Source organism: Laspinema olomoucense D3b, assembly GCF_025370785.1.
In the GTDB taxonomy this organism is placed as follows: Bacteria; Cyanobacteriota; Cyanobacteriia; order Cyanobacteriales; family Laspinemataceae; genus Laspinema; species Laspinema olomoucense.
Genome location: NZ_JAMXFA010000033.1, coordinates 1 through 51,642 on the forward strand (window position 1 = coordinate 1; position 51,642 = coordinate 51,642).

Consider the following 51,642-nt stretch of genomic DNA (forward strand, 5'->3'; position numbering starts at 1 on the left):
ACAATTATGAGTTGGCTCTGGGGTCTAAAATTCAAAATTTTTCATTATAACATAGATTTTTTTTGCAAGAGGTCTAATCTGAGGCAATGGTCGAGCATTACGAACAAGATACAGAATGGCGAAAATTTCAAGGTGGTGGCATCATTGATTACTAATTTTACCGTTAGTAAATCCGGATGAGTTATAATCAAAATTAACCCCCAGTTATAAAAAAATAGTATGACCGAGACAGTAACCAAAACCGATTTACCACCGTTTTTCCCAGACCACACGCAATTACCTGAATCTGATGGTACGTTTGTGAAGAATTTTCAAGAACATCCCCAAAGTCTGCTACTCACAGACTCCCTAACTTCCACCCTCCAACGCCTGCATCCCGATGGATATTATTGCATCGGTCAAGATTGCGGGATTTATTGGCGTGAAACCGAACCCCCAGAAAAGGGTGCAGAGGCTCCCGATTGGTTTTATGTGGGCAATGTTCCCCCAAAATTACAAGGACAGTATCGGCGTTCTTATGTGATTTGGCGAGAACATATTGCGCCGAGAATCGTGTTAGAATTTGCTTCCGGAGATGGCAGTGAGGAACGCGACAGAACTCCCTTATATCGGAGTGACGAGGGAGAGGTGACAAAACCCGGTAAGTTTTGGGTGTACGAGCAGATTATTCGGGCACCTTATTATGGGATTTTTTCGATCCGAGATAGCAGTTTGGAGGTATATCACCACGTGGATGGATTCTATCAGCAGATGACCCCCAATGAGCGCGGCCATTATCCGATTCCACCCATGCAAGTGGAGTTAGGAGTTTGGGAAGGAAGCTATCAAAATCAAACGCAAGAATGGTTGCGCTGGTGGGATTTGGAGGGGAATTTATTGCTGATCGGTCAAGAAGAAGCGCAGAAAGAACGACAAGAAAAGGAATTGGAACGGCAAAAGCGGCAAGAGTTGCAGGAGAAACTGCGATCGCTCTCTCCGGAACAATTGGCGGCGTTGGGGATTGATTTGGATGCGATCGGTTAAATCGCCCTCTATTACTTCATGGTGCGTAATGGCAGTTGCTAAATTTTTCTCTAGTTTAGCAGTCTTGACGCGCTAAAATCTCCATAACTCGGGCGATCGCCTCCTCGGGACTCTGTACAATTATCACTTTTTCGGGCGATAAACTGTTAAAAAACTGATAACTCTCAGGGCTATCATTTAATAAGATAACTGGTTTACCCGCCTTCAATGCCAGGGCAATTTCTGAAGCAGTACCCGTTCCCATTCCGCAAGCAATAACCACATCGCTCGTTAGGACGTTAATATTATTTCGGGCGCTACCAATGCCGGTAAGGATGGCAATATCAATAGCATCAGATATGCCAGTTTTATCTTCCCCCGGGAGGATGCCAAGGGTTAATCCATTAGCGGATTTTGCCCCTTGACTGGCGGCATCCATGACTCCGGCTTTTCTGCCTCCCGTTAATAAAATCCAGCCCTGTTCAGCGATGAGTTTTCCGAGTTGATAGGCATTGTTTAGATCGGGTTCTTTAGCATTAGAACCGGGACCCATGACGCCGATGATGGTTTTTTTCATGGCTACTGAACCCTTAATATTAATTAGTGCTATGAATTAAATCATCTTTGGGACTAACTAATTTTAGCAGTTTTTGTTTGATTTGGAGGTCAAAGACTTCCCATTTCATGCGGGCAAAATCTTTGCTGTCGTTGCTGCCGGAGAGAAATCCCATCGGAATTTCAAATCCGCCCGCTTGCGATCGCCCTCCGCCAAAGAAGCGCCCTTGAGCATCTTTCCCAAAGGCTTCCTTGATAAATTCATCCGGGTCTAAGGTCAATTTATTAGTTCTTAAAGAACCTGTGACTAATTCGATATCATCGTCTTCATCGTGAACGATGCCATAGACAACGGCGGTATGAACGTTTTCTTCGGTGACGAGAAAATCTGCCGCTTGAGGGATGGCATCGCGGTCATCGTAACGCAGGTATCCGACTCCGGCAATGCAGAAATTATTCTGAACGATTCTATTTTTAAGCGATCGCTCGATGACATCCATCACCCGTTTAGACCGAGAGGCTTGCAAGACTGAACTAATCAACTGACTATCATAAAATCGGCTTAAATAAGCCGCTGCCATAAAATCATCTTCCCGGGCTTGGCGCAGTTGATTGGTGTCCGATCGCAACCCATGCATTAACGCCGTGGCACATTTCACATGATCGCTGACGTTCATATCCAGGCGGAGCAATTCTGCCATCAAATATTGAGTAAAAATGGTGGCAGTGGCTCGAATATGAGGGCGAATATCCAGAAATTCCGCGCTTAATTCATCCTGAATCGTATGGTGGTCAATCGCCACAATCAGAGGAATCTGGGCAGTTTTTAAAATTGAAAATAGCTGAGAAGTTGTTCCCTGATTGTCAATCAACACGCAGCCGTTGTAAATAGACCAATCCTTAGATTTGGCAATTTCTAGGGGTAAGCGCTGCACGGGCAATCCGGTGAGTTTCACCAGGGCAATATTTTCCTGGTGACTGAGTGCTCCAGCATAGACAATATCTGAGTCAATATCATACTGGGCCGCAATTAATTTGTAAGCCCAAGCACAAGACATGGCATCGGGGTCCGGGAAGTCTTGGAGAACCACCAAGTGCCGATCGCCGCTATGGTGCTGCAAAACCTGCCGCAGTGCGTCGGCTTTCGTTGCACTTAGAGGATCTAGCCATTGCTTATCGCAAGAAACAAGCGGTAATGCTCCATCCCGAACGCCTATTTGAGCGAGTTCGGTGTTCAATTCCTCCACTAATTTTTCCCTCAATTCGGTGCATTCACTTCACAGCCAATCGCAGACCGCTAACCGTTTTGAGGTTATTGCCTGCGTTTAGAGAATAACTCTACGATAGCGCTTCCAGTGCCGGAGGTGATGGCCGAAGTCATGAACTCTTGGCAAAAACCCCTCGTAGTTGAACCAACTACAAGGGGTTTTAAGCACCTATTACATATTTTTGCCACTCTTGATGTAGCCCGCTTTTGAGATGTTTACTCACCTCAAAATAAAGGCTGCTGTAGGGTCGGCGGGGTATTCTGGCTAAAGGCATTTTACTTTCCTCCGGGGTACGGTTTCCTTTTTTAACATTGCAGCCGACGCAGGCGGATACGAGGTTTTCCCAACTGTCGGGACCCCCCCGCGATCGCGGAATGACATGATCTAAGGTCAATTCATCCCCGGAATAACCACAGTATTGACAAGTATGGCCATCGCGGTGTAGGATGTTTCTCCGGGTCAAAGGAATTTCATGATACGGAATGCGGACGTAATGCCGAAGCCGAATCACCGTAGGCAGGGGAACATCAGAATAGATAAATTTCCCGTTATGTTCGACCTGCTCGGCTTTCCCCTTCAGCAATAGCACGATGGCCCTCCTCCAGCTCGTAATGTTGAGCGGTTCGTAGGAGGCGTTAAGGACTAGAACCTTGCCCATTGCGTCTCTATTAAAAAGAAGATTTTTACAGATGTTAGCACAGCTTGCCCAGACTGTGTAAAATTCCGAGATGTTTTTTTGAAACATTAAGGGCCATGAATACCGGAGGCGGCGTCTACGGATCCGATGGAAGAGGAGGTGGTCAGCTTGAGTTCCGCCGTGGGTTCATCCTTCCACCCTAGGAGGAGATAGGTTTTCATCATTCCCTTCCCTTTGACGTTGATTGTGCCGCGAGACTCAAATTGGAAGCGATCGCGCAGGAGGAAATAGGTTACCTCGGAGACTTGAATTTGTCCCGGAATGCCGTGAGATTCCATTCTGGAAGCCGTATTGACCGTATCCCCCCACAAATCGTAGATAAATTTTTTGATGCCAATCACCCCAGCGACGACGGGACCATTGTTGATGCCGATCCGGATAGTGAGGGGAATTCCTGTTTCTGCCGCGAGTTGGCGGACCTCTCGCTGCATATCCAGGGCCATTTGGGCGATCGCCTGGGTACAATCGGGATGAGGTTGGGGAACTCCTCCCACCACCATATAAGCATCGCCAATGGTTTTAATTTTTTCCACTGCATACTGTTGCGCAAGTTGGTCAAAAATGGAAAATATTTTATTGAGTAACTCCACCACTTCTACCGCCGGTACTTCCGTCGAAAGCTGAGTAAACCCCACCAGGTCGGCAAACAAAACAGTCGCATTAGGAAAGCTTTCAGCAATGGGATAAACCCCCTGTTTGAGTTGTTGTGCGATGGTATAGGGTAAAATATTCAAAAGGAGTTTTTCCGATTGGTCTCGGGCACTTTCTACCTCGGCTACTAAATTTTCCAGTTCTTTTTTACTTTCTTGAATTTCTTTGAAATATCGATTTATTTGGTGATTCATGCGGTTAAAATCTATCAGCACCTCGCCTAATTCATCTCGACGATTCTTGGCGAGGGCAAGACAGTCCAAATCTCCCGTGAATGCTCCGGGTGATTCTCCTACAGCAATTAAGGCTTTTCGGAGTTTCAAAATAGGAGCAATTACCGCTGGTGCGAGGGCAGCTAAAGTGGCCAGGGTAACAAAAATACAAATCAGAATGACTAAGCCAAAAATTCTGATAATAAAGGCTTTTATTTCCTGGGATATTTGAGAAGAATCAAGGCGAACGATGACCAGATAGGGTTTCCCCTGGGCTTCCGTCCACATGGACATCTCATAGCGGTTACCATCGCGACTCCGGAAGCGCACAGAAGGAGAATTTTTGACATGATTAAAGTTCAACTCCGGAACTTCACCAAAGTAGGCGATCGCCTCTCCCTCCTCGGTATAAACATGACCGCCCTCTACCCGAGATTCTAACATTAACTGTTGGGCAACTTGGTGGATTTTGGGAGCAGTAATTTGGGAGCCACATAACCGCAATAGAGGAGAAATACTGGCGACTCCAACATCTTCTAAATGCTGAATGAGTTCGCGTTCCCGGCGATAGGCGGAGGGGAGTAAAATCAGGGCTTCCACTACAACAATGCTAATAAATACCCATAAAGCAATGCGACGCGATAAACGAGCGTTGAGCAGATTGAAAATAGAGGTGAATCCATTTAGCATCGATTTATCCGTTGTGTTCAGAACAATTTAGGAGGATCTAGATAGCACCCGATATAACAGCAGACAACACGCGATCGCACCCTTTCCCAAAGGATGGTGTAGGGCACTTTTGAGGATGGCAACCCCTGTATTGTTCCCATTTTCCTCCACAAGTTAACCCGATCCTGGTCCCCATCCCAGATATTCACCCGACTTGGAAGGTTTCCCTACAAACTTAGGGTAACAAAACCTGGCGATCGATGCTAGACTTTATTTGGCGCTATATATCCACCCCGGTTCGATAGCATAACTTAAATGGTTACCCCGCCGGTGCAGACTGATGATTCCCTCCGATGATTTTTAGATAAAAAAGTTATTGAAGCCAATCCCCTAGAGCATCCAGGCATGAAACCTAAAATAGCGCTTTAAAGTTATTATAATTTAGCGGTTACCCGTCTTTTTTTAGAGCATTAGGATTGAGGGGGAAAGAGAGAGGGGTAAGCCCTTCCTAGGGTAGGTGGTTGTGGCAATCTATTACCCTTCCCTTAAACGGGGATACTCGAAATAGATTCGGGCACTAAATCAGAATTAGAGATGCTGACTTTGAGGGGAAGGTGGATAGTAAAAGTTGAACCCTTGCCGAGTTCACTATCAACCGTAATATCACCCCCCATCATTTGTGAGAATTGTTTGGCGATCGTCAATCCCAATCCAGTCCCCCCATATTTGCGCGTGGTGGAAGTATCCGCTTGGGTGAAGGGTTGAAAGAGCTTATCCAGTTGTTCCCGAGTCATCCCAATCCCGGTATCTCTCACTTCAAAGACAATCATTTCCCCTTCTTTCTGAAAAACTCGAAGAAAAATCGTACCCTGATGGGTAAACTTACAGGCATTCCCTAACAGATTGAATAAAATTTGACGCACTTTGGTCACATCGGCATACATTGACCCAATCTCCGGTTGACAATCCACTTGTAACTGATTCCCATTTTTCTGCACCAAGGGTTGCACGGTGAAGACAATCTCCTGAAGGGTAACGGGGACTTGAAAGGATTCTAAATATAACTCCATTTTTCCCGCCTCAATTTTAGACAGGTCCAGAATATCGTTAATCAGTCCTAACAAGTGTCTGCCAGCAGATTCAATCTTGGCTAAGTCAGCATTGATCTCATCGGATTCTAGATCTTCTCCTTCTTCCTGCAAAATCTCACTGTAACCAATAATTGCATTTAGAGGCGTCCGCAATTCATGACTCATATTAGCTAGAAACTGGCTTTTAGACTGGTTGGCCAATTCTGCCGCAACTTTAGCTTGGTAGAGTTCTCGTTCCACTTGTTTGCGTGCCGTAATATCTCGAACTACGGCAGAAATTGCAGTTCGCTTCGCATAATAAATCTTATTAGCGCTGACTTCTACATCGACGATTGAGCCATCTTTACGGCGATAACGTCGTTCTCCTAAATGATAGGATTGTAAGGAGAGAGTGCGCTCAATGTTATACGCAATACTTTCAGATTCATGATCAATAAAATCTCCCAAAGTCAGGGAGAGAATTTCCTCACTATCATAACCCAGAAGTTTTTGAAAGGCTGTATTAGACTCGATAATCCGTTGGGTAGTGGGTTCAATCAGAAAGATACTTTCTGAGGTTTGCTCGATGACGGCACGATATCGCTGTTCGCTTTCCCGGTGCACTTGCTGAGAATAGTCTAAAGCATCTAACATTTCATTAATGCGGGTGGCCAGTTGGGAGAGTTCATCCACCCCTTGCACCGGGAGACGAACTGCCAAATCGCGATCGCTGCCAATGTGATTGACATTCTGACTCAACTGGGAAAGTCGCGACAGCACTACTTTTTCCAGAAGTAACAAAGTTAGCACCAAAAACGCCACCCCGACCACCAGGACCACCCAGAGGATAAAGTTAGCCGTTCGTTGACCTTGTTGGTAAATCTCACGTGGGAGTTCCACCCGCAACAACAAGGCGGGCTTGTTGTAAATATCTTTGAGTAAAGTATAACCGGCGATGGTTTGGGCATCCCACGCTTTGACAGAAATCGGAGTTTGGTCCGGCAGGACTACTGCTGGTTCTTGATCCATGTCTTTGGTGATAGTCTGCCGAATGGCTTGAAAATCCGGGGGAAGTTCGGGGGACTCCCATTCCTCTACGGTGATGGATAACTGGGTGAGTTCCCCAAGACGTTTAATTTCCTCCACACTGAGGTAGCGTCCCATAATTAGGGTCCCGCGAATGGGGCCTTCCGCTTCTCCGGTGAGAATAGGACGGGACACAACCACCATAGGGCCTTCAGGAAGCTCAAGGATGCCCTCAACCAGACTGGTGGTTTGGGGATGCTTGACGAGGAGACTGTTAGGGGTCAGGTATTGGCTTAAGGAGGCGATCGCCTCGGTATTTTCCTCCACCGATGCTCGTTTTCCCGTTTCCGGGTCGAATTTTTGCCCAAAGACGATCCGCCCACTGCGATGAATGTACAGCATCATATCCAACCGCAAACGGGCGATCGTGGCATCGTTGAGGTTAGTTTGGATATAGTCCGCGTTCTCATCTTCAATGAAGGCGTAGGTGTCATCCCAGGCAGCCCAATCGTTCGCGGTAAAGCTCAATTTGTCGATTTCATCGGATAAGACATCCACCGCCCGTTTGACATTGCGGACGGTATCCTGCTGCTCAAATTTGGCAAATCCAGCCAGCAACAGGGTAGAGGAAGAGAGATAGATGACTCCCAATAAACCGATCAGGGTTGCCCCCACGATGGGCAGGATTTGCCCCCGCAGTCCGAAGGATGCAAAAGGGAGTTTCAGGGATTTAGGCGGTTGAGGCATGGGTTTGGACACCTTCTCTTCTGGAATTGGGGGTTAAGACTGGGAAGTGGTCAGTTGAACGCTGGGAAAAATTGAGCAAGCAGAACGGAGTTCTCCAAGTCTTAATTTTTCATTCGGCGGATTTTGCCAAAAATCACCCGATGTCAGATTGCCCGATCGCGATTTAGCCCTATTTTTATTCTAAATACTCGATCGCAAATCTAAATTCGGTTGAACTTTGGGGAAATCTCCGGAGTCAGGGTTCGATTTATAGTTCAATTGTGGTGTGAGTGACTTGAGGAGTGCGTAGAAATGCTGAGTTGGGAGGAAAGTCAGAGTATTTCATCAATGCGATGCGATCGCGCCTGGGTGGAGGTGGATGTGGGGGCGATCGCCCAGAATGTCCGCGAAATCCAGCATCTGTTATCCCCAAAAACTGACTTAATGGCAGTCATTAAAGCCGATGCTTATGGACATGGGGCCGTCACCGTCGCCCAAACGGTATTACAGGCAGGGGCGAAATGGTTGGGAGTCGCCACCATTCCCGAAGGCATCGAACTCCGGGAAGCGGGAATTACCGCCCCAGTGCAAGTTTTAGGGGCAACCTACACCCCGGACCAATTGCGGGCAATGGTGCGTTGGCGCTTGGAACCGACCCTTTGCACGCCGAAACAAGCTTTCGTGTTTTCTGAAACCCTGAGTGACCATGCGTATTCCGTGCCGGTTCATGTGAAAATTGATACCGGGATGTCAAGGTTGGGCGCACCGTGGCAAGAGGCGGCAGAGTTTGTGCAATTAGTCGATCGCCTGCCTCATTTGGAATTGTCTAGCATTTATTCCCATTTAGCTACAGCGGATAGTGAAGACCCCACGGTGATGCAACTGCAACATCAGCGGTTCCAGACGGCAATTCAGCAAGTTCAGGAAACGGGAATTGCTTTACCGCGCCTACATTTTGCCAATTCGGCGGCCACCTTAAGCGATCGCCAGTTACATTACGATATGGTGCGAGTGGGATTAGGGATATACGGATTATATCCTGCTCCCCATCTGCGATCGCGCCTGAAATTACAACCGGCACTCCAAGTCAAAGCCCGAGTCACTCACATTAAGGCGATTTCTGCTGGAACCGGCGTCAGTTACGGCCATCGCTATATCGCCGATCGGGACATGAGAATCGCCGTAGTCGGCATTGGCTATGCCGATGGCGTACCCCGCAACCTCTCCAATCAAATGCAAGTCCTCATCCGGGGCCAGCAAGTGAGACAAATTGGGTCGATTACAATGGATCAGACGATGTTAGATGTGAGCAACATCCCCGACTTGGAACTCGGAGAAGTCGTAACTTTGCTCGGACAAGATGGCAACAACTCAATCACCGCTGACGATTGGGCCGATAAATTAGGAACCATTTCCTGGGAAATCCTGTGCGGCTTTAAACATCGCCTACCCCGCATCGCCGTCGGTCAAACCTTAGAATGTTGGGAACAAGCCGCCACATAGGAGCAATTCGCGAATTACCAACGGGAGAGGCGATTTATGAATTGCCTCTCCCGTTGATTATTTTTTGAGTATAATTAGGACAGCGATCGCTTTTTTTGGTGTTTCGATAACCTAATGTAAAATTATAGCATAATTCAGGAGGCAAATCGATGAGATTTATTAATCCCAAAACCGACATCGCCTTTAAAAAAATCTTTGGTTCCGAACAAAGCAAGGATATCCTAATCAGTTTTTTAAATTCTATGCTTTATGACGGCCAGCCCATCATAGAAGATTTAGAAATCCTCAACCCCTATTTGGCTCCCCGGATCCGAGGGGTCAAAGAAACTTACTTAGATATCAAAGCAAAAATCACCGGCAACAAAACAGCGATCGTTGAAATGCAAGTATTGAATGTAGAGGGATTTGAAAAGCGCATCCTCTATAATGCCGCTAAATCCTATTCCATTCAACTACAGGCCGGAGAAGATTACAAATTATTAAATCCCGTGATTGCTTTGACCATCGTAGATTTTAAAATGTTTGCAGACTTTGACAAGGTAATTTCTCACTTTGTTTTGAAAGAAAAAGATTATCTGGTAGATTATTTGAGTTATGATTTAGAATTAGTCTTTGTGGAGTTACCCAAATTCACCAAAGAACTGGAACAGTTAGAAACGCTTACGGATAAGTGGCTTTATTTTATGAAAAGTGGCCGGAATTTACAAACCGTGCCAGAAACCATGAGCGCCGTCCCCGAAATTGAACAAGCCTTTGCGATCGCCAGTCAAGCGAACCTAAGCCGGGAAGAATTAGAGGAGTTAGAACAGCGAGAAATGTTTATACACGACCAGCGAAACGCGATTTTAAAAGCCGTCTCAACAGCAGTGAATGACAATAAACGAGAAATTGCCAAACAGTTGCTGAACTTATTAGATGAAGAGGCGATCGCGAAAACTACTGGCTTGAGCCTTGAGGAAGTCCAAAAATTAAAGCAGCAGTAGAAGTAAAAGAATTATAAGAGCGATCGCCTCTTATACAGTCTGAATAGGGAGGACATCTACAGGAATGGTAGTTTTGAATTTATGCCCAAAAAGATAAGAGAACTCAAACGTTTATTACGAAAAGCGGGGTTTAGTTCTATCTCAGGAAAGGGGAGTCATACAAAATGGTATCATCCCCGACTCCCTCTCCCCATTATTTTATCGGGAAATGATGGAGATGATGCTAAACCTTACCAGGAAAGAGACGTTAATGATGGACTCAAAATAATTGAGGAGGAAATAGAATGAAATCTCATTATACCCTAATCATTCAGTGGTCGGACGAAGATGAATGTTTTGTCGTCAGTTTGCCGGAGTGGGGCGAGTTGTGCCACACGCATGGGTCTAGCTATGAAGAGGCGTTAAACAATGCGGAAGAAGTGTTGGAACTGTTGATAGAATCTGCGATCGCCAACGGAGAAACTTTACCGGAACCGAAACTGTTTAGGCGATGGCTTCCCATCCCGTTGAGTCCATAACAGGCGATCGCCTCTGGGAATGAGGGGAGGCGATCGCTTGGTTTGAAATGACAGAGGGCGATCGGTCTTTCCTCCAATCGCCCCTTTCTCCTCTAAATTAGCACCGCCACATCCTCACCTCTGCATCAAGGGTTTTGACTCCGAACCAGCTTGAGTTTTTCAACGAAGTCGGGAAACTCCCTTTTGACCCATTCTGGAACTCGGTACGCATCAATTGGATCCTCTATTAATTGACGTTCTAAACACTCAATTATTTCATCTTCTATTTCGTTTACCAAATCAAAAGTTAAGACATTGAAACGTAGAACTCCGTTTGTATTAAAATCAATATCTAAAAATTTCTCTATATCTATTTCTTGCCCCAATCCTAAAACGATAAATTTCACTTGTTTATGAGACTCAATCTTTTCACCGGCTTGCTGAATACACTCCATGAAGCCTCCCTCATCATCAAACAGGCCATCGGTGTAGATGATGAAAAACGCTCCCCGACCCGCAGGCTTACCCTTTTGAACCCAAGTGTCAATACACTTCTCAAGGGTGGGTGCAATAAAAGTTTTCATTTTTGGGGGATTTTCCAAAAATAAGCTTTTCACGCGATCAACAGTTCTAACTGAATATGGCCCCACTATATTTCTTTTACTGCTAAAAAAGTAGACTGTTACCTCATCGCAAATTTTTTGAGTTCTGTTCTCTTCTTTGTTTTGCTCTGACAGGATTGCACCTACATGACTCATGATCACTTCTTCTAAATACTCGTAACGAGTTTGGTCCCCCGTATCCGCATCTCTGAGCATCATGGAGGCACTTTGGTCGATTAAAATGAACACATCGCGATCGTAGATGGTCGAAAATGGCTCGGGCATATTATCCTCCAGTAAAGTTTCTGTTTTGGTAATCCAATTGCGATCAAAGACTTGGGTGTAAATTTGGTTGGCAACTTGTAATCGATCTTCTTCTTTTGCCACGAGACCTGAAATTAACAAATCCCAGTGCCTTGGGTCATTCTGCCGAAAGTCGATAGGGCTTTGGGCGAGAATTTCCCGGTAAAGTCCGAGGGTCTTTAACTTTTCGGGTTTGCGGATGTTCTCCACTTTAGTGAACCAGTTTTCAACCTCCTGTAAATGTGATTGTCTATCCTGTCGCCTCCAGTCAGTGATAATTTTCTCAGTTACTACACGGTCAACCCGCGCCTCAATCTGATCGCTATCTTCGATTCTGTTATCTGTAGCCACCAAATGGCAAACAACTTGAGTCAAGAAAGGTTGACCTCCCGTCCAGTAGAGGATCCGTTCCAGGGTGGCGGCTGGATCGGGAGTGACTTTTTTCAGACCGGGAAGCAGGGGTTTACATTGCTCTGGGGTGAGTCTCCCCAGTTCGATGCGATCGCCCAAGTTGAGAGTATAACTGGTGCTGGTCATCAAATCAGACGGTTTGGCGACTCCCAGCAACACAAACGCTAATTTTTTAAGTTCTGGTTTGTCCGTCTGGTCTGACAGGTTTCGGATTACGCCAAAAAATACATTTTGGAGCTTTAAATCTACTAAATCCTGGATCTCATCGATAAAAATTACTAACTTTTCTGCTGTGATTTTGCTGAGAATTTCCTCAAGCAAAAAGTTTTTGAATTGCAACCCCGGCGCTAGATCTGGGTGTCGATTCCACTCATTTTTGAGGCGATCGGGTAAATTGAGTTCCGGTAGGGGAACTTGTTTGCAAATTTCATCCAGAAGGCTAAACCACAACACCCGCTCAGACTCAACGCCTGCGAACTCATGGATATTGATCCGCACGCAGATTAAATTTTCTTCTGTCAGGCGTTTAGCGGTCCTCACCATCAAGCTAGACTTGCCAGTTTGACGAGGAGCCAGCACAAAACAAACCCGGCTATTTCCCTGAGTCGAACGGCCAAACGGATAGAGTTGCTCGTCTGCTTCTCGCTCCACATAAGTGAGTGCGTCCAGGGGCAAGGTGCCGCCCTCGGTTTGATAGAAACTCTTAGAGTTAACAATAGACATAGCCTCCTCTTTAGGAATTCTCCTAAGATTACAAAGTATTCGTAAAAGATTTTTGATATAACTTAAATCGAACTTGAACTCCGGCATTGTCAATTTTAATTAATCCTGCCTTTTCAAGCTGAAATTTAGAGATTTCATCAGTACAGGTTCCTCCTCGCAAAAGTTGGTCAAAGCAGTGCTTCAAATCTGTATTTTTGTAATTTTCGTAAATGATCGAGAATTTTTTCAGGAGGTGGTCTCCAAATGGTCCAGTTGGTAAAGTTGCTTGAGACTCCAGTTCCGACCAACTCATCTGTTCTTGACTGATTTTGTACAGCGCCTGATTGACTAAGGTGGGATGACCACCAATCAGTTCCTTCAGCGGCTGCACTTCCTCCTCGCTCCACTCCAAGCGGTATTTCTTCGCTAGTTTGAGGATTTCCTCTGTATTAAATTCGGGTAACTCCACCTCCAATCCCACATTTTGCAGGATCGAGCCTTTGATATCCAATTCGGGATAGGGTTCAGTAGAGTAGGCGATCGCAATACTCGGCCAGACAATCGGCGACTGACTCACCACTTTCATCCGTTTTTCATTCCACGATCGCAGCAGCTTTAAAAATGGATTCTGCGGTTTATCTGGCCCTAAAATTTCATCAATCCCATCAATCAGCAGGGTTTTTGGCTGCTGGATGGGAGTAAAAATAAAATCTTCGAGATAATTGGTGCAGTTCAATCCACTTGATCGCTCCTTCTGCCAATTCTTTTCTAAAGGCGGTGGGTTCAGTTTGTCTACTGACTCGCTAAAGGTATCAGCGATCGCCTGAGTAAACCGCTTGAGCAGCAGGTTAAGATCCTCAAAGATTTCTGGATCCAGTGCTAAATCCGCTAGATCCACAAAACCCACCACCTGATTTTCCTCTCGCTCCAAAAAATCGCGCAGTCTCACCAGCAAGGAAGATTTGCCCATGCCACTGGATCCCTTAATCCGAATAAAGGGCAGAGAACCGCGATCGCTGCGATCTGCCGTCAGAACTTCACGACATATCTCATCCGCATCCCTGGGTAGGTACAGTGGCGAATCTAACGGCACAATTCCGCTCAGGGGTTGGATTTTCACTGAATCGGGGGTGTTCTTCTCCACCCATTCCGGCTTGTACTTCTTAAATAAGTCGAGGAGATCGCGGCGTTTACGGAAGCGATCTCTAATATGGTCATTCTCACGGGTTAGACCGAACTCCTCATACAGTGTGGAGATTTGCTTCCGCACGGTTCCAGGATGGGTTCGCATCTCCTCAGCAATCTCCTCAGCCGTCAGTCCGCGCAGCAACCTCCGCAGCACCGCTTCGCGCTTCGGTGCCCGTTTCAACTTTTCAAGGGTCTGGAGGAACTGCTGGTAATTCATACCTTCTAGGATATCGCAAAACTTACCGTGCGTACTATAAATGATTTTTGCGTATTTAAAAAAGTTTTTATTACCCGTTGTCTTGCGGCATAACCACCCATACCTACCCATTGCTATGCGTTATTTAGGTACTTTATCCTGGAGACATATCTGGATCAAACCTACTACGTTTCATAAAAAAAGAACGTAGACGCTACGTCTCCTAGCTATGAAAAAAGGGCAAGTCGCGGTGCAACGCGGCTCACCCTAAAACTAAAACGTGAATCAACGGCTGGGACTTCTACCTATTTCCTGGGTCGCCGGGGGCTGCGGGTCATCCGATTGAATCCCGGAGTTGGATCTGGCGGCATCAGAGATAGGGTCGCGAAGATAAGGATAGTAGCCTCGTCTGCAATGACATCAGGCCCCTCAGACACAACGCGGTAGCAAGTCAAAATAATAGCCAGAAACCGACACAGTTTCGCCATGATTTTTATCTCCTTAAAGGAAAGAGGATATGCTCATGGCTGGGGAGTTATTGGCAACTCGGTCTGAGCAGAACAGAACACCTGGGACAAACCCCCAGGTGTTCTCATTCTAATTTGATTATCAGGTGGACGTCAAGATACCTAATCCAAGGCAAAAACCAGAAAGTAGAGTTTAAGCCGCAAAATTAATGGAACTAACAACCCTAGAAGTTTCCGCCCAAGTCTTGACCCCTAGGGAAATTATCGACAGTCCAAAAACAGAATTTGATAAAATTAATGCAACAAATGCGACTATCTGCTGGTACTCTCCAACAGACGGTTCTGAGCAATTTGTAAAGTTTGCCGACTTACCCGAGGACCAGCAGCAGTCGATCCGCAGGGGTCTTGAAGCCTTTGAGCAGGGACACTTCATTAGCCTCGATGATTACGAACAACAAATCCAGCGCTAGTCTGAGTAAACAATTGCAGTGAACAGACAGCCTAATTCCTCCGAGTAGCGCCCGGTTTAAACCGGGCGGATGAAGGTCACATCTTCAACTCTGGCATGGTTTCTTTGAACGGTAACCCCTCATTAATCGCATCGATTTGTTGGGCTTCCATCAGATTCACTTCCTTCAAATAAGGGCGAAGAATTTGACCCAAGCGCTGATTGTAAAAGCGATGTAAACTGTGATTGGGAGTTGCTGGAAAGCCTCGGCGTTTTTTGTGTTGTCCTCCGGCACCGGGGTCGAAGGATTGGATGCCATGTTCGATTCCCCATTCGATGGGTTTGTAGTAGCAAGCCTCGAAATGGAGGGAGTCGATGTCGTAATTGCAACCCCAATATCGTCCATAGAGTTGTTCGCCTTTGGTGAGGCAAAAGGACATGGCGATGGGATGGCGTATATCATTGCCTTCAGGATAGGCGGCAATCAATAAGACTCGATCGCGAAAATTATGGTATAATTCCTCAAAAAAATGTTTGGTTAAATATTTACTCCCCCACCAGCCAAAGCGATCGCAATGGTCGCTATAAAATTGATACATCCGCAGTAACAAAGTATGGGGGATATCATCTCCATGTAATGCCTTGACCTCAATCCCTGCTGTAGCCACCGCTTTGCGTTCCCGTTTGATGTTGCGGCGCTGATTGGCATTGAAGACGTTTAGGTAATCGTCAAAGGTGTTGAATCCTGTATTCTGCCAAATATAACTGTGATGTAGCCAGGGTGTATAACCGAAGCGTTCCATCCGCGATCGCCAGTCTGGATCGACATACAGGAAATTACAGCAGGAAATATTGTGGCGATCGCAAAATTCATCGATCGCATGAACCATAATCCCCGTAATTTCTTCCTCATCTTCTCCTGGTGCAATCAAAAACCGATATCCCGTTACCGGCGTGACTGGACTCATCCCCAACAGTTTGGGATAATATTCCACACCCAGGCGATAGGCTAAATCCGCCCATTGGTGATCGAAGACAAATTCCCCCCGAGAATGTCCTTTTAAATACATCGGCGCGGCAGCAATCAGTTCTCCCTGTCGCCACACCGTTAAATGATTCGGCAACCATCCCGTTTTTGCCGTTGCACTGCCAGAGGCTTCCATATTGTGCAACCAGTTCCATTCAAAAAAAGGGGTTTGCAGGGGAATGGCGAGAGCATCCCACGCCGTCTGAGGGACTTCGGCGATGTTGTCGATCCAGGCAACAGAGACTTGAGGCTTAAGCTGTTCCAGCATTACCAACCGTTGAGGGTAGAGCGTTCACTTTCCTAGGGTAATCGATTCTTGGGATGCTGTGGGAGGGACTTTGGATCGGTGGGAGGGAATTGGGGGGGAAACGCCTTCAGGCATTACTAAGAACTGGGGGAGGTGGAATCTTGCTGTCTGCGGAGGCGGTAGTGTAAGAATACCTCGGCGTCAATGGTTTTGACCTCTAAGAGTTCTAGGCGGGGTCCGGTTTGAGTGGAAAATCCGTTCCCATCTACCGGGGTGGGGGCGTTGGTGCCACCGATGAGCAGGGGGCAAATCGTGAGCCAGAGTTCATCAATGAGGTCCTCGGTGAGTAAGGAGGCGACTAGGTTTCCTCCTCCGAGGATGGCTAATTTTTTAATACCTAGGTTGGCGATTTGTTGGAAGGCATCGTGCCAGTCTACGCCACCGGAGGGGGTTTCGCTGACGAGAATTTTATCAAAACCGGAATGGTTGCGCCAGGGTTCGGCACCGGCGGGGGTGGTGACTAACCACCGGGGAACAGGTTGTTGGAACAGGGGGAGCTCGCGCGGCAGGTTGCCGCTGGCAGAGGCGACGATTTGCACGGGTTGGGGAGGTTTTCCGGCTTCTTCCCGCTGGTTAATTCGGTCCGGATTAATCACTCTCATGGCTTTGTCTTTGACGCGGAAGGTTCCGGCACCCGTGATTACGGCATCGGCAGCGGCGACTTGTTGTTCTAAATGGTTTTTATCGGCGGGGGAACCGAAGAGGAGGGGCGATCGCAGGGAGTCGGAAATTTTGCCATCGGCACTCATGGCAAGAACTACGGTAGTTACAGGGCGATCGCTCATGTTTGTCGGGGTCAATCACTAAGAGGTTCAATCTAGTTTAACTGACCCGGACTCCTGAGATCACCTCAATAATCCCTCTGCCATAAACTTTAAAAAGATTTGTTGATGAGGCTCTCCCAGAGGGCGGACTTCACCTGCTTTTTCCGAATAGCGACTACCGCGACGAATATCTTCCGGGGTCCAAAATCCCATATCCCATCCTTCATGCAGAACTAACTCCTGAATATCCACAGTCAGCGGAACATTAAACACATGACGCACGACTTCTGGAGTTTCAAAACAACCGAACTCGGACACCTGTTTAGCTTCATAAGTAATTTCTTCTTGTAATTCTCTGTGCAAGGTTTCTATAGGGAGTTCGCCCGGTTCGAGATGTCCCCCAAATAAACCCCAATATCCCGGATAAACGATACCGGGTATATTATCTCGCAGTTGCAAAAGAAACTGACCCTCTCGATGAAGGATTGCGAGGGCCACCTGAACAGGTTGATCACTCATGAGCTCTTTCTCCGGGTAAATTTTAAGGGTTTATTCTTCCCTAATATAAAAAAGGGATGATTCTATTTTGTCCTTTTCTGGAAGAATTATCGGTATTTTACACCGGACTGTTGTAGTATTTTAAATTTTTTAAGCCTCCCAGGCCGGAGACGATCGCCCGCAACCGGATTGAGTATCATTAAACACCCTGGTGATCCGGGATTTCAACAGCGATCGGCCTACTTTTAAAGCATCTATTTTCTAATCCTGATCAGGGTTTTCAACAATTGTACAGTCCTAAACTATTCTGTTTTAACGGTATTTAATGGATCCAATTATCCCAAGTTGCTCTGTAGTTGCACTTAAAAATTTTGGATAAATTTTCAATTACCCGTGTTTTCCCCTAAAAATTTGGGCTAATAATTGGAACCATTATTCGGGTTTTTAGACTTATTTATTAACCCTCATACCAGCAAAATAGAAAGCTTGTACAGAGAACTTGTTTTTAACTATTGTAACAATATGACTGATTTATTCTCCCCAAAACCAATTTCCCTAGCTAAAACAGCCTAAAAATGAATTCCCTCATTTCTAATGCCTCAGTCTAGGAAAAACGAGGGATATTAACTGCATCCTATACCAACTGCCTACCGGGTTAAAGATTCAACAAGTTACAAAATTTATTCTTTCCCGGGAGGCGACTGGGGGCATCAGAAACCTGCGTACAGTCGTTTGTTAGAGATTACTAAGGTGACCCAACGATTAGATTTGATTCCGAGTCCAAACCGTTCGAGCAAAACCGGAAAATTGCGGTTTATGCTATTGGTTTTAGCGATCGCCGCCTCCATTTTCGCCGCCTCTCCTGCCGTTGCTGCAAGATTAGACTCCTGGCGGTTTGAGCGCGATCGCAACCAACTCAACTTTAGAACCACCGGAAACGTGCAACCCAAAGCACAACTCCTCTCTAATCCCACCAGGCTAATTATCGACCTACCGGGAACCACATTAGGTCAGACTACCGTGCGACAACAGGTCGGGGGAACCATTCGAGAAATTCGAGTCGGCCAGTTTGAGCGGCAAACCAGCCGAATAGTCGTAGAACTCGCCGAAGGCTATACCCTCGACCCGGATCAAGTCCAATTTCGAGGCAGTTCCCCCAGTCAATGGAGCGTCCAACTCCCCACTCCACAAAGGGAAGTCGCCACTTCACCCACTCAAACCCCCGTCCCCCCGCCTCCAGAGGTTACCGTCAACAGCACTCTACTTCAAGGAATTGACGTCCTGGATGAAGGGTTTATTCTGCGAACTTCCGGACCTACCCCTGAAATCGACCTGAGATGGAGTACCGATCGCACCTGGGTAACCCTGGACCTTTCCGGCGTGAAACTCTCCCCAGAAATCACCGAACGGGTGATGAAAGTCGATCGCCTCGGCGTCAACCGCTTAGAAGCGATTCAAGTCTCCGATTCCCCCCTCTTGTCCCGAGTCTTGTTGAATTTAAACGACACCCGTCGCAACTGGCAAGCGCAAGTCACCGACCTCGGTGAAGTCGTAATTTGGCCCCAAGGCGAAACCCCTCCCAGTGCTTCCAGTCTCCCCTCTGTAGCTACCATTGAGTCCGTGGAACTGGCGAATGATGGGACCTCCGTGGTCGTCAATAGCGATCGCCCCGTGGGGTACAAAACCGAATGGGATATCGAGACCCTCGCCTATAAAATCACCCTATTTTCATCCCAACTGGCCCAACCCCCCCAGGAGTTAAGAACTCCCTCCCAATCCTCCCTCTTATGGGTGCGGACCGTTGAGGAGGACCCAGAAACCGTCGTAGTCCTTGTGCAACCTGCCGCCGGGATTCGGGTGGGGGAAATTAGTCAACCCGCTGGGAAGCAACTCATGGTGCAGTTGCAACCGGAGAGCATTCCCCAGGTTCCAGTCCAGACCCCCCCAACAGTTGCCGCCGGGGAAAGGAGTGTACCGATCGCCGTTCCACCGCCCACCACTCAAACTCCCGCGCCGCGCACCCAGACTCCGGCCCCTTCGACTCCCCGAGTGCCAACTAGCCGCCGGGTAGTGGTCATTGATGCTGGACATGGAGGCTCAGACCCCGGCGCAATCGGCATTGGCGGGTTGCGAGAGAAAGAAGTTGTCTTAGATATTTCCCAACAAGTCGCGCAAATTTTAGAGCAAAATGGGGTAACAGTTGTGATGACACGCCAAGACGATCGCACCATTGATTTAGCCCCCCGAACCCAATTGGCGAATCGAGTCAATGCTAATTTATTTGTCAGCATTCATGCGAATGCAATTAGTATGTCCCGGCCCGATGTGAATGGGTTAGAGACTTATTATTTCAATAGCGGGCAGCGGTTAGCTCAGACCATTCACCGCAGTATGTTGCGTTCTTTTGGTAATATGCGCGATCGCGGCGTCCGACGAGCTAGATTTTACGTGTTGCGCCATACCAATATGCCCGCAGTTTTAGTAGAAACTGGCTTTGTCACAGGGCGCGATGATGCCCGAATGCTGGCTAATCCAACGGAGCGAACACGCATGGCCGAGGCGATCGCCCAAGGAATCTTACAGTATATTCGAGAGGCTCGGTAAACCGCAAAAGGGGTAAATCCAGGGGCTGAAAAAATAAATCAGCGCTTTCATGTTTTGTAACAGCCTATGCTATACTTCGGACATTCTTAACTTTTGTTAAGATAGCGACAAATGTCATGACAATTAAAGTCGGCTCCCCGCAGTAAACCTGCTCAAGAAACATTTATGGGTGCAATGCTTTCAAGGACAGCGAGGGAGCCTCAAATCAGGCGTAGAGTTGGCAAGCAGAGTATGAAAGTGACCCAATCCATCGATTTCCCCTATCGTCAAATCAGCCCATTGAGAAAAGCTAAACTTCACAACTGGATACTCCCGAGTCTGCTCAGTGGGTTTCTATTAGCGGCTCCCCCTGTGGAAGCGGCTCAACTAGAAACCTGGCAGTTTGAGTCCGATCGCAACCAACTCTCGTTTACAACCAGGGGCGGGGGGCAACCCACCGCTCAACTGTTGTCAAATCCCACGCGATTGGTGATAGACCTGCCCGGTACGACCCTAGGGCCTCAGAGTGTGACTCAGCCGGTAGGGGGAACGATTCGCGAAATTCGCGTGGGAGAATTCAACAATCAAACTAGCCAAATTGTGGTGGAATTGGCCGCTGGTTATACCCTCGACCCCCAACAAGTCGAAATCAAGGGCAGTTCCCCCAACCAATGGACCATCCAATTACCGGACCCCCACATCGCCGGATCCTCAGTCGCCCAGGGTTCATCCGCTCCTAGAGAAGAAGCTCCTCCCCAAATCACCGCTCAAGCTACATCAGGGTTAGCCACCATTCACGGCATCGAACTGGTTGATAATCAAGTGGTCATTAAGGCCGATCGCACCCTGAATTACAACACCGAATGGGACCAAAAAACCCTCGCCTATCGGTTGACTTTGTACTCCTCCCACCTGGGAAATGATGTCAACCGATTACAACCGGAACAAGGTTCCTCGGTGTTATGGGTTCGTCCCAGTCAAGAAGACCCCGAAACCGTCGTCGTCCTGGTTCAACCCGCTGCCGGAGTGCGAGTCTCTGGGGTTGAGCAACAATCCGGCGATCGCCTCGCCATCCAATTAGAATCCACCGAGATTGTCACCTCGGATCCCAACGCTCAGTTGACTCCCATCAGCAATCCTGACCCCACCCCATCCGTATCACCGGAAAATCAGCTACAGTCAGAAATTCCCCCCATCCCTGCCGGACGAATTGCCGTAGTTATCGATGCCGGACATGGGGGTAGCGATCCCGGTGCCGTCGGCATTGGGGGAATCCAAGAAAAAGAGATAGTTCTGGAGATCTCCGATCAAGTTTCCGAAATTCTGGAACGAGAGGGGATTACCGCAATTATGACGCGCCAAGACGATCGCACCATTGACCTAGCACCTCGGGTCCAGTTAGCTAATCGGGTCAATGCCAATTTATTTGTCAGCATTCATGCGAATGCAATTAGTATGTCCCGTCCAGAAGTCAATGGATTAGAGACTTATTATTATGCCAGTGGCCGGAATTTAGCCCAGGCTATTCAAAATAGTATGATCCAGGATTTCCCCTCCATGCCCAATCGGGGAGTCAAACAGGCGCGGTTCTACGTGTTGCGCCATACCAGTATGCCTGCGGTTTTGGTGGAAGTTGGGTTTGTTACAGGTGCAGACGATGCCCGGATTTTGTCCGATGCGGCACAACGGACTCGCATGGCCGAGGCGATCGCCCGGGGCATCTTAAATTATGTTCGCACGAATCGTTAAATTTTAACCTGCACCCTAAAGGGTGGGGCGTTTGCGGACGAAACTTCCCCCGCCCCGCACCCTAAAGGGTGGGGCTATATGAACAAAGCCCGCCTGCGCGGGCTACTCCACGAGTTTGTTGCTATTTGTCAGAGATTTAGGGCAGAAACCCGGTTTTTCGTCTTGGGATGGGGGTTAGAAACCGGGTTTCTTGCAATATGTTGTTATCGAGTAGCCTGCGTAGGCAGGCTTTGTTCGTATGCCTCCGGGCTTTCCTTACGGAACGCTACGCGAACAGCCTGGGGGTTTTTGCTACGGGTTGTTACCGAGGAGAACCGGATTTAGCATGATTCCACCCTCGGAATGTTTAAGTTTCATGAAAATTCTGATAAAAGTTTACAATAGTTACAGACATAGCAGGGAGAAACCGTAATGGCTGCCAATCAGGGAGATATTGATATTGCTCCGCTTATCGATCATTCCCTACTCAATCCCACCGCTACCCCAAAACAGGTAGAACAGTGGTGTGAAGAAGCAGACCGATTCAAATTTGCCTCGGTTTGCGTCTATCCCGCCTACGTTCGTCAAGCGACTAACTACCTTCACGGCAAGAGTCCCAAAGTTTGCACTGTGATAGGCTTTCCCACGGGAGGCAGCACCTCAGCAACCAAGCTGTATGAAGCCCAAGAAGCCGTAGACAATGGAGCCACGGAACTGGATGTAGTGATCAATATTGGCTGGCTCAAAGCGGGTAAAAATAACGAGGTCCACGATGAGATTGCGGCGATTTGTGACAAGACAGATCGACCCGTGAAAGCGATTCTGGAAACGAACCTGCTGAGTGATGAAGAGAAGCGAGTGGCGGCAGAGATTTGCATGGATGCCGGGGTTGCCTATTTAAAAACCTGTACGGGATTTGCGGGTGGCGCTACCGTTGCTGACGTGGAACTGCTGAAGAAAATCGGTCGGGGACAGGTGGGAGTTAAGGCATCCGGAGGAATCCGTACCGTAGACCAAGCTATTGATTTAATTATTGCCGGTGCGACTCGCTTAGGGACTTCTTGGGGTCCTCATTTTTTGGGTTTATCCTCCCCCGGGGATGCAGAGTCAAACCAGGACCGATGACCGATCGCCACTACCGCTGTGAGGTCCCTCTAACGAGAAGCAAACATCATGAGTCGAACGTACAAAGCCACAGGCATCAATCTCAAAAGCATCCCCCTGGGTGAATCCGACCGGATTTTAACGATTTTGACCCGGGAATGGGGTTTGATTCGGGCAGTGGCACCGGGAGTTCGCCAACCCAAGTCTAAGTTAGGGGGACGGGCGGGGTTATTTGTGGTGAACGAGTTGGTGCTCACTCAGGGGCGATCGCTCGATCGCATCACTCAAGCTGAAACCTTGGAATCCTATCCCGGATTGAGCAAAGATTTAGGCAAACTGACGGCAGGACAATATTTGGCGGAATTAGCACTCTGCCAAGCCCTCAGCGACCAACCCCAAGAAGAACTCTTTAGTTTACTCAGTGAACATTTAACTAGAATTGAGGGGTTGCTCATTACCGGCGATCGGCCCAGTACCACTCAAGTTCTGCCCTTACTCACCCAGGGGATTTATCACTTACTGGCTTTAGGGGGAATTGCTCCCCAAGTTCATGCCTGTTGTCTGACTCAACGCCCTCTGAATCCAGATTTTCAGTCTTTAAACTGGCGAGTTGGGTTTAGTATCAGTGCCGGGGGAACGGTGAGTTTGTCCCCGGAAAATAGTTTCTCAAATTCTGGTAATACTGGCCTTAAACCTGAGTTGAATCATCGCTCATCTGCCTCGGTTCAGGCTCCGACTCTCCCGCGAAAAATCGATCGCCAATTAAATGCTGTCGAGTTAGCAATTCTCCAACAACTGACGGCTGCCGAACTCCCTCAAGAAACCCACCTAAATTTACAGATCCAAGGCATGATGGGTGAGCGGCCATCGGTTGATCAAGTGTGGGTCTCGATTGAACATCTGTTACGGCATTATGCCCAGTATCATTACGGTCAATCGATCCGCTCTGCTACCTTAATGGATACCTATATCCATTCATCAAGGGCGAGTTTTTAACTCTCCCCTTAATCCCTGAAATCCTAAACATTCGTCCCTGAGATTAATTCAAAATAGCCGATTTTACCCTTACCCATAATGCCATTATCTGATTCTAATTTAGAAACACAGGTTCCCCACTGGAATCCCTCAAATTCTGCTCAAAAAAATAACAGCCAACGGGGAGGAAGTCATCATCAAACCCACTATCGCCGTCCGGTTCAGGCGGAAAAACTAGAAGAAATTGACCGCAACAGCCGCTCACCGGGTCATAGCAATGGGCGATCGCCAACCTCCCCAGGCAAACCCCATCCCCCTGTGACATCGCAACAGCCAGAACTTGAACCTAATCTGTCTACAAATGGTTCGGGCCCAATGGAACAAAATGTTCAACCCCCCTCACCGCCCGAACCAGAACGTGGGTTTATGCCGGTCTTAAAAAACCGCAACTTTTTAGTCCTGTGGAGTGGTCAGGTCTTCTCTCAGTTAGCAGATAAAATCTACTTAGTCCTGATGATTGGCCTAGTTGCCAGTCGCTTTCAAGCCGAGGGCCAAAGCATTAGCGGTTGGGTCTCAGCGATTATGGTTGCCTTTACCATTCCAGCGGTTCTCTTAGGCTCTCTCGCCGGTGCCTTGACCGATCGCTGGTCCAAAAAAGGAATATTGGTATCCACAAATTTAGTGCGGGGCCTGTTCGTTTTATCCCTGCCGTTGCTGTTGTTTTTATCGAAAGGATTCCATCTGGGAACGTTACCCTTGGGATTCGCCTTAATGCTAATGGTGACCTTTGTTGTCTCCACCCTCACCCAATTTTTCGCCCCCGCAGAACAAGCGGTTCTGCCCCTGATTTTAGAACGACGGTTGTTGCTCCCGGCAAATTCCCTCTACACCACTACCATGATGGCCTCGGTAATCGTGGGATTTGCGGTGGGAGAGCCACTGTTAGCGATCGCCGATCGCACCTTTGGTCATATCGGGGATGGGGTCGGCTTCGGCAAAGAACTGGTCGTAGGCAGCAGTTACTGCATCGCCGGGTTGCTGTTATTAATGATGAAAACCGGAGAAAAACCCAATCCGCCGGATACCGAATATCCCCATGTTTTTGAAGATATCCGCGATGGATGGCGCTATCTGAGCAATCATCAGCGCATCAAGAGTGCCCTACTCCAGCTTGTTATCCTATTTTCCATCTTTGCGGCCCTAGCTGTCTTAGCGGTGCGTCTAGCAGAGGTGATTCCCACCCTTCGCACGGACCAGTTCGGGTTCTTACTCGCCGCAGCAGGCGCAGGAATGGGGGCCGGTGCCGCCCTCCTGGGCCATTTTGGACAGCATATTTCCCATCGGCGGCTGAGTTTGTTTGGTTCAATTGGGATGGCCCTGTCTTTGGGTAGTCTTTCTCTCTTCGGAACCCAACTTTGGGCGGCATTAGGGTTGATTACCGTATTGGGGGTATTTGCCTCCTTTGTGGGAGTGCCCATGCAAACCACCATTCAGGCAGAAACCCCAGAAGAAATGCGGGGTAAGGTGTTTGGCTTGCAGAATAATGCGATTAATATTGCTTTAACCCTCCCCCTGGCCCTGGCGGGAGTCGCGGAAGCTATGTTTGGGTTAAAAGTGGTGCTATTAACTTTGGGGGCGATCGCCATAGCCGGAGGCGTCTATAGCTGGTATATTTCGGAAACAGAACCCCATCCCTCCACCTAACACCCAGAGTAAAGCGGTTAGCGACGGGCGATCGGCTAGGGAGAGTATAGGGTTCATTCTCAAAGGGCGATCGGCTTTCTCACCATTAGCTGCTAACTTTAACACTAATCGTTAATCCCCCAGACCCAAATGCATATCGCTTGGCTTGGAAAAAAAACCCCTTTCTGTGGCAATGTTACTTACTCTCGTGAAGTCACCAATGCTCTTTTAGATCGAGGACATCAGGTCAGTTTTTTCCATTTCGCTCAACAAGAAGCGGTAGAAGAAGCGGAAAACCTACATCAAGTGGAGTCGGATCTGGCCCTTAAAGCCGGGAAGGGCTGGCCGGTTGCCGCCTGTGAAGTCTCGTTACCTTGTCTTTATAAGTCCACGATCTATACCATTCCGACTCCAAAGTCGCGGAAGGTGTTGACTCAGGCATTACGGGACCTCAGACCGGATTTGGTTCATGCCTCCCTTACCCTGTCCCCTCTGGATTTTGTCCTGCCGGAGATTTGTGAAGAGTTAAATTTGCCCTTGGTGGCGACGTTTCACCCGCCTTTTGCTCACCACCGCTCTCGGCGATCGGGACGGCAACATTTGCAACATCTGACCTATCAACTGTACGCGCCGTTTCTGCCGAACTACGATAAAACTATCGTTTTTTCTCAGCTTCAGCGGGAGTTACTGGGCAAACTCGGAGTCCCCAGTCGGCAAGTGGCGGTGATTCCGAATGGGGTGGATGTCCAGAAATATTCCCCAGGATATTCTCAGATTAAGTCGGAACTGAACGCCGATCGCCTGTTTGTCTACCAGGGTCGGATCGCGATGGAAAAAAATGTGGAAGCGCTTCTCAAGGCGTGGAAGCAAGCGGACCTCGGTCCGAGTTGCAAGCTGGCGATCGTTGGGGATGGTCCCTTGGCTCCCTCGTTGCAAGCCTATGCAGGTGCAGAACACAATGTGATCTGGTTGGGATATGTGGCGGATGAACAGCGCCGCATTGAGATTTTACAAGGGGCAGATGTGTTTATTTTGCCCTCTTTAGTGGAAGGACTTTCCCTGTCGTTGTTAGAGGCAATGGCCTGTGGTTTGGCTTGTATTGCCACAGATGTCGGTGCAGATGGAGAAGTGCTCGCCGAGGGTGCTGGAGTGGTATTGTCCGCCCAAGGGGTGACCACTCAGCTCAAAACGCTCCTTCCCCTGTTTAAGGATCAGCCGGAGTTCATCACCCAACTGGGCCGAAAAGCCCGTCAGCGCGTCCTCGATCGCTATACCCTCAGTCGGAATATTTCCCAGTTAGAACTGATGTATGAGGAGATTTTACAGGAGCGCCCAATGCCGGTGACGCAGTGGGCGTAAGATAACCTCCCTGTTCTGGTGTGGCACGACCCCAACCCTCGCCCGCCCTTGCGGGCTATTTTTATGGCAGTACAATTAAGAAAAAGTATGGAGTAACCCGCAGATATACATGAATCCTGCCACGTTAAGTTCATCCCGTTTAAACCCTAACCTTCCCAAATGGCAACCGGCCACTTGGGAGGACTATTTAGCTTATTGTGACGCTGAAAATTTCGAGCTTTGTGGAGCTTTTTATCATCAAGGATATCTGTTGATTGATACGGGGAATGAAGGCATTGATCATGCCCGAGTTAATAACCTGTTTACCATGCTATTTTTTCTGTGGTTTTCTCAGCGCGGGCAAATTTGGGATGATTTAGGCGGCTGTGTGTTGGAAAAGCCACAACAGCAAGGGGCCGCACCCGATCGCCTGGTTTATATTGGGGCCGGGTCTCCCCAATGGCAAGCGGGAGAACGACGTCGGATTAATTTGGATATCTGGCGGGTTCCCGATTTAGTCGGTGAAGTTTCCGATACCACGTTGGCAACAGATCTGGATGAAAAAAAACAGCTTTATGCGGCTTTAAAAATTCCCGAATATTGGGCGATCGATATTCAAGGTAAGCGGGTGATTGCCTTTTGCTTACAGGAGAATGGCAAGTATGAACAAGTGAACTTTTCTTTAGCCCTTGAGGGATTACCCATCGCCTTATTATCCCAAACCCTAGAACGCTTAACTCACGAAACCAATGGCACAGCGGCTCAATGGTTCGCTCAACAGATTGCTAATATTTAGTAAATACCGACGTTTTAAACAGGGATAAATTGCATTAAGTTAACGAAAAAACTCGGTTTCTTGTCCCTCGGTGAAGGTTAGAAACCGGGTTTTTTCCAAGTTTCTGCTAAGTTGCATTATAGCAATTTTCACATTTATGAGATACCGCTATTCGATCCCCCCTAGCCCCCCTTAAGAAGGGGGGGACATGGAAAGTCCCCCTTTTTTAGATGGAAAGTCCCCCTTTTTAAGGGGGATTTAGGGGGATCGTGAATGTACTTCACCACCAAGAGAAAGGCTATCAGTTAATGCAAAAACCCGGTTTCTTGTCTCTAGTCCGAAGTAGAGGTTTTTTCCGTTACTCGTTGTGCGGTTCGCAGGATTTGTCCGGCTAAAATTGCTGCACCATAGCCATTATCAATATTGACGACGCCGACACCAGCAGCACAAGAATTGAGCATGGTTAACAAGGGCGCTAACCCATTGAAACTGGCTCCATAGCCGATACTGGTGGGAACGGCAATGGTGGGTGCATTGGCTAAACCGGCGACGACGCTGGGTAATGCGCCTTCCATCCCGGCGACGACGATTAAGACATCTGCCTCGGCGATCGCCCGCCAACTGGCAAGTAAGCGATGAATTCCGGCAACGCCGACATCCCAATACCGTTTGACTTCAAACCCCGAGAGTTCGGCAACGATCGCCGCTTCTTCTGCTACCGGGAGGTCCGCTGTACCGGCGCAAAGGATGCCGATTTTGCCCGGATATTTCGCCGTGGCGGAGGCGATCGCTGTGGAACAGATGCGAGCGGTGGGATAATAATACAACCCATGTACCCGCTCCTCAATCTCTGCAAACACCTCGGGCGTAATCCGGGTTGCCATTACTACCGGATGATGCTCTCGCATGGAAAGTATAATATCAGCGATTTGTTCCGGCGTTTTTCCCGGACCCCAGATGGTTTCAGGAAAGCCGGTTCGCAACGCCCGATGGCGATCGATTCGGGCAAAATCCCCCACTGGCTCAAATCCGAGATATTTTAACTCTTCTACAGCAGTTGATGGACTCATTTTACCGGCTGCAACGGCTTCTAATAGGGATTGGAGCGTTTCGGGATTCATGGGTGGGTGTTAATCGTGCGATGCCATTAAGTTGAGGGTTTTTGCCCTAGAAATTGCCATTTTACCAGACCTCTATTCCTCCAGTCGCAATTCATAAATATTCCAAAATGCTCCCCCTATACTAGAATACTGCACCCCTTTCACCCGATTCCGAACTGCTGTCATTGATAGTTGATTGACTAACTGAATCACGGGTAAATATTCTTGGGTAATCCGCTGGGTTTCGACATAGATTTCTTTGCGTTTGGCTTCATCAATTTCCTGGGAACCTTGAATATAAAGATCGCCCAGGCGTTGTTCCCACTCCGCAATTTCTCGTCCGACTAACGGGGTTTGCCCAGTTTGTGGCGGTTGGTTGAACATATGCAGTCTTCCTTCGGGAGACCATAAATTAGAGGACCAATGGGGTTCGGTTCCGCCTCCAAATCCAATGATTAGGGCTTCCCAATCTAGGGAATCGGATAATTTGGTAATCACCGCGTTCCAAGCGAGGGGTTGGAAATCCACTTGGATTCCAATTTGACTCAGGTTTTGCTTGATTTGAGCACCCATTGCTTCGCGAATTTTATTCCCGGCATTGGTAATTAAGGTAAAGCGCACCCGGTTCCCTTCGGAATCTAAGAGTTGACCTTGGTTGTTATAAGTAAATCCCTCTTCTTCTAAAAGTTGGCGGGCTTTTTCTACGTTGTAGTCGTAAACTTTTAAGCCTTCTTCTGGGGAAAGATAGTAAGGACTTTGGACGGAGATATGAGAGTTTATGGGGCGGCCCAGACCTTGGAAGGTATTCTCAATCATGGTTTCACGGTCTGTTGCATAGGCGATCGCCTGCCGGAATTTCACCGAATTAAACCAGCGGGACTTAATTGGGTCCACTACGGGACGATTGCTATCCTCAAACCGACCTTTATTTAAATTAAAGGTCATAAAGGTGATTCCCGGGGCCGGTTCCAATTCATATAAAATCTTAAAGTTATTTCGTTCCTCTTGCTTTTTCAGTAAAGAAAAATCTTCCGGTCTGACGGAAATACTATCCAAAATTCCCGATAAAAATTGGACGACTCCGGTATCCTGAGATTCAACCACTTCCCAAGAAATTCGCTCAATATAGGGCTGAGGATTGCGCCAGTAATAGGGGTTTTTTTCAAAGAAAACTCGTTCACTGGGGCGGTAAGTAGCGAGTTTGTAAGGACCATTGACAATAATTTCTTCTGGGGGAGTATTAATGCCCCAGGTGGAGAGGAAGACGGGATTTCCTTCCCGATCTAAGGTTTCCACAGATTCGCGCAGGGCATGGGCGGGTAAAATGGCTAATCCGGCGGCTCTCAGGAAGGGGGCAAAGGGTTCGACTACGGTAAATTCTACCCGGCGATCGTCGAGTTTTCGGACGGTGGGAAAGGCGCGACTTTCGCCAATCCGCAGCACATCAGCGGTACTGCTGGGAATTTTGCTATTAAAGTAAATGTCGTTATAGGTAAAAACCACATCATCAACGGTCAAAGGTTGACCATCAGACCATCGCAAATTTTCTCTTAAGGTAAAGATAATTTGTAATCCATTTTTGGAGATTTCCCAGGATTCGGCGAGGATGGGTTCGACTTCTCCGGTGAGCGGATTTTCGGTGACTAATCCTTCATAAGTATATCCAAAAATATTGGGCGATTCTTCACTGAGGGCGTAGTTAAAGGTTTTGGGGTCGCTGAGAATACTTAATACTAAGGGGGTTTGGGCAGCGGAGGTTTTAAATTGAGCGGGATTGCATGAGGATAAAGAAATTGCGACTAAAAGGGTGAGGGCGATCGCCACTCCCTGTTGCCAATATTTTTTAATCATAATTGAGAGGCTCTCCTCCGAGGTATTTTAAGAATTTAGGGTGATGTTTTATTGTAGCGATGGCTTTAGGATTGAGACACTAATAAGGTGACGGCATAGGCGGCAATTCCTTCTTCTCGTCCGACGGGGCCTAGTTTTTCGTTGGTGGTGGCCTTAATTCCGATGCGATCGCCTTCCATATTCAAGACTTGCGCAAGGCGATCGCGCATGGCGGAAATATGGGGTTTTAATTTCGGTCGTTCCGCCACGACGACGGAATCAATATTCCCCACTTCCCATCCCCGTTCGCGAATCAGTTTATGCACCTGTGCTAACAAGTTTAAACTATCGGCCCCCGCCCATTGAGGATCACTGGGGGGAAAGTACAGTCCAATATCCCCTAAACTCAAGGCCCCGAGCATAGCATCCATAATCGCATGAGTCAGCACATCCGCATCGCTATGACCGAGTAATCCCAACTCATGGGGAATCCGGACGCCGCCGAGAATTAACGGGCGATCGCTCACGAGTTGGTGGATGTCATAACCATTGCCAATCCGAATGTTCATCTGCTAGTTGCCTTGTTTTAGGGTCACTTTACTTTACCAGATTTGTCCCCCAGGGAGATATATAGTCCGTTGTGGCTCATCAAGATAGCGAGCCAAATCCTCCCAAAGAAAGCGGGGACTCCAGATAGGGAGCATTTTGCTCGCACTCCCAAGCTGCTCTAGTTGGGATCTCTTGGTCCAAGATGCTCCCCAGAAACCCGGTTTCTAGGCCCCGAAACTGATCTCAAAGTGAGGAAATGAACCGGGTTTTTGTGCCTCAAATATATAATTTGCCTGAAATCACAAAAGAAAAAACAATGTATCTCTTACTAAGGCTATTTTTGAAGTAAATTACCGTTTGGATTTACGCCGTTGACGAGCTTTCATCTGAGTCAACCCTAAATCACTGCGGAGGCGATCAAGATCCAGATCCACGGGATCTAGTGGGCCAGATTTGACTGGGAATGGGGGATGAGGAGTTGTCTTCCGTGATTTTCGCCGTTGCTGCGCCCAAGACTCATAGCGGTAAAGACCCGTAGCGATCGCAAACCACACCGTTGCCATTCCAAAAAAGAGACGGGGACTCACACTATACCCTACTTGACGTCCAAATACCCCAGCTAATTCCAAAGTCAACGAGTCCCCCAAAACCGCAGAAAGTATAGAAAAGACTAAAACCAGGGTTCCTCCCGTGACTACGAGGGAGAGGAAGAGAGCGACGAAGAGTGATACAAATAAAACAATTAATCCATTGACTCCTTCTCGCCAACTGTGCCAGCGCAACTGCACCCAAGGAATGGGTTGACCCTGCCATCGGCAACGCATCCATTCCAGCAGGCGGTAAGAATAGGCTATTCCCAAAAACAGAACCACCGGAAAAAATAAGGGAAAAGGCTGGCATAAGCGCCCAGATACAACAGCAACTCCAGCCAGAAACGCGGTTTTAAAACCCGAACTTAGCCAAATCATGGTTTCATCCCGTTGCCCGGATTCAGTAGATGGAAAGGACTCATTGTAACCCCTGACGAGCTGCGATCGCAAGTCTGTATCCCGTTGTTGGAATTCAGAAGATAGCAACAGCTACAGCGCACAAAATGAGAGCGATCGGCGGCAATTTTCATAGCTTAGCGCCCGAGTGAAAACCTGACAATGACCGTTATAAAAAAATCTTTTATTGAGTACCAATCTAGTCTAAATTAACTAAATTCAATTTATTTCTTTGCTCTTTCATTTCTACTATGATTTGAAGTTTTTGCATAAATTCATCGGTTAACTGGGAAAATGCTTTGGCCCCAATGGACGTGGGATGAGTTAGAAAAACGGGGAGGAAACTATCCACCGCTTTAGAAACATTGACATCCATTGGAATTCTAGTTTTAAAAATTTTGGTTTCTCCAAAATCATCATGGACTCGGCGCATGACTTGTCGGTAATATCTACCTGTGAGTAAATTTCCAGACATAGTAAACACAATTCCCACCATTTCTAAATCAAGGGGATTTTCGTTTTTATAAATTTCCCTAAGTTGGTTGATTCGTCTTTCTAACAACTGAATTCCAATCAGAGATAGCGGTTCAGGTTTGGCAGGTAGAAGATAGTAATCACTAGCAACTAAGGCGCTTCGAGTCAATAAATTGTAACCGGGGGCGCAGTCTAGGATGATGAAATCATAATCTTTCATGACTGGATCTAAAATTCCCCGGACTAAAATTTGCTCTAATTTAGTCCAAACTTCTTCAAAGTTATCTTTACCGAGACGCAAGGCTTTTTTGTGGAGGACTTCGGATACCATGAAATCATCATAAATTTCTAAGTCCCCGGGCAAGAGGTCTAATCCTTTAACAGTGCCGATATAGGGTTTAATAATATCTTGAATAGGTAATGATTTTTGGTCAATGGGTTGAATAAAATCATTGACTAAATGCTTTAAGGTGCGTTTTTCTTTCCGCAGTTTAGAAAAGTCGTGAGGAGAGACTAAACTGAGGGTGGCGCTAATTTGAGTATCCAGATCTACGACTAACACTCGTTTTTGATAATCTTTGGCTAAACAGGCGGCTAGGTTAACGGTTAGGGTGGTTTTTCCGACGCCTCCCTTCATATTGATGGTTGAGATAATGTATGCCATGCCGTGAGTTCTCCTGAGTTTGATGCACGCTAGGACTAATAAGCCCCCTCGGTTATCCCCGTTATTATAGGGGGTGATGGGTCTAATCCTTTGGGGGTTGTACCCCTTAGAGGATTTTTTTCCATCACGACACCACCGATGGCACTGGGGTCCGGAAATGAGAGCAATCTCCAATATCACGCTGCTCTACCCCAATTCCATAAAAAATTCTAAAAATGATAACATATCGAGTTTAATGGAACTTTCCCGGAGAGGCGATCGCCCCTGTACCCTCACCGGATCCCTTGATGATGCGCTTCTGGCAAATCTGCAATCTTTAATTGACAGTTTTTATCAAAAGAGTTTCTGCGCCCAGCAATTAACCCCACCCGAAAATAGGGTGGAACCCAATTGGTTATCCCGCCTGACGGGATGCCTGGTTTATCCTATCCTCAGCCGTCGTCTTGTAGCGGATGACCCTAGACTGCTGCTTAATCCGCCCGGACATACTCGCGTGCTGTAAAGTCATAAAGGCATTGAGGTCTTCCAAATCATATTTGGCACTGAGGAGATCTCTAAGCTGCTCCTCAGCTTCCACCGTCAGATAACCCATTGCCAATGCTTGTTGCACAATGTCCCGGATACGAATCATAGTCAGGTTCCTCTTCTGTTCTTTAATGACTGTAGTATCGCCCTTTCCTCAAAGCTTCTCAGTGACGAGCATTTCCTGATTTCTGTGATGTTTCCTACCCTGGATAGTGAGGCGTTTTCCCGTATTGAGGTGATGACACCAAACTCGTGAGGTGATGGCGATCACAATCCGATTGTTTGTCCCCTTTCTACAGACCCAGATCTCTTCCTCCGTGGGGAGGAGATTGGCTGGGGTCTAGGACCCTGACCGGGACGGAGCGATCGCCTCTGCCCACCCCTGGATTCCAACCCAGAATCCCCCGCGAAATCAATGGTTTATCGGCGATCGCCTCGTCCCCGTAAAACACCCTAAACCCGCAAAAAAGCAGACGAGTTGTCCCCCCTTCTGCTACAATTAGTTTAGCCTTGGGGCTGTGGCTCAGTTGGATAGAGCAAGCGCCTCCTGAAGCATCGGGCACCTTGGAGGAAACTCCAGGAGTGAATGTGGTCAAATTCAAGAAAGCCTAAGTCTGTTTTCCCCTTTCCAATCGAAAGCCAGGTAACAGATAGGGTAATCTTGAGCCAAGCCTTTGAACGGCTAAACAACAGCAGGCACCGGAAAGAATTGACTTTTGATCCGGTCCCCCTCTGATTCGAGCTGTCAAAGGAAGGTGCAGAGACTGGTTTGAGAGAGCCCTTAGAGATGGACTTAAATGTCACATCCAAAGTAGAACAACGCGGCGTTTTAGTGGGGATGTTATTGGGTCAGGGAAAAAGAAATCAAAACAATTTCTATATTCCCCATCGAGCCACCCAAGAGAAGTACGTTTTGTTTAAAAAACAACTTCTTGAACAAATCACCCAACAGCCGGTTAGCATCCGACCTCGAACCACCAACCGGGGAGAGGAAATCCTCCGTTTAGAACCGAAGTTGATTCCCTTAACTCGGGTCTTGGTAAGGAAACTCTATTGCGGCGGGATCAAAACCGTCACCGCTAAGTTTCTGAACCTCTTAACTCCCGCCGGAATCGCTTTATGGTTTTTAGATAGAGGGTCCAAGTCCTTTAAAAAAAGGAATGGGAAAATTCACGCCCTAGAAGTGTATCTAAACACCGGCCTCTCCAAAAGCGAAAATGAAATCATTATGGATTATTTTTCGGAAATTTGGGGATTTAAGTGGGGGCTGAGTAAAACTTCGGATGGTTATCGACTCAGAATGGGGACTCAAGAGGGAAAACGATTTCTCGGTTTCATTACCCCTTACGTCCCGGAGAGTCTACGCTACAAAGTAAAAACCTCCTCAAACGTAACGGCCACCACCTACGGACCGCAAGTCTAAGGTGAAGGAATAGTCCAGAGAGTGAGGAAACTCACACAAATCTGAAGCGCTAGGTCGCCGGTTCAAATCCGGCCAGTCCCGTTCTCTGTTAGTCTATATTACGAAAACTTCCACCCGGTTCGTGGATCACGAACTGGGTTGCTTGTTCGGTGACTACTGCATCAATAGTTGGTAACTAGAGATATGTTGTTGAAGATCTGTCTGAAAGGAAGACTTCACGGGAGTGCAAAAACGAAGCGGTCCCCAGGCAGATCTTTGGTAGGGCTGCTGTTGGGATTGTCCCTGCTGGGCGCGATCGCCTACAAACAAATCAGAAACTATATTGATACCCCCCAAGCCTTGTTAGTCTTGGGGGGAGCTTTAGAGCGAGAAGAATTTGCCGCCGAATTTGCCCGAAAAAATCCCCATTTAAAAATCTGGGTCTCGGGAGGCAGCAATCCAGAATATGCCGAATGGGTATTCTCCCAAGCGGGGATTGACCTAGAACGGGTGCATTTAGACTATCAAGCTCAAGATACCGTCACCAATTTCACCACCCTGGTGGATCAGTTAAAGTCCCAGGGGATCGAGAGTGTGTATTTGATTACTTCCGATGATCATATGCGCCGTGCCCAAGTGATTGGGGAGATTGTCTTAGGGAGTCGGGGGATCAGCTTCAAACCCCTCCCCGTCCCCTCGGGTCGATCGCCCGAGCCCATAGAAAAAGCCATTCGCGATGGGGCCAGAGCCATTTTATGGCTCACCACCGGACACACCGGGGCCAGGTTTGCCCCATCCCACGGGGAGGAGGATTAGGGAGGATGGGGGAGATGGGGAGGATGGGGGAGATGGGGAGGATGGGGAGATGGGGGAGACTTACAAGAATAGGTTTTTTACATTTAACTCCATCTCCGGTTCCCTCCCCTTAGCAAGGGGAGGGTTAGGGTGGGGTTCTTTTTGGGCGATCGCTACATAACGCACTGTTTAAAGATTAAGCGCCTGTATGGGTGCTGGTCCAACCTCTTTTTTCGTGACTTGGATCTTGCCACGTCACGAGCACCTCACCCACTAATTCTTCCTGACGTGGCGCAGGCCACGTCAGGAAGACCCCACCCTAACCCTCCCCTTGCTAAGGGGAGGGGACCGGAGATGGAGTTAATCTAAGGAGAATCCCCTTGCACTTAAAAAACATACTCTTGTAAGCATCCTCCCCATCCTCCCTATCCTCCCCTCATCGGCCTAAATCATGTAACCCATGAATTACCTCAACACACTTCTGAGTGATCGCCTCCAACTCCTCTCGCTTCGTGGAAGATGGGGCGGGGATCACCTCGCCGATGCGGATAGTTACCGGAACGGGTTTGGGAACGATGCTGCCTTTTTTGACGATCGCCTGAGTTCCCCAGAGACTCACTGGTAATATAGGTACTTTAGCCTTAGCTGCAATTAGGGCAGCACCGAGTTTGGGGTTGTGAATGCGACCATCGGGACTGCGGGTGCCGTCTAAGAATAGCCCTGTTGCCCAACCGTCTTCTAGGGAAGATAGTGCCGATCGCATTGCTGCGCGATCGCTCTCTCCCCGACGGACTGGATAGGCCCCATACAAAGAAATCACCTGTTTTAAACCCGGAACCTGGAATAACTCTTCCTTTGCCATAAAAGCAACCGGACGGTTCATACAGCTAGCCAGAATCGGAGGGTCGTAATCACTGGCATGATTGCTCACCACCACCAGAGGGCCGGACAGGGGCACATTTTGAGCGCCATAAATCCGTCCCCAAAAGTAGGTATGCAGCATGGGGCTAATCACAGACCACTTTAACAAGTTATACAGAATTAAGCTGGCAACAGGTTCGCGGGTTTTTTCCACAAGAAATCAGCAATCAACAATGAGGAATGGAAACTAAGGAAGGAAAAATGAGGAATTAATACCAAATCCGGCAGTCAACGACCTGTTTTCTCCATGACGCTGCGTAGGCAGGCTTTGTCCCTATAGCCCCACCCTTGAGGGTGCGGGGTTAAAACAAACTCCGTCTGTTTTGGAGAAAATTATGCCGGTAAGTCAGCCGCTGTGCTGATATTCTCGACGGCTAAATCGGAACAGGCGCGTTTGATTAAATTAGCCAAAACCTTGCCCGGTCCAATTTCGACCACGCTTTCGATGCCTTCTTGGGGGAGTTGTAACATGATTTCCCGCCAGCGCACCGAACCTGTCATCTGCTTGGAGAGACGCTGTTTTAACGCCTCAGCTTTGGTTTCCGGGGTGGGGTCGGTATTGGACAGAACCGGAACGATCGCATCGGTAAAGGGAACGGCATCGAGAGCTTTTTGGAACTCAGCTTGTGCGGGTTCCATGAAGGGGGAATGATAGGCCCCGGCGACATTTAATTTGACTGCCCGTTTGACTTTGATGGCGGCAATTACGGACTCTACCGCTTCGGGAGTTCCGGAAATCACCACCTGTCCATCGCTGTTGTCATTGGCGAGGACGACATCAGGAGTGGCACTAATTTGAGCGTCAAGCTGTTCCCGGTTGAAGCCTATGAGGGCCGTCATTTGACCCCCGGCGACGGTATTCATTAATTCAGCGCGATATTTGACCAGTTGTAAACCAGCTTCAAAGTCAAAGACACCGGCGGCATAGAGGGCGACATATTCGCCTAAACTATGACCAGCAACGAGGTCTGGTTGTTGATGGCGATCGCGCATTAAATCAACCAGAATGCTTTCTACAACATAGAGACTCGGTTGCGTGTAGAGACTGCTGCTGAGTTTATCTTCGGCGTTGGTGCAAATGTCCAAAACGGACCAGCCGAGAATCGTCTCAGCAGCGGCATATTTTTCTTGAGCAATGGGTAGGTTTGCTAAATCTACACCCATGCCTAGGGCTTGGGAACCCTGTCCGGGAAACACCCATGCTGTTTTTGTCATTTGTCAATTGGTCGTGATTATTAGGTCAAAAAAGAGAGGGTAAAGAAGTTGGCTCATACCCCATTTGGTTTTTAAAAGCCCGTTTGTGCCTAGCCTGCGTCATAGCAGGCTATAGCTTGATCGCCTTCCGGCGAGTAAGCCCGACTGTAAAAGCCCCACTCTTTTCTACGGGAACGCTACACCGTTGGGGAAGCCTAGAACTCTATCAATTAGCCCCATTCAAAAATGGCAGAGCCCCAAGTCAGTCCCGCACCAAAACCGGCAGCGGCAATGACATCGCCGGGTTTAATTTTGCCTTCGCGGACTGCTTCATCCAAGGCGATGGGGATAGAAGCGGCGGAGGTGTTGCCATAGTTGGCGAGATTGCCCAGGACTTTATGAGTGGGAATCTTAAGTCTGACGGCGACGGCATCGAGAATGCGCTGATTAGCTTGATGGAGCAAGAGCCAGTCCACGCGATCGACCGGGATATCGGCGCGATATAAGGCTTTTTCAATCACTTCTGGTACTCGTTTGACGGCGAAGCGGTAGACTTCTTTCCCGTTCATTTGGATGAACTGGTAGGAGCCTTGGCCGACTGAAACCTTTGGAGTGAGGGCTTTCTCTTGGGGTTGGAAAGCCAGAGTCAGACAGTCATTTTGGGTGCCATCGCTGCACAACTCAAAACCGAGGAGGCGATCGCGAGTGGTATTGGCTTGCATAACCACAGCCCCCGCGCCATCGCCAAAGAGAATACAGGTACGGCGATCGCCCCAATCCACCCAGCGCGAGAGCACATCTGCCCCAATAACGAGGACATTTTTGTAGACCCCCGTGCGGATAAATTGGGCAGCGGTGACGAACCCAAACAGAAACCCAGAACAGGCAGCGGTGAGGTCGAAGGCGACGGCCCCAGTTGCACCTAGATTGGCCTGAATTTTGGAAGCACTGCCAAACAGGTCATCTGCCGTTGAAGTGGCCAGAACAATCAAATCCAGGTCTGTGGGTTGGAGACCGGACATAGCGACTGCCTTGGATGCCGCCTGAGTTGCCAGATCCGTGAGGGATTCTTCCACAGAAGCCACGCGTCGGGCTTGAATTCCCGTGCGAGACTCGATCCACTCATCGGAAGTCTCCACCATCTGACAAAGCGCTTGATTGTCTAGGACGTTCGCTGGAGTCGCTGAACCGCTTCCTGTAATTGCAATGCCTACCCCTATTTCTTTCAAACTAGATTCTCCCTCGGTCGGTTCTTGAGTCATACGCGGTTGTTTCGAGTATCCAAAGGCGCGATCGCAGCCAGATCGGTGTCGTCAACTTTTAGCCGTCAACTTTCAGCCGTCGGTTCGGGTACTGTCGTGAGCTGCTTTTGTGATTCAAACTGAGATTGCATTCGATCAAGCACATTGTGATCGATCGCATCTTTTGCCAAGCGAATCGCATTATAAACCGTGGGGCCTTGGGAACTGCCATGAGTAATAATGCAAATTCCGGCTACTCCCAATAATAAGCCGCCACCCCGTTCCACATGATCGACGCGTTGCTTAAACCGTTTCAGACTCGGTTTTAACAGGGTAACCCCCATTTTCCCCATAATTCCCTGGGTCAACTCTTCTTTGAGAATGTTTAAAACAATTTCCCCAAGACCTTCAGCGAACTTCAAGACGACATTGCCGGTAAAGCCATCACAGACGATCACATCAAAGTTACCCGACAGAATGTCGCGACCTTCCGCATTCCCAAAAAAGGGAACCAATGGATTGTCAACTAACATCTGATGGGTGCGAACGGCCTGATCGTTGCCCTTGGAGGGTTCTTCGCCGATATTGAGTAGTCCGACCTTCGGTTCTTCTACCCCCAAAACGTATTGGCTGTAAATCGTTCCCATCACCGCAAACTGTTCGAGGAACTTGGGACGACAGTCCACATTCGCCCCCACATCCAAAATCAGAACGGATTTATTAGGAACAATAGTCGGAAAAATGGCACCAATAGCTGGCCGGTCAATTCCCGGCAGCCGCCCTAAATGTAATAGGGCCGCTGCCATTGCCGCACCGGAGTGCCCTGCTGAAACAATGGCCTGAGCTTGGTTCTTTTTCACCAATTCCATAGCCACTCGAATGGAAGCGTTGCGCTTCCGTTTTAAAGCGCTTAAAGGCTCCTCGTGCATTTCCACTACTTCCTCAGCCGGAATAATTTCCACCTGATTCAGATTGGGGAAATTGGCGTCTTTTTGATGTTCTTTGATGCAGGAGTCGATCTTTTGAGGATCGCCGACCAAAAGAACATCTACGTCCAACTCAGAGGCGGCTTGAAGCGCACCCGTAACGATTGCTGCAGGGGCATTATCCCCGCCCATAGCATCTATAGCGATCCGTGCCCGTGAAGATCCCATTGATCGAAGTCATAGAAACCTTACAAATTTTACCAGAAGCCTTAAACCAACGCATAACTCTTCTGAACCGTTTCTAGGGATAATTTTTTTTTGGGTATTTTTCCGGGGAAGGGGTTACTGGGTGCAGCCTTGGAAAACCCGGTTTAGAAGGGAAATCTGGGTGTTTATGAAGTGGCGATCGCCCCCCTGATTCCAGGCGTCTTTTTAGGGTATCGCGTACAAAACCTTGTAAAAAGGATAAAGAACGCTTGAAGAATTTGTGGTAATGCTGGATTTACTCAGTTCCGGTTTGCTCTCGGTGTGGTTGGATATGACGGGGCTAAAACTCTCTCGGGAAAATGCCGTGGAGTTAGTCCTAGGACCCGCGATTCCCGGCTATGTTCTGGCAGAGATCGCCGATCCACCCACCGACCAACAGGTGCAGCAATACTTGCAGGGATTAGTCGCCAAGGGCCTCCAGAGGGAAGGGCAAGGGGTCTGGGTGCAATCGAGTCATCAACTCCTAGCGAATCACCAGGGGACAGTTCCCCTTCCTGCCGCTTCAATTACAAAAGTTGCCACCTCGTTAGCTGCTTTATTAACTTGGGACATCGATCATCAATTTGAAATCCTGATAGGGACCACGGGCAAAATTGTCGATGGGGTCTTACAAGGGGATTTAATTGTCACCGGAGGAGATGACCCCTTTTTCATTTGGGAAGAGGCGATCGTCCTGGGAAATACTCTCAATCAAATGGGAATTCGTCAGGTGACGGGTAATTTAATTATTACCGGCAACTTTTCCATGAATTTTTATGAGAATCCCGAGGTGAGTGCTGAAATGTTGCGGGAGGCACTCAACGAGAGTCTGTGGACTGAGGAGGCGGCCCAAGCCTATTGGCAAATGGCACCGGGGACGCCGAAACCCCAAGTGGCGATCGCCGGACAAATTGCGATCGCTGACAAACCCATTCCCAACCAAACCCTCTTAGTCCGCCATCGGTCCTTGCCCTTGCGTGATCTGTTGCAACAAATGAACATTTACAGCAACAACGTCATGGCCCAAATGTTAGCCGATGCCTTGGGCGGAGTCAACAAAGTTCGGAAACTCTCCTCAGAAGCTGCCGGAGTTCCCCTATCAGAAATTAAACTGATTAATGGGTCTGGTTTAGGACAAGAAAACCAAATTTCTCCCCGGGCTGCTTGTGGAATGTTTATGGCAATTCAACAACTTTTACAACCCCAAAACCTCACCTTAAGTGACCTCTTTCCCGTTTCGGGTCGGGATGGCGGAACAATGGACTACCGAGCGATTCCCGGGGGTGCAGTTGTAAAAACTGGCACTTTATGGGATGTCAGCGCCCTGGCTGGAATTCTCCCCACCCAGGATAAAGGGTGGATTTGTTTTGCCATTCTCAACCGAGGCAATTATTTAGATGGATTTCGACAAGAACAAGATAAACTCTTAACCCGATTTTTACAGACCTGGCAGACGAAACTACTTCCTCCGTCAGCAGTTCATAACCTGTTTGATGGGTATTCCAGTCAAGGTCATTTAGATGCCGTTAAACGCAATGAAATTTTATTTGAATATGGGGGATAACCTCTTAGCAAATAACTCTATACCAGGGAATTTTAAAATTATTAACTTCCTTGAATTAAGGTTGTTTTGTCTGACATCTCCTTACCCCAGTTAAGAAACCCGGTTTCTGATCCCCATCGGTGACAATTAGCAAAAAATTGGCAAGAAACCCGGTTTCTGACTTCTTGACTTGAGGACTCCCAAAAATAAGCGCCAATACCTGTCAGGATATCGAGTGCTAGTGGCTAACAGTCCTCCCGCCGACCCAAAAGCCAATAGGTCATCATTTCTCCTCTTCCCTTGACCTTGATCGTACCTCTTGGCTCTAGTAAGTATTTATTATGTAATTTGAGATAAGTCGCATCGGTGACTTGAATGTATCCCGGTTTCCCGTGGGATTCCATCCTTGAGGCGACATTCACTGCATCACCCCAGAGGTCATAGATAAATTTCTTAATCCCAATTACTCCGGCAATTACAGGACCCGTATTAATCCCGATCCGAATTTGTAGAGATTCCCCAAAAATATACTCCACCTCTTGCATATAGGCGCGCATATCCAACGCCATGTTAGCGATCGCTTCAGCATGATCCGGTCGAGAAACGGGTAAACCACCCACTACCATGTAGGCATCCCCAATGGTTTTAATTTTTTCTAAGCCATACTTTTCAGTGAGTTGATCGAAGGCCGAAAAAATTTGGTTCAAACCTGCTACCAATTGCATCGGCTCTATTCGTGCTGAAATAGTAGTAAAACCTACGATATCCGCAAACAAAATCGTGGCTTCTTCAAAATGTTCAGCAGGGGATTCATTAGTCCGTATGAGGCGCTCGGCAATTTCCGCAGGTAAGATATTCAAAAGTAATTGTTCTGACCTTTCTTTTTCTTGGCGCAGTTCTCCAGTTCTTTGATCCACTCTAGCTTCCAACTCTTCATTTGCCAAATGGATGGCATCAAGAGAATCCTTCAGTTGTCTGGTCATGCCGTTAAAAACATTGGCTAATTTGCCAAGTTCAACGATGGAACTAACCTCCACTTGTTGGTTGAGATTGCCCTGCGCGATCGCTTCCGAAGCAATAGTGATCCGCTCCACAGGACGGATAATCCGGCGAGCGGTCAGGATACCCAACACAATTACCAAAATCAAAGTTGCTAAACAGAGCAGGATTGTAGTCTGAGTATTGGCATTAATCTGCTCCATAAAATCTGCTTCTGGAATAGTCACCACCACTAACCAATCAATACCTTTACTATCTCGAAAAGGATCGACTCGGACAAAATAATTTTGACCATCGACGGTAAATTTCAGTTGATCAGATGCTTGGATATTTTTAAAATCATGAAACTGCTCTAGCAAAGCTTGACTCGCTTTTTGGGTGATGGCATTGCTACTATTGACAACCTTGAGTCGTTCAGTTCGTTGGGTTGGCGGTTGGGCACCCTTGTCTGGGTAAGATTGAAAGGGCTTTTCCCCTGTAGAGGTGGCAATCATTTCTCCAGAACGTTCCAGAATAAAACTTTGTCCAGTTTTACCGATTTTAAGTTGGCTTAAAAAATCCCCAAACATTACCAGATTTAAGCTGGTCATCCACACTCCTTGGAGATCTCCAGTTTTGGTATATATGGGTTTGCCAGCCCCAATGTATAGGTATTTACCTGTAACGTGACTAAACACTTTCCCCCAAAAAGCTTGCTTTTGCTGGACTGGAATTGTATAGTAGGAGCGTTTGCGGGGGTCAAAGTTAGGTTTCCCGACGTTGATAATTTTCCGGCGTTCCCCCTCTGGACTGGCGGTATAGGTAATCACAGCGTAGTTAGTTTCTACCTCCGAAGCACGGATGACGAGCTGGCCATCATCCTGCCGCTCACCAAGAAACATCTCCTGATTGGCGGCAACAAAAACTGTGGTAGCAACAAGAGGAAAGGCAGGGAGTTGTCCCCACAAAAACTTCTCTACGTCTCTCCCATTATTAAGATCGATGCGGTTTTGGCTCAGAGCTACATCATAGCTTTCAAACGATTGAAAGGGAATAGCAACCAGATAAGTTAGATTTTGCTTGATGCGATCGCTAATATCATTCCGCAACTGAGTAGCTACATCATTTACTGCTTTTTGACCGTTTCTATAGGAAAGATAACCAACAACAGCCACTGCTCCAAATGTTTGGACCACAAATGGAACAATTAGCATGATTTGTAGGGGAACTTTCCTGAAAAATCCAAGTGATAAGGACCTTCTTGATTTACCCAGCATAGCGACTTCTTCCGACATGGATATCTACCATAAGTTAAGAGGAATTTAATTGGCATTAATGAAACAGTCCTAGGGATTTGGGAGTGGTAGGGAAAAGGAATCCATTATTAAGATGGGGCGGGAATTGCATCACACCACTCCCCCAGGCTGTGTCAGTCCAGATTGAACTCAGCGACTACATAAGCTCTAACATACTATTCTCCTCTTCTGCTTGACCATCTTGATCTACGGTATCTATCTGCGGCACAGGTGTAGATTCTTGAATCAGTTATTCTAGCCAGCCTGTCTTAGCGTCCTTTTCTAAAGGTTAGACTAAGGGAGTGCCACTTAGGAAAGCCTTTTAACAGTGGCTCACCTGCTGGTAGGCCAACTTTGGCTTAGTCTAAACTCCAGATAAAAAGCTGAAAGCCTTTAGACTGCAGAACTTTATTACATTTATGACAACCGGATCCTGTACCCGTGTTATTTTTTTAAAATCCTCACTAATTTATTGCATTAAATCGGGCTACTATTCATCAGTAACCTGAGTAGAAATGCTGGAAATTTTCATCTTCCAACTGGGATTATTCTTGAACAAAACTTCAAAAAAAGCTATAATATTGAGTTTGGCAGTCAAAGGCGCGATCGCGTCGGAGACCTGACCCATCATCTAGCCTCAAAAAAGGGTAAAGTCAGCCGTGGTAGTACAAGCGTCCAAAAACACAACCTACGAAGCCAAAACTCAAGAAATTGCCAAGCAACTCCTGGCGGCAACCCAGGAAAAGCGCTCATTTTTCGCCCAACTGCAAGACCAAATGCGCTGGGATGATAAAATACTCGATTGGGCGATGAGCAACCCCGGTTTACGGGTCCAGCTATTTCGCTTTATTGACTGTCTCCCCGCCTTACGAAGCAAACCAGAAATTGCCCGTCACTTACAAGAATATTTGACGGTGGAAGAAGTCGAACTCCCCGACGCCCTCAAAAAACTAATTGGGTTTAGCGGAGGGGACTCAGTTCCCGGTCAAATTGCCGCTACCACCGTATCCACTGCCGTAGAAACCCTGGCACAAAAATACATTTCCGGGGAAAACATTAAGCAAGCCCTCAAAACCATTGAACGTCTGCGGAAGGACAAAATGGCCTTTACAATGGACTTGCTTGGGGAAGCAGTGATTACCGAACCTGAAGCGCAATCTTATTTAGAACGCTACCTCGATTTGATGACTCAGCTAACCGATGTAGCTAAGAAATGGTCTAAGGTTCCTCAAATTGATGAAGCGGATGGGGAAACCATTCCCCAAGTGCAGGTTTCAGTCAAATTAACGGCATTTTATTCCCAATTTGACCCGATTGATGCGGAGGGCAGTGAAGCGCGGGTTATCGATCGCATTCGCACCCTCCTACGTCACGCTAAAACAGTTGGGGCAGCGGTCCATTTTGATATGGAACAGTATCATTATAAAGACCTCACCCTATCCATTCTTAAGCGATTGCTGATGGAAGAAGAATTCCGCACTCGCACGGATATCGGAGTTACCTTGCAAGCCTATTTACGCGATAGTAAGCAAGATTTGCAAGGATTGATTGACTGGGCGAAAGAACGGGGAAATCCGGTGACGGTGCGCTTAGTAAAAGGTGCATATTGGGACCAAGAAACCATTAAAGCGATTCAAAAACATTGGCCACAACCTGTTTATAATGATAAAGCAGCAACCGATGTTAATTTTGAACAGATGACCGAATTACTGCTAGAAAATCATGAGTATCTATATGCGGCAATTGGGTCTCATAATGTCCGATCGCAAGCCCATGCGATCGCCATTGCCCAAACCCTGAATATCCCGCGCCGTCGCTTTGAAATGCAAGTGCTTTACGGCATGGGAGATAAACTCGCAAAAGCCTTAGTACAACAGGGATACCGAGTGCGCGTTTATTGTCCTTATGGGGATTTACTCCCGGGGATGGCGTATCTAATTCGTCGCTTGTTGGAAAATACCGCTAATAGTTCATTTGTGCGGCAAAGTCAGGAAGATCGCCCAATTGAAAGCTTAATCGGACCCCCCCAAACGAATGGAGATGAGGCGATCGCCATTCACAATAAAGCCTTACCCAATGCTGCACCCGATCGCGATTATGCTAAGACGAAAGAACGGGAAGAAGCAGCAGCGGCATTAGCCTCCGTTCGTCAACAATTGGGTAAAACTTATTTGCCTTTAATTAATGGCGATCGCGTCAATGCGCCGAATATTGTTAATTCTGTTAATCCCTCCAATCCTAGCGAAGTGATTGGCAAAATTGGGTTAATGTCCGTGGAACAAGCCGATCAGGCGATCGCTGCTGCAAAATCCGCCTTAACTCAATGGCGCACCACCCCCGCAGGCGATCGGGCGAACTTGCTTCGCAAAGCCGGAGAATTAATGGAACAACGCCGCCATGAATTATCCGCCTGGATGGTATTAGAAGTCGGCAAACCCTTACGGGAATGTGATGCAGAAATCTCCGAGGGAATTGATTTTTGTCGCTATTATGCCGATGAAATGGAACGACTCAATAGCGGCGTGAATTACGATGTCGCAGGAGAAACCAACCGCTATCATTATCAACCTCGGGGGATTACCGTTGTTATTTCTCCTTGGAATTTCCCCTTTGCCATTCCCGTTGGCATGACAGTTGCTTCCTTGGTTGCTGGAAATTGCACCTTGTTAAAACCGGCGGAAGTTTCATCGGTAATTGCTGCTAAATTTGCCGAAATTTTAGTAGAAGCGGGAATCCCGGCAGGAGTTTTTCAATATATTCCCTGTAAAGGTTCAAGCGTGGGTTCTCATCTTGTAAAACACCCGGATGTGAATACCATTGTGTTTACCGGGTCCCAAGAAGTCGGCTGTCAAATTTATGCAGAAGCGGCAATTTTGCAACCGGGACAAAAACACCTGAAAAAGGTGATTGCGGAAATGGGTGGCAAAAATGCCGTGATTGTCGATGAAAGTGCGGACCTCGATCCAGCAGTGGCAGGGGTGGTGCAATCGGCGTTTGGATATAGTGGACAGAAATGTTCGGCTTGTTCGCGGGTGATTGTGTTAGAACCCGTGTATGAAACCTTTGTGAATCGGTTAGTGGAAGCGACGCGATCGCTGAATGTGGGAGTGGCTGAGGAACCGAGTACCCAAGTGGGACCCGTGATTGATGCCAATGCACGCGATCGCATTCAAGGTTATATTGCCAAAGGGAAAGCCGAGGCGGAATTAGTCCTAGAAATGGCAGTTCCTCAGACAGGTTATTTTATTGGACCGACAATTTTTAGTAATGTCAAACCCGATGCTGCGATCGCCCAAGAAGAGATTTTTGGTCCCGTATTATCGGTAATTCGGGCTAAAGATTTTGATGAAGCGTTAGCCATTGCCAATGGCACGAATTTTGCCTTAACTGGCGGGTTATATTCGCGGACTCCTTCTCATATTGAGCGCGCCTACGCCGAATTTGAAGTAGGGAATCTCTATATTAACCGGGGGATTACCGGGGCGATCGTGGCGCGGCAACCCTTTGGTGGGTTTAAATTATCGGGAGTGGGTTCCAAAGCAGGAGGACCGGATTACCTCTTGCAATTTTTAGAACCCCGTCATGTGAGTGAGAACGTCCAGCGGCAAGGATTTGCGCCGATTGAAGGCGTGGATTAAGGAGGATTGAGAAGTCTTGCAGACTGGCGGGGTTTTGAACCCCTGCCAGTTGCTGCGATACAAGTTTTTTTCCGCTATGAAAGGGGGAAACGACTTCAGTCGTGACGTTGAACTTCTCCCCCATCCTCCCCATCCTCCCCATCTCCCCCATCTCCCCCATCTCCCCCATCTCCCCCATCTCCCCCATCCTCCCCATCTCCCCCATCTCCCCCATCTCCCCCATCTTCCCCATCCTCCCCATCCTCCCCATCCTCCCCATCTCCCCCATCCACCCCAACTCCCCCATCCACCCCAACTCCCCCATCCACCCCAACTCCCCCATCCAGACTATGAGACAATCAAGAGAGCAATATTCACCGCTGTAGCCGGAGTGTTCCAGCAACTCCCAAGCCTATCATGTCCAAAACAGCCGTTATCATAGACGGGAAAGCCGTCGCTGAAAAGATTCAAGGTCAACTGCGATCGCAGGTGGAAGAGTTAGCACAGAAAGCCAGTCGCCCGCCTGGGTTGGCGGTTCTGATGGTGGGGGATAATCCTGCCTCTGCTGCTTATGTTCGCAACAAGGAACGGTCCTGTGTAAAAGTGGGAATCGCCTCCTACGGACGACATTTCCCCAAGGAAACAACTCAAGAAGAATTGATGCAGGCGATCGCCGAACTCAACGAGGACGATCGCGTTGATGGAATTTTGGTACAACTGCCGTTACCGAATCATCTGGATATGGTTGCTGCCATTAATCACATCCATCCCGATAAAGATGTGGATGGATTGCACCCGGTGAATTTGGGACGGTTGATGCGCGGGGAACCGGGATTATGTAGTTGCACTCCGGCTGGAGTGATGGCCCTGCTAAGAGAGTATGGCATTGATCCCAAAGGCAAACAAGCGACAATTGTCGGGCGCAGTATCCTGGTTGGCAAACCGATCGCCTTAATGTTGTTGGCAGCGGATGCAACAGTCACAATGGCGCATTCGCGATCGCCGGATTTAGGCGCAATTACCCGCAATGCCGATATCCTAGTGGTGGCCGTCGGACGTCCTGAACTGATTACCGCTGATATGGTCAAACCCGGGGCGATCGTCATCGATGTTGGCATCAACCGCGTCACCGATTATGAAGGCAAATCCAGGCTAACCGGGGATGTCAACTATGACTCCGCCAAAGATGTGGCTGGATTTATCACCCCAGTTCCCGGCGGGGTTGGACCCATGACCGTGACTCTGCTGTTACAGAATACTGTAGAGAGTTATATCCGGCGCTTAGGATTAGAGTAAAGACTGATTTTTGAGAGAGGGAGTTCTAAGGGAGCCAAAAGTAGCCCCTTAGAGCTCCCTTTTTCGCCCTATGATTTTCCAAAAAATTCAAGTGGTAAAAATACCTCAAACCCTTACAATAGTTTGAGACTCCAGGAGCAGCAAGCGGCCAAAGTTAGCCCGGTTGCCAGGTTTAGGGTCAGTCGCCTAGATCACTTGTAAACGGTGCCAAAAGCAGCGTAAGCTCATCATCAATGCCAACCGCCTCCAGCGGTGGAATCGTCAGCTCATAAGACAAGTACGAGGAAGGAAGGGATGGTTTTAACCAACGATACGGATTCCGCGAGGAAACAATCCGAATTTGATTTATCAACGTATTTAGGGGAACGGCAGGCTTTGGTAGAAGCTGCACTGGACCAATCTCTGCCGATCAAGCCCCCAGAAACAATTTATGAAGCGATGCGCTATTCCCTGTTGGCGGGTGGCAAGCGTCTCCGTCCGATTTTGTGTTTAGCCAGTTGTGAACTGGTTGGGGGTACGGTGGAAATGGCGATGCCAACCGCTTGTGCTTTGGAAATGGTGCATACCATGTCCTTAATCCATGATGACCTTCCGGCGATGGATAATGATGATTATCGCCGGGGTAAGCTGACGAATCACAAGGTTTACGGAGAAGATATCGCGATTTTGGCGGGTGATGGGTTGTTGGTGTATGCCTTTGAAGTGGTGGCAACTCAAACTCAGAATGTTCCAGCACCTCGGGTTTTGAAGGCGATCGCCCAATTAGCTCATGCATTTGGGGCAGAAGGGGTCGTTGGGGGCCAAGTGGTAGACTTGCAATGCGAAGGCAAAACTGATACCACCGTGGAAACCCTCCATTTTATCCACACCCATAAAACCGGGGCTTTACTCGAAGCCTGTGTGGCTTGTGGGGCGATTTTAGGTGGCGCTTCTGATGAGGATTTAGAACGACTCTCCCGGTATGCCCAAAATATTGGGTTAGCCTTTCAGATCATTGATGATATTCTCGATATTACGAAGACTCAGGAAGAGTTGGGCAAAACCGCAGGAAAAGACTTACAAGCGCAAAAGGCAACTTATCCGAGTATTTGGGGGTTAGAAGAATCGACCAGGCAGGCTCAAGCCTTAATTGAGCAGGCTAAGGCAGAATTGGCGAGTTTTGGAAATAAGGCTCTCCCCCTCCTCACCCTCGCGGACTTTATCACCAACCGCAGTCATTAAAAGGCGCTAAACACCATGCAGGAGATCGGCAATATCATCGACAACCGCGTGCTGCTGGTTGCAACCCTAGCCTGTTTGATCGCTCAATCAGCGAAGTTAGCGATCGAACTGGCGAGAAATCGCAAGTTTAATTTTCGTATTCTAGTGGAAACCGGCGGAATGCCCAGCGCCCATTCGGCGTTGGTTACGGCGTTAGCAACGGGCATCGGACAAACCGCAGGCTGGAATAGTACCGAGTTTGCCCTGGCTACAATTTTCGCTGTGATCGTGATGTATGATGCCGCCGGAGTCCGACAAGCTGCCGGAAAGCAAGCGCGCATCCTCAACCAAATTGTGGATGAGTTTTTTAGCGAAGACCACGATTTGAATGAAGCCCGTTTAAAGGAGCTCCTGGGTCACACTCCGTTTCAGGTGATTGTCGGGGCAATTTTAGGGGTTTGTATTGCCTATATCGCAGGTCAAACCTATTGAATAACCGAACTAATGGGAGACTAAACCCGTTTGAGCCACCTCTGGTCCCCTCCCCAAAACAGGGGGGAGGGAACCGGAGACTGCATTAGTCCAACTGAACGGTGCTGTCTAATAAAATTACGTTACCGCTATCTACGATAGTTGCAAAAAAACCGCGATCGCTCAGGGTTTGCAAGAGTTCATTGGCCCGGTTTTGTTCTCTGGTCGATGTGGCTAACAGATAAGGTCTTTGTCCATAGGACACTAATCCGATATCGGTTCTCAAGATTTGCCACAACTCCGCAGCGACTTGGGGATTACTGAAAAAATCCACCAAGACGGCATAACCGTTTCCCAGGGGTTGCGGATTGTAGGCCCCGGCTGAGGGGACGACCGGGAGAGGACTGGGGGTAGCCGCTACACCCGCAGGA

General features: G+C 48.1%; 44 protein-coding genes and 1 pseudogene. 20 read left to right on the forward strand and 25 right to left on the reverse strand.

All coding sequences use genetic code 11. The features are described from left to right. Window positions 1-219: 219 nt before the first annotated feature. Window positions 220-1,023: a Uma2 family endonuclease gene (locus tag NG792_RS20795; protein WP_261236666.1), complete on the forward strand. Its 804-nt coding sequence runs from the start codon at window positions 220-222 to the stop codon at window positions 1,021-1,023. Window positions 1,024-1,078: 55 nt separating this feature from the next. Here the strand turns inward: NG792_RS20795 and NG792_RS20800 are convergent, their stop codons facing one another. From NG792_RS20800 to NG792_RS20820, 5 genes are all read right to left on the reverse strand, one after another. Then, window positions 1,079-1,579 (reverse strand): TIGR00725 family protein, encoded by a 501-nt coding sequence (locus NG792_RS20800; RefSeq protein WP_261236667.1) that lies wholly within the window; start codon window positions 1,577-1,579, stop codon window positions 1,079-1,081. Window positions 1,580-1,598: 19 nt separating this feature from the next. Next, the gene (locus tag NG792_RS20805) at window positions 1,599-2,804 is read right to left on the reverse strand and encodes a DHH family phosphoesterase (RefSeq protein WP_261236668.1); all 1,206 of its coding nucleotides are present in this window, start codon (window positions 2,802-2,804) and stop codon (window positions 1,599-1,601) included. A 181-nt stretch (window positions 2,805-2,985) separates the two neighbouring features. Continuing rightward, a complete protein-coding gene (locus NG792_RS20810) occupies window positions 2,986-3,483 on the reverse strand; it encodes an HNH endonuclease (protein WP_261197224.1) in 498 nt (165 codons plus the stop codon). Window positions 3,484-3,569: 86 nt separating this feature from the next. Further along, window positions 3,570-5,075 (reverse strand): adenylate/guanylate cyclase domain-containing protein, encoded by a 1,506-nt coding sequence (locus NG792_RS20815; protein ID WP_261236669.1) that lies wholly within the window; start codon window positions 5,073-5,075, stop codon window positions 3,570-3,572. 524 nt (window positions 5,076-5,599) lie between these two features. Then, entirely contained in the window at window positions 5,600-7,897 is a 2,298-nt protein-coding gene (locus NG792_RS20820; protein WP_261197226.1) for a sensor histidine kinase, read from the reverse strand. Between the two features lie 291 nt (window positions 7,898-8,188). On the opposite strand from NG792_RS20820, the gene alr reads away from it, so the two are divergent. The 4 genes from alr to NG792_RS20840 all read left to right on the forward strand — a co-directional run bounded on the left by alr (window position 8,189) and on the right by NG792_RS20840 (window position 10,880). Further along, window positions 8,189-9,379 (forward strand): alanine racemase, encoded by a 1,191-nt coding sequence (gene alr, locus NG792_RS20825; RefSeq protein ID WP_261197227.1) that lies wholly within the window; start codon window positions 8,189-8,191, stop codon window positions 9,377-9,379. A gap of 149 nt (window positions 9,380-9,528) precedes the next feature. After that, window positions 9,529-10,362: an Rpn family recombination-promoting nuclease/putative transposase gene (locus NG792_RS20830; RefSeq protein WP_261197228.1), complete on the forward strand. Its 834-nt coding sequence runs from the start codon at window positions 9,529-9,531 to the stop codon at window positions 10,360-10,362. 81 nt (window positions 10,363-10,443) lie between these two features. After that, window positions 10,444-10,650 (forward strand): type II toxin-antitoxin system HicA family toxin, encoded by a 207-nt coding sequence (locus tag NG792_RS20835; protein WP_261197229.1) that lies wholly within the window; start codon window positions 10,444-10,446, stop codon window positions 10,648-10,650. Continuing rightward, complete coding sequence (locus NG792_RS20840; RefSeq protein WP_261197230.1) at window positions 10,647-10,880, forward strand: type II toxin-antitoxin system HicB family antitoxin; 234 nt, start codon at window positions 10,647-10,649, stop codon at window positions 10,878-10,880. The genes NG792_RS20835 and NG792_RS20840 overlap by 4 nt, the downstream gene beginning before the upstream one ends. Window positions 10,881-11,005: 125 nt before the next feature. Here the strand turns inward: NG792_RS20840 and NG792_RS20845 are convergent, their stop codons facing one another. Next, window positions 11,006-12,898: an AAA-like domain-containing protein gene (locus NG792_RS20845; RefSeq protein WP_261236670.1), complete on the reverse strand. Its 1,893-nt coding sequence runs from the start codon at window positions 12,896-12,898 to the stop codon at window positions 11,006-11,008. Window positions 12,899-12,926: 28 nt separating this feature from the next. Continuing rightward, window positions 12,927-14,282, reverse strand: a complete 1,356-nt coding sequence (locus tag NG792_RS20850) for an AAA-like domain-containing protein (RefSeq protein WP_261236671.1) — start codon at window positions 14,280-14,282, stop codon at window positions 12,927-12,929. A gap of 655 nt (window positions 14,283-14,937) precedes the next feature. Between NG792_RS20850 and NG792_RS20855 the strand changes: the two genes are divergently transcribed. Beyond that, complete coding sequence (locus tag NG792_RS20855; RefSeq protein ID WP_261236672.1) at window positions 14,938-15,198, forward strand: hypothetical protein; 261 nt, start codon at window positions 14,938-14,940, stop codon at window positions 15,196-15,198. Window positions 15,199-15,274: 76 nt separating this feature from the next. On the opposite strand, the gene NG792_RS20860 is transcribed toward NG792_RS20855, so the two are convergent. The 3 genes from NG792_RS20860 to NG792_RS20870 form a co-directional block, all read right to left on the reverse strand. Next, window positions 15,275-16,471, reverse strand: a complete 1,197-nt coding sequence (locus tag NG792_RS20860) for a GNAT family N-acetyltransferase (RefSeq protein ID WP_261236673.1) — start codon at window positions 16,469-16,471, stop codon at window positions 15,275-15,277. Between the two features lie 116 nt (window positions 16,472-16,587). Continuing rightward, the gene (locus NG792_RS20865) at window positions 16,588-17,310 is read right to left on the reverse strand and encodes a RibD family protein (RefSeq protein ID WP_317618828.1); all 723 of its coding nucleotides are present in this window, start codon (window positions 17,308-17,310) and stop codon (window positions 16,588-16,590) included. Window positions 17,311-17,355: 45 nt separating this feature from the next. Continuing rightward, on the reverse strand, window positions 17,356-17,793 hold the full coding sequence (locus NG792_RS20870; protein WP_261236674.1) for an NUDIX hydrolase: 438 nt from the start codon (window positions 17,791-17,793) through the stop codon (window positions 17,356-17,358). Between the two features lie 729 nt (window positions 17,794-18,522). Between NG792_RS20870 and NG792_RS20875 the strand changes: the two genes are divergently transcribed. The 7 genes from NG792_RS20875 to NG792_RS20905 all read left to right on the forward strand — a co-directional run bounded on the left by NG792_RS20875 (window position 18,523) and on the right by NG792_RS20905 (window position 27,979). Beyond that, window positions 18,523-20,376 carry an N-acetylmuramoyl-L-alanine amidase gene (locus tag NG792_RS20875; protein WP_261236675.1) on the forward strand — a complete coding sequence of 618 codons (1,854 nt, stop codon included), beginning with the start codon at window positions 18,523-18,525 and terminating at the stop codon, window positions 20,374-20,376. 231 nt (window positions 20,377-20,607) lie between these two features. After that, window positions 20,608-22,104: an N-acetylmuramoyl-L-alanine amidase gene (locus tag NG792_RS20880; RefSeq protein WP_261197237.1), complete on the forward strand. Its 1,497-nt coding sequence runs from the start codon at window positions 20,608-20,610 to the stop codon at window positions 22,102-22,104. A gap of 411 nt (window positions 22,105-22,515) precedes the next feature. Further along, window positions 22,516-23,208, forward strand: coding sequence for a deoxyribose-phosphate aldolase (deoC, locus tag NG792_RS20885; protein ID WP_261197238.1), 693 nt, complete (start codon window positions 22,516-22,518; stop codon window positions 23,206-23,208). Between the two features lie 48 nt (window positions 23,209-23,256). Then, on the forward strand, window positions 23,257-24,183 hold the full coding sequence (recO, locus tag NG792_RS20890; protein WP_261236676.1) for a DNA repair protein RecO: 927 nt from the start codon (window positions 23,257-23,259) through the stop codon (window positions 24,181-24,183). Between the two features lie 78 nt (window positions 24,184-24,261). Then, window positions 24,262-25,866 (forward strand): MFS transporter, encoded by a 1,605-nt coding sequence (locus NG792_RS20895; RefSeq protein ID WP_261236677.1) that lies wholly within the window; start codon window positions 24,262-24,264, stop codon window positions 25,864-25,866. Between the two features lie 129 nt (window positions 25,867-25,995). Then, window positions 25,996-27,204 carry a glycosyltransferase family 4 protein gene (locus tag NG792_RS20900; RefSeq protein ID WP_261236678.1) on the forward strand — a complete coding sequence of 403 codons (1,209 nt, stop codon included), beginning with the start codon at window positions 25,996-25,998 and terminating at the stop codon, window positions 27,202-27,204. Between the two features lie 109 nt (window positions 27,205-27,313). Continuing rightward, window positions 27,314-27,979, forward strand: coding sequence for a Uma2 family endonuclease (locus NG792_RS20905; RefSeq protein ID WP_261236679.1), 666 nt, complete (start codon window positions 27,314-27,316; stop codon window positions 27,977-27,979). A 311-nt stretch (window positions 27,980-28,290) separates the two neighbouring features. On the opposite strand, the gene larB is transcribed toward NG792_RS20905, so the two are convergent. From larB to NG792_RS20940, 7 genes are all read right to left on the reverse strand, one after another. Beyond that, entirely contained in the window at window positions 28,291-29,079 is a 789-nt protein-coding gene (gene larB / locus NG792_RS20910; RefSeq protein WP_261197243.1) for a nickel pincer cofactor biosynthesis protein LarB, read from the reverse strand. 72 nt (window positions 29,080-29,151) lie between these two features. After that, entirely contained in the window at window positions 29,152-30,909 is a 1,758-nt protein-coding gene (locus tag NG792_RS20915) for an ABC transporter substrate-binding protein (protein WP_261197244.1), read from the reverse strand. 65 nt (window positions 30,910-30,974) lie between these two features. Next, window positions 30,975-31,457 carry a 2-C-methyl-D-erythritol 2,4-cyclodiphosphate synthase gene (ispF, locus tag NG792_RS20920; RefSeq protein WP_261197245.1) on the reverse strand — a complete coding sequence of 161 codons (483 nt, stop codon included), beginning with the start codon at window positions 31,455-31,457 and terminating at the stop codon, window positions 30,975-30,977. 330 nt (window positions 31,458-31,787) lie between these two features. Beyond that, window positions 31,788-32,513 carry a hypothetical protein gene (locus tag NG792_RS20925; RefSeq protein WP_261236680.1) on the reverse strand — a complete coding sequence of 242 codons (726 nt, stop codon included), beginning with the start codon at window positions 32,511-32,513 and terminating at the stop codon, window positions 31,788-31,790. Window positions 32,514-32,622: 109 nt separating this feature from the next. Continuing rightward, a complete protein-coding gene (locus NG792_RS20930; protein WP_261197247.1) occupies window positions 32,623-33,561 on the reverse strand; it encodes a ParA family protein in 939 nt (312 codons plus the stop codon). 394 nt (window positions 33,562-33,955) lie between these two features. Further along, the gene (locus NG792_RS20935) at window positions 33,956-34,192 is read right to left on the reverse strand and encodes a hypothetical protein (protein ID WP_261197248.1); all 237 of its coding nucleotides are present in this window, start codon (window positions 34,190-34,192) and stop codon (window positions 33,956-33,958) included. Between the two features lie 187 nt (window positions 34,193-34,379). Further along, a complete protein-coding gene (locus tag NG792_RS20940; protein WP_261236681.1) occupies window positions 34,380-34,649 on the reverse strand; it encodes a hypothetical protein in 270 nt (89 codons plus the stop codon). 224 nt (window positions 34,650-34,873) lie between these two features. On the opposite strand from NG792_RS20940, the gene NG792_RS20945 reads away from it, so the two are divergent. Together NG792_RS20945 and NG792_RS20950 are read left to right on the forward strand one after the other, a co-directional pair. After that, complete coding sequence (locus tag NG792_RS20945) at window positions 34,874-35,509, forward strand: LAGLIDADG endonuclease (RefSeq protein ID WP_261236682.1); 636 nt, start codon at window positions 34,874-34,876, stop codon at window positions 35,507-35,509. Window positions 35,510-35,692: 183 nt separating this feature from the next. Then, a complete protein-coding gene (locus NG792_RS20950) occupies window positions 35,693-36,304 on the forward strand; it encodes a YdcF family protein (RefSeq protein WP_261236683.1) in 612 nt (203 codons plus the stop codon). A gap of 415 nt (window positions 36,305-36,719) precedes the next feature. On the opposite strand, the gene NG792_RS20955 is transcribed toward NG792_RS20950, so the two are convergent. The 4 genes from NG792_RS20955 to plsX all read right to left on the reverse strand — a co-directional run bounded on the left by NG792_RS20955 (window position 36,720) and on the right by plsX (window position 40,793). Beyond that, entirely contained in the window at window positions 36,720-37,358 is a 639-nt protein-coding gene (locus NG792_RS20955) for a lysophospholipid acyltransferase family protein (protein ID WP_261197251.1), read from the reverse strand. Window positions 37,359-37,537: 179 nt separating this feature from the next. Continuing rightward, window positions 37,538-38,419 (reverse strand): ACP S-malonyltransferase, encoded by an 882-nt coding sequence (gene fabD, locus NG792_RS20960; protein WP_261236684.1) that lies wholly within the window; start codon window positions 38,417-38,419, stop codon window positions 37,538-37,540. 209 nt (window positions 38,420-38,628) lie between these two features. After that, window positions 38,629-39,660: a beta-ketoacyl-ACP synthase III gene (locus tag NG792_RS20965; RefSeq protein ID WP_261236685.1), complete on the reverse strand. Its 1,032-nt coding sequence runs from the start codon at window positions 39,658-39,660 to the stop codon at window positions 38,629-38,631. A gap of 65 nt (window positions 39,661-39,725) precedes the next feature. Continuing rightward, complete coding sequence (gene plsX, locus NG792_RS20970; RefSeq protein WP_261197254.1) at window positions 39,726-40,793, reverse strand: phosphate acyltransferase PlsX; 1,068 nt, start codon at window positions 40,791-40,793, stop codon at window positions 39,726-39,728. 265 nt (window positions 40,794-41,058) lie between these two features. Here plsX and NG792_RS20975 point away from each other — a divergent pair, with 265 nt between their 5' ends. Beyond that, window positions 41,059-42,375 (forward strand): D-alanyl-D-alanine carboxypeptidase, encoded by a 1,317-nt coding sequence (locus NG792_RS20975; protein WP_261236686.1) that lies wholly within the window; start codon window positions 41,059-41,061, stop codon window positions 42,373-42,375. 224 nt (window positions 42,376-42,599) lie between these two features. Here NG792_RS20975 and NG792_RS20980 read toward each other — a convergent pair whose 3' ends face one another. Then, window positions 42,600-44,546: an adenylate/guanylate cyclase domain-containing protein gene (locus tag NG792_RS20980; protein WP_261197256.1), complete on the reverse strand. Its 1,947-nt coding sequence runs from the start codon at window positions 44,544-44,546 to the stop codon at window positions 42,600-42,602. A 571-nt stretch (window positions 44,547-45,117) separates the two neighbouring features. Further along, window positions 45,118-45,258, reverse strand: a complete 141-nt coding sequence (locus NG792_RS20985) for a hypothetical protein (RefSeq protein ID WP_261236687.1) — start codon at window positions 45,256-45,258, stop codon at window positions 45,118-45,120. A gap of 28 nt (window positions 45,259-45,286) precedes the next feature. On the opposite strand from NG792_RS20985, the gene pruA reads away from it, so the two are divergent. Next, window positions 45,287-48,265, forward strand: coding sequence for an L-glutamate gamma-semialdehyde dehydrogenase (gene pruA, locus NG792_RS20990; protein WP_261236688.1), 2,979 nt, complete (start codon window positions 45,287-45,289; stop codon window positions 48,263-48,265). A gap of 95 nt (window positions 48,266-48,360) precedes the next feature. On the opposite strand, the gene NG792_RS20995 is transcribed toward pruA, so the two are convergent. Next, complete coding sequence (locus tag NG792_RS20995) at window positions 48,361-48,603, reverse strand: hypothetical protein (protein WP_261236689.1); 243 nt, start codon at window positions 48,601-48,603, stop codon at window positions 48,361-48,363. 58 nt (window positions 48,604-48,661) lie between these two features. On the opposite strand from NG792_RS20995, the gene folD reads away from it, so the two are divergent. From folD to NG792_RS21010, 3 genes are all read left to right on the forward strand, one after another. Then, window positions 48,662-49,540 (forward strand): bifunctional methylenetetrahydrofolate dehydrogenase/methenyltetrahydrofolate cyclohydrolase FolD, encoded by an 879-nt coding sequence (folD, locus tag NG792_RS21000; RefSeq protein WP_261197262.1) that lies wholly within the window; start codon window positions 48,662-48,664, stop codon window positions 49,538-49,540. A gap of 294 nt (window positions 49,541-49,834) precedes the next feature. Next, window positions 49,835-50,761, forward strand: a complete 927-nt coding sequence (gene crtE, locus NG792_RS21005; RefSeq protein ID WP_261197263.1) for a geranylgeranyl diphosphate synthase CrtE — start codon at window positions 49,835-49,837, stop codon at window positions 50,759-50,761. A 15-nt stretch (window positions 50,762-50,776) separates the two neighbouring features. Then, a complete protein-coding gene (locus NG792_RS21010; protein WP_261197264.1) occupies window positions 50,777-51,232 on the forward strand; it encodes a divergent PAP2 family protein in 456 nt (151 codons plus the stop codon). An 85-nt stretch (window positions 51,233-51,317) separates the two neighbouring features. Here NG792_RS21010 and NG792_RS21015 read toward each other — a convergent pair. Beyond that, window positions 51,318-51,642 (reverse strand): annotated as a pseudogene (locus NG792_RS21015) (hypothetical protein); the annotation flags it as partial.

Bases quoted from the DNA above. Each gene is read 5' to 3' on its own strand.
- NG792_RS20950 (WP_261236683.1), top strand. From the start codon at position 35,693: ATGTTGTTGAAGATCTGTCTGAAAGGAAGACTTCACGGGAGTGCAAAA.
- NG792_RS20820 (WP_261197226.1), bottom strand. From the start codon at position 7,897: ATGCCTCAACCGCCTAAATCCCTGAAACTCCCTTTTGCATCCTTCGGA.
- NG792_RS20985 (WP_261236687.1), bottom strand. From the start codon at position 45,258: ATGATGGGTCAGGTCTCCGACGCGATCGCGCCTTTGACTGCCAAACTC.
- NG792_RS20855 (WP_261236672.1), top strand. From the start codon at position 14,938: ATGGAACTAACAACCCTAGAAGTTTCCGCCCAAGTCTTGACCCCTAGG.
- NG792_RS20830 (WP_261197228.1), top strand. From the start codon at position 9,529: ATGAGATTTATTAATCCCAAAACCGACATCGCCTTTAAAAAAATCTTT.
- NG792_RS20975 (WP_261236686.1), top strand. From the start codon at position 41,059: ATGCTGGATTTACTCAGTTCCGGTTTGCTCTCGGTGTGGTTGGATATG.
- NG792_RS20870 (WP_261236674.1), bottom strand. From the start codon at position 17,793: ATGAGTGATCAACCTGTTCAGGTGGCCCTCGCAATCCTTCATCGAGAG.
- NG792_RS20800 (WP_261236667.1), bottom strand. From the start codon at position 1,579: ATGAAAAAAACCATCATCGGCGTCATGGGTCCCGGTTCTAATGCTAAA.
- alr (WP_261197227.1), top strand. From the start codon at position 8,189: ATGCTGAGTTGGGAGGAAAGTCAGAGTATTTCATCAATGCGATGCGAT.
- ispF (WP_261197245.1), bottom strand. From the start codon at position 31,457: ATGAACATTCGGATTGGCAATGGTTATGACATCCACCAACTCGTGAGC.
- NG792_RS20895 (WP_261236677.1), top strand. From the start codon at position 24,262: ATGCCATTATCTGATTCTAATTTAGAAACACAGGTTCCCCACTGGAAT.
- NG792_RS20815 (WP_261236669.1), bottom strand. From the start codon at position 5,075: ATGCTAAATGGATTCACCTCTATTTTCAATCTGCTCAACGCTCGTTTA.
- NG792_RS20900 (WP_261236678.1), top strand. From the start codon at position 25,996: ATGCATATCGCTTGGCTTGGAAAAAAAACCCCTTTCTGTGGCAATGTT.
- NG792_RS20835 (WP_261197229.1), top strand. From the start codon at position 10,444: ATGCCCAAAAAGATAAGAGAACTCAAACGTTTATTACGAAAAGCGGGG.
- NG792_RS20880 (WP_261197237.1), top strand. From the start codon at position 20,608: ATGAAAGTGACCCAATCCATCGATTTCCCCTATCGTCAAATCAGCCCA.
- NG792_RS20965 (WP_261236685.1), bottom strand. From the start codon at position 39,660: ATGACTCAAGAACCGACCGAGGGAGAATCTAGTTTGAAAGAAATAGGG.
- NG792_RS20810 (WP_261197224.1), bottom strand. From the start codon at position 3,483: ATGGGCAAGGTTCTAGTCCTTAACGCCTCCTACGAACCGCTCAACATT.
- larB (WP_261197243.1), bottom strand. From the start codon at position 29,079: ATGAATCCCGAAACGCTCCAATCCCTATTAGAAGCCGTTGCAGCCGGT.
- NG792_RS20935 (WP_261197248.1), bottom strand. From the start codon at position 34,192: ATGATTCGTATCCGGGACATTGTGCAACAAGCATTGGCAATGGGTTAT.
- folD (WP_261197262.1), top strand. From the start codon at position 48,662: ATGTCCAAAACAGCCGTTATCATAGACGGGAAAGCCGTCGCTGAAAAG.
- NG792_RS20945 (WP_261236682.1), top strand. From the start codon at position 34,874: ATGGACTTAAATGTCACATCCAAAGTAGAACAACGCGGCGTTTTAGTG.
- NG792_RS20930 (WP_261197247.1), bottom strand. From the start codon at position 33,561: ATGGCATACATTATCTCAACCATCAATATGAAGGGAGGCGTCGGAAAA.
- crtE (WP_261197263.1), top strand. From the start codon at position 49,835: ATGGTTTTAACCAACGATACGGATTCCGCGAGGAAACAATCCGAATTT.
- NG792_RS20845 (WP_261236670.1), bottom strand. From the start codon at position 12,898: ATGTCTATTGTTAACTCTAAGAGTTTCTATCAAACCGAGGGCGGCACC.
- plsX (WP_261197254.1), bottom strand. From the start codon at position 40,793: ATGGGATCTTCACGGGCACGGATCGCTATAGATGCTATGGGCGGGGAT.
- deoC (WP_261197238.1), top strand. From the start codon at position 22,516: ATGGCTGCCAATCAGGGAGATATTGATATTGCTCCGCTTATCGATCAT.
- NG792_RS21010 (WP_261197264.1), top strand. From the start codon at position 50,777: ATGCAGGAGATCGGCAATATCATCGACAACCGCGTGCTGCTGGTTGCA.
- recO (WP_261236676.1), top strand. From the start codon at position 23,257: ATGAGTCGAACGTACAAAGCCACAGGCATCAATCTCAAAAGCATCCCC.
- NG792_RS20915 (WP_261197244.1), bottom strand. From the start codon at position 30,909: ATGATTAAAAAATATTGGCAACAGGGAGTGGCGATCGCCCTCACCCTT.
- NG792_RS20795 (WP_261236666.1), top strand. From the start codon at position 220: ATGACCGAGACAGTAACCAAAACCGATTTACCACCGTTTTTCCCAGAC.
- NG792_RS20980 (WP_261197256.1), bottom strand. From the start codon at position 44,546: ATGCTAATTGTTCCATTTGTGGTCCAAACATTTGGAGCAGTGGCTGTT.
- NG792_RS20840 (WP_261197230.1), top strand. From the start codon at position 10,647: ATGAAATCTCATTATACCCTAATCATTCAGTGGTCGGACGAAGATGAA.
- NG792_RS20850 (WP_261236671.1), bottom strand. From the start codon at position 14,282: ATGAATTACCAGCAGTTCCTCCAGACCCTTGAAAAGTTGAAACGGGCA.
- NG792_RS20905 (WP_261236679.1), top strand. From the start codon at position 27,314: ATGAATCCTGCCACGTTAAGTTCATCCCGTTTAAACCCTAACCTTCCC.
- NG792_RS20860 (WP_261236673.1), bottom strand. From the start codon at position 16,471: ATGCTGGAACAGCTTAAGCCTCAAGTCTCTGTTGCCTGGATCGACAAC.
- fabD (WP_261236684.1), bottom strand. From the start codon at position 38,419: ATGACAAAAACAGCATGGGTGTTTCCCGGACAGGGTTCCCAAGCCCTA.